This window comes from Pantanalinema sp., assembly GCA_036704125.1.
Classification (GTDB): domain Bacteria; phylum Cyanobacteriota; class Sericytochromatia; order S15B-MN24; family UBA4093; genus JAGIBK01.
In genome coordinates this window covers 1-48,438 of record DATNQI010000064.1, presented here as the reverse complement: position 1 = coordinate 48,438, position 48,438 = coordinate 1, and the positions used below count along the sequence as shown (strand labels likewise).

The following is a 48,438-nucleotide window of genomic DNA, read 5'->3' as shown; positions in this document are numbered from 1 at the left end:
GGAGCAGCTTGCCGCTGTTGAACGGATCGCGCATGGTGATGCCCACGATGCCGCTGCCGTTGCTGTTGTCCAGGTAGAGGGTGACCGTGGGCACGTGGTTGGGGGGGGCGTCGTCCGCGAGGAACTGGTAACGGGTCGTGGCGATGCCGGTCGGCGCGGGGAAGGCCGTCCCGAAGAAGGTTTCGGCCCCCTGCGTCTCGGGATCGACGAATCGGAACACCGACGGGCTGGAACTGAGCGGATAGAAGTCCGAGATCGCCTTTAGGCGCCGGATGGGGTCCGCGCCGCCCCCGATCTTCTCGAAGTAGAGGTTCATGACGGCGCCTTGGTTGCCGAAGCGGACGATGAGCGTCTCGCCGAGGGGATTGAGCGGGTCGTTCGTGACCCACTGGATGTCGTTGTTGGGGCCAAGCCACTCCTCGGATCCCGCGCCGGCGGACAGGTTCGTCCTAAAGGCGGTGTAGGTGCGGTTGTTGGAGGCATTGAGCCCGGAGTTGTGCATGTCCAGGCTCGTCTCGTCGTCGAGGGCACCGGCAAAGCCGACGAGGTTGCTCAAGGGGGCGAACGCGCCCGCCGGCTCGGAGATGTTGGCGACGCTCGTCGGGGTGCTCGTCAGCGCGTCGTCGTTGGCCACCAGGTTGCCGGAGTTGGCCTTGATGGCCTCGGTGATGCCGCCGCCGGGGAGCGTCACGAAGGTATCCTCCAGCTGGAGGGTGACCGACCTGAGGAGCATCGTCGCGGAGGTGACGTGGTAGGGGCCGAAGGTGTCCGCCCCGCCGCTGGCGTTCACGACCTGCCCGCCGGTGTCTCGCGCCAAGATGAGCAGCTCGTAGCTACCCGGCTGAAGGCGGTCGAAGCAGACGCGCGCCGAGCTGGAGTTCGCGGGGTTCACGAAGACGGTGAACGTATTGCTGATGGGATGCGGCCCGTTGTCGAGGCGGTGGATGCGGACCTCGTACTTGGCGACGTCTTCCTTGAAGGCCTGCACCTGGCGACCCTTCGAGGGCGCGGTGTTGGCCAGGTCCATGACGATCCGACCGCCGTCGGGCGCGTTGAAGTCGAAAACCTGCGTATCCTGGCCGAGGCTTTGGACCGCGTCAGGCAGCGAAGCTGGGGTCTGGACGGGGGCCACGGCGCAGGCCGTGAGCGCGACGGTGGCGGCGGTCATCCCCAGCAGCAGCATCTTGGCGTTCATTCGTTTCTCCTTTGCGACTTGGAATCGGTCTCGTGCATGACTTATTTTTGATGGGTTCACGATACCCCGGCCCAACCGAGCAACCGAGGGTTGAATCGGACGAACAAGTTCACCCAAGATTCACATCTCTCGGTCGCTGTTCCGTGCGGATAGTGGCCAGGCCTCGGGGCCAAACGCTATAATCGAGGCCGGACGAACGGTATCGGCAGAAAGGGAGCGGACGGATGAGCTATTCGATGGCAGAGGCTGCCAAGAAGCTGGGGGTCTCCGCCTCGCTGATTCGTCGCTACGAGCGAGAGTTCGAGCTGAGCTTCGCGCGCACCGAGCAGGGCCGATGCCTGCTCTCCGACCAGGACCTGGCCAACCTCAAGATCATCCGGGCGTATCGCCAGCAGAACCTGCCCCTGGAGGAGATCAAGGTCATCCTCAACCGGCCCGCCATGGTCGCTGCCGAGACCGAGACCTTCGGGCCGGACATCAAGGAGGTGATCAAGGCCCTGGTGTCACGTCAAGACGAGCTGGAGGCCCTGGTCAAGGCCCAGGGCATCGCCCTGGATCGCCTCTCGCAGGAGAACCGACACCTCCTTGCCACCAACCAGGACCTTTCCCTGCGCCTGGAGGCCCCCGGCGCCCAGGGCCTCGCTGCTCGCCTGGATGCTCTGGAGAACCGGGCGCGCACCGCCGAGGCGAGCCTCGATGCCGAGACCAAGGACGAGATGATTCGCAAGCTCCAGCGTCGCCTGCTGGACCTGGAGGCCGCGGTCGCCACCGAGATCACCCATCACGACGACGACGCGGAGGGGATCCTCGACGAGCTCGCCCGCGCCATTCAGGCCCAGGGCGCCGCGCCGCGCAAGAAGTGGTGGCGATTCTGGGGGTGAATCTCCGTTCTTCACTCTTTCTTCACGACTAGCTTGGCTTCGCCAAGGGTATATGTTAACGGTCGTTAACCGGGCGTCGCCGCCCCACCGGAGGATTCAACGTGAGTGACCTGCTGCCCTTCGAGGCGGGATCCGAGGTTCGAAAGCCCATCGAGCCCCGCGAGCCGGCGCTCGAGGCCCACGACGTCTCATCGGCCCTCACGGCCATGAAGCAGCGCCTGGCCGCCTCCAGGCAGGCCCAGGCGGCGGTCCCGGACAGCCCCTACGTGAAGGCCCAGGAGGTCGAGCAGGCCGAGGCAATCGCCGACGCCCGCCCCAAGTCGGCCAAGCCGCCCGAGGTCTGGGAGTACCGGACGGGGCAGTCGATCTTCCGCGAGGGCGAGCTGACCTACGAGCTCTTCATGCTGATGGAGGGGGCCGTCGACATCCTGGTGGGCGAGGACAAGGTCGCGAGCCTCGATTCGTCCTTCGCCGCGGGGGCCTACCTGGGCGAGATCGGCTCGCTGTTGCGCACGCCCCGCACGGCGACCGTCAAGGCGACCGCCCCCTGCAAGTTCCTCGTCTTCCCGGACGCCCGCCGCCTCTTCGAGGAGGATCCGGAGTTCGGCATCAAGCTCTCGGTCATCCTCGCCCAGCGCCTCTCCCAGTCCAACGAGCGGATGGAGCTCGTCATGCGGGCCCTGTACCGGGCCAAGGTCAAGGACGAGGTCATCGACGCGGTCAAGGGGGCCTTCCAGGGCAAGGAGTCGACCTACATCGGCAAGAAGGGCTGGTTCGGCTAGCCCCGAAGACGCCAAGCGGGGCAGGGAGAAGCTTCTCCCTGCCCCGCTTATTGCGACGCTAGTTCGCTAGCACGACCAGCAGAGGTTCGGCTTGCGGGCGGCCGTCACCTCGTCCACCTTGCCGATGGGCGAGGTGTGGGGCGCGCCCGTGACCACCTCGAGCTCGGTCTCGACCTCGTTGGCGATCGCGCGCATGGCCGCGATGAACTTGTCGAGGGTGGCCTTGGACTCGGTCTCGGTCGGCTCGATCATCATCGATTCGTGGACGATGAGGGGGAAGTAGACCGTCGGCGGGTGGAAGCCGTAGTCGATCAGGCGCTTGGCCATGGCCATGGTGTTGGCGCCCTTCGCCTTCTGGCGATCGCCCGAGAGCACGAACTCGTGCATGCAGGGCTGATCGTGAGGCACCTCGAACAGGTCCTCGAGCTTGGCCTTGATGTAGTTGGCGTTGAGGACCGCGTCCCGGCTCGCCTGGGTGAGGCCGTCGCGGCCCATGGTCACCATGTAGGTGTAGGCCCGCACCAGGACGCCGAAGTTGCCGAAGAAGGCGCGGACCCGGCCGATGGACTCGGGCCGATCGAAGCTCAGGAAGTACTGGCCCTCCGCGAACTCCACGGTGGGGGTGGGGAGGTAGGGCACCAGGCGCTTGGAGACCGCCACGGGGCCCGCCCCGGGCCCGCCGCCGCCGTGGGGCGTCGACATGGTCTTGTGGAGGTTGAGGTGCATGACGTCGAAGCCCATGTCGCCGGGGCGCACGGCGCCCATGATGGCGTTGAGGTTGGCGCCGTCGTAGTAGAGCAGCGCGCCGGTCTCGTGCACCAGCTCGGCGATCTCGAGGATGTCCTCCTCGAAGAGACCGAGGGTGTTGGGGTTGGTCATCATGAGCGCGGCGACGTCGGGGCCCAGGTGGGCTCTTAGGTCGTCGACGTCCACCAGGCCCCGGTCGTTGGAGGCGATCGAGACCACCTCGTAGCCCGCCAGCGCCGCCGTGGCGGGGTTGGTGCCGTGAGCCGAGTCGGGGACGAGCACCTTGGTGCGCTGCTGGCCCCGGGCCTCGTGGTAGGCCCGGATCATCAGGATGCCGGTGAACTCGCCGTGGGCGCCGGCCGCGGGCTGGAGGGTGACCCGCTCCATGCCCGTCAGGTTGGCGAGCATCTTCTCGAGGTCGTGCAGCAGCTTGAGGGCGCCCTGGGTCGTCTCGGCGGGCTGGTAGGGGTGCAGGCCCGAGAAGCCGTCGAGGCGCGCGGCCAGCTCGTTGACCTTGGGGTTGTACTTCATCGTGCACGAGCCGAGCGGGTAGAAGTTGGTGTCGATGGAGTAGTTGAGCTGCGAGAGGCGGTTGAAGTGCCGCATGACGTCCAGCTCGGTGACTTCGGGCAGGGCCGGGGCCTCCTTGCGGATCATGCCCGCGGGGAGGAGCTCGGACAGGGGCTTCTCGGCGACGCCGGCCGCGGGCAGCTTGGCCTCGCGGTGGCCGGTCGTGCTCTTCTCGAAGATGAGCGCTTCCATGGTTCCTCTTTCGATTCTAGCGGGCGCCGACGGCCGCGCTCGCGGTCAGGGCCTTGAGGGTCGCGACGTACCGATCCAGGTCGGCGGGCGTGTTCAGCTCGTTGACCGACACCAGGTAGCAGTCCGAGAGCTCGGGGTACCAGCCCGAGAGGGCGATCCCGCCCAGGATCCCTTCCTCGCGCAGCTTGCCGAGCAGCTCCGGCACCGGAAGCGGGCTCCTGACCACGAACTCGTTGAAGAAGGGCCCGGGAAGCGCCAGCGAGAAGCCGGGCACCTCGCAGATGGCCGCGGCGAGCGCGTGGGCGCGCTGGATCGACACGTTTCCCAGCTCGAAGATCCCCTCCTTGCCCATGACCTCCATGTAGACGGTGGCCGCCAGCGCGTTGAGGGCCTGGTTGGAGCAGATGTTGCTCGTGGCCTTCTCGCGGCGGATGTGCTGCTCGCGGGTCTGGAGGGTGAGGGTGAAGCAGCGCTGGCCCCTGGAGTCCACGGTCGCGCCCACGATGCGGCCCGGCAGCTGACGCGAGAGCTTGTCGCGGCAGGCCATGTAGCCCACGTAGGGGCCGCCGAAGCTGACGGGGTTGCCGAAGGCCTGGGCCTCGCCGATCACGATGTCCGCGCCGTAGGCGCCGGGGGCCTCGAGCACCCCCAGGGTGGTGGGGTCGGCGATCACGATGAAGAGAGCGCCCGCGGCGTGCGCGATCTCGGCGAGCTCGCGGCCCTCCTCGACCCCGCCGAAGAAGCTCGGCACCTGGACGATCAGGCCCGCCACCTCGTCGGTCATCAGCGCCCTGAGCCTGTCGCGATCGATGAAGCCGCCGCTCAAGGGGGCCTGGACGACCTGGAGGCCGGGGCCGACCGCGTAGCTCGAAAGGACCTCGCGGTACTCGGGGTGGACGCTCGAGGCCACCACCACCTTGTTGCGCTTGGTGACCCGCATGGCCATGAAGGCCGCCTCGGGAGTGGCGGTCGAGCCGTCGTACATCGAGGCGTTGGCGAGGTCCATTCCCGTGAGCTGGGCGATCATGGTCTGGAACTCGTAGATGACCTGCAGGGTTCCCTGGCTGACCTCGGGCTGGTAGGGGGTGTAGGCGGTCAGGAACTCGGAGCGGTGGAGGATCCAGTCCACCGCCGAGGGCGAAAACCGGCGTTGGGCCCCTGCCCCCAGGAAGGAGGCGAACTGATTGGCCGACCGGTTCTCCCCGGCAAGGTCCGTCAGGAGGCGCGTGACCTCGAGCTCGCTCTTTGCCGTGGGGATGGCTTCCAGGGAGAAGTCGCGCAGGCGCTCGGGGACTCCCTGGTACAGGTCGTCCATCGAGGCGACGCCGATCGCCTCGAGCATCTCGGCGCGCTCGGCCTCCGTGTGGGGCAGGTAGCTGAAGGACATGGGTTTACGCTCCGATCAGGGCTTGGTATTGCTCCGGGGTGAGGGCGTCGGCGAGGTCCGCTTCGCTTGCGGCCTGGAGCTTGATGATCCAGCCATCGCCGTAGCCGTCCTCGTTGATCGCCGAGGGCTCGTCGTTCAGGCTCTCGTTGATCGCCACGACGGTGCCGCCGATGGGGCTGTAGAGGTCCGAGACGGCCTTGACCGACTCGATGACGCCGAAGGACTCGCCCTTCTTGAGGACGCGGCCGACCTCGGGCAGCTCCACGAAGACCACGTCGCCCAGTTGCTCGGCGGCGAAGTCCGTGATGCCGATGGTCGCCTCGTCGCCCGAGAGGCGGACGTACTCGTGGGATTTGGTGTACTTGAGATCCTGCGGGATCATAGTGCGATGAATCCTCCTGAAGTGGGGCGAGCCCCTTGCGGTGACGGCCGCGCAGCCCGCGCGGCCTTGCGGGATTATAGCCGATTTAGGCCTTGGCGCGCCTGTAGAAGGCGGTGCGGCCCACGGTGGCGCCGAAGCGCTTGCCGCGGATCTCGACCTCGAGGGTGGTGCCGAGGCCGGCGGCGTCCGCCGCGACGAAGGCCGTGGCGATGGGCGCCCCGAGGGTGGGCGAGGGGGCTCCGCTCGCGACGGTGCCGACCTGGCGATCGCCCGAGAACACCAAGTAGCCCTCGCGGGCGATCTGCTTGCCCTGCATGGTGAGGCCCACGAGCTTCTTGCTCGCACCCTCGGCCTTCTGGCGCGCGATGACGTCCTTTCCGAGGTAGTCGGCCTCGCTCTTGACGGTCCATGCGAGCGACGACTCGACCGGGGTGGTCTCGTCGTTCAGCTCGTGGCCGTAGAGGGGCAGGCCCGCCTCGAGGCGAAGGGTGTCGCGGGCGCCGAGGCCGGCCGGCCGGATGCCGTAGGACTCGCCGGCGGCGAGGAAGCCGTGCCACAGGCGCTCGGCGTAGGCGTTGGGCAGGTAGATCTCGAAGCCGTCCTCGCCGGTGTAGCCGGTGCGCGACACCGCAACGTCCACCCCGAAGACCTTGCCCAGGGCGACCCCGAAGAAGGGAAGCTCGGCGATGCCGGGGGTGGCGGCCTCGCGCATCAAGGCCTCGGCATGGGGGCCCTGCAGGGCGATCATGGCCGTCTCGGGCGATTCGTTCTCGAGGGTGACGTCGAAGGGCTTGTGCTCGCTGAGCCAGGCCCAGTCCTTGTCGATGTTCGAGGCGTTGACGACCAGCAGGAAGCGGTCCGCGAAGCGGCAGATGATGGTGTCGTCGACCACGCCGCCCGTGGGGCGGGTGAACTGGGTGTAGAGGCACTTGCCCACCGGCAGGTTGAGCACGTCGCCCGGCACCATCCGCGCCAGAAAGGCGGCTGCGCCCTCGCCCGAGACGTAGAACTCGCCCATGTGGGACACGTCGAAGAGGCCGACGGCCTTGCGCACCGCGTGGTGCTCCTCGATGATCCCGCTGTACTGGACGGGCATGTCCCAGCCGCCGAACGGGACCATGCGGGCGCCGAGGGCGACGTGGGCCCCGTGGAGCGGGGTCTGCTTGAGGGTTTCAGCGGCCGTGGGATTGGACATTCGGCGACACCTGGCTTTCTGAGTGGGAGCGCGAGCGGCGCGGCGGCACCGCGTCGGAGCCGTCGCGACCTCATTATAGCGAAGGATCCCGCAGGTGGCGATTCACCGCTCACATGAACGGGACGGACGCTTGTCAGGGCGTCCGTCCCGTGGGGGAGGGGGAGCGGCTAGGGCTTGACGAGCGGCTCGTAGCCCGCGGGGTAGGTCACCTCCCGGGAAATGGCGCGCGTGACTCCGCCCGCGGCGATGACCTTGCGGTAGATGCTCGCTGCTTCCGTCGGGATCCGGCGCTGGTCCTCGTTGCGGCAATCGACCGAGAACAGGCCGAAGCGCGGGCGGTACGACCCCCACTCGTAGTTGTCGGTGATCGACCAGTGGATGTAGCCGAGCACGGGGATGCCGTCCTTGACCGCCCGCTGCATCTGCTCCACGTGCGCCGTCAGGTAGGCCTCGCGGCTCCAGCCGTCGGCGCGGGGCTTTGCGTCCTCGTTGGCGTAGCCGTTCTCGGCCACCAGCACCGGCTTTCCGGTCAGGCGGTGGTAGAACTTGAGCGTGTCGTAGAAGCCCTGGGGGTGGACCGGCCAGAGCCAGGGCTGCGGAAGCTCGAACGGCATCAGCGACAGGCGGGTGTAGTAGTCGATCGCCATGTAGTCGAGCTTGGGCAGCGAATCGGCGGTGCCGAGCACCCCGTCGAGGAAGTCGTCGCCCGCGTCGGCCTGGTCCCGCTTGGGGAAGAGGCGCCAGGAGGCCGAGTACTGGTTGAAGGCGACCCGCGCGACCGGGTCGTTGCGGTGCACCACGTCGTAGGCCTTGTTGTGGGCGGCAACCAGGTGCTTCAGGACCATTGCCGCACCGACCAGGTCGTTCTTCTTGCCCGGGGGGCACTGGCCGCTCACGTAGCCCCCCGCGACGAAGACCGTCGGCTCGTTGAACGTCAGGTACCAGTCCACCAGATCGGCGTACTCGCGGGTCACCCGGTCCACGAAGCGGGCGTAGGCGTCGCTCGCCTGGGGGTTCTCCCAGCCGCCCTCCTCGTCGAGCCAGGCGGGATAGGAGAAGTGCATGAAGGTGACGACGGGGGTGAGGCCCCGCGCGCGCATGGCGGTGAACATTCGCCGGTAATGGGCGATCGCCGCCTGGTCGAACTCGCCCTTGCGGGGCTCGATGCGCGCCCACTCGATGCTGGTCCGAAAGGCGTTGCAGCCCATCCCTCGGGTGAGGTCCAGGTCCTCGGCGTAGCGATTGAGGCCGTCGGCGGCGTTCTTGCGGCGCTCCTCGGTCTTTCCGGCGAGGTCCCACCGGGCCCACTGGCTCAGCTCCTCGCGCCCCTCCCACTGGAAGCCGGCCGTCGAGACGCCCCAGAGGAACGGGACGGCGCCCGCCTTGTCGACATGGCGCTGGGCGCTGAGGGGAGCGAAGGCCTCGGGGCTCGGGCCGGTCGTGCCGCCGAGACTGCAGCCCGAAAGCGCGAGCGTCCCGACGAGGGCCAAGAGGCGGGCGATGGTGCGATGACCCTGGCGCAAGGGAACCTCCTCGGGGGGACGCGGGCGATCCAAACTTAAATAAGTTTAAATTAAAGTTAAACTTAATCCATCCGGCGAGGGGGCGCAAGCCCCCCAGCGAGCGAGCATCGTGTTCCCCCAAGCTCTTGGTCGAACGCGCCGAAGCGCTCGACGGCCTCTGACCCTAGACTGTGGGGTGTCGCTTGCCGGGCGGGAGGACGCTGATGCCGACTGCATTCGTTTTAGGTCGCTGGTGCGTGTTGCTTGCCCTCTGCGCGGGGGCGATCGCCCAGGGCGGGGGATGCGCGAGCGTCGCCCCGGGGATCGGGGCCCCCGACCCGGGGGCGACGCTCACGCCCATGACGGCCTTCGGCCTGCGCGCCGGGGTCAGGGCCGAGGACGGGCAGCTCATCGTGGGCCTCAAGCCGGGCTACGACGTCGAGGCCCTGCCCGCTCTCGGCGGGGGCCAGCCCGTGGTGCTCGGCGCCCTCGACTTCTCGACCCCCCTGCGCATGCTGAGGCTGCCGAGCGGAGTCACGGTCGACGAGGCGATCCGCGCCTACCAGACCCACCCGGCGGTGGCCCTCATCGCCCCCAACCGCTCGGTCGATGCCGTCCCCAGGCCCCGGGCGCTCGCCTTCGATCCGTTCGGGGGGCTGACCCCCAACGATCCCTACTTCAACAGCGAGTGGGGCTTCGGGGACGGGGTCACCAACGCGCGCGCCCTCTGGCGCCGCGGGATCGACGCGAGCCGGGTGACCGTGGCGGTGATCGACACCGGCATCGACTACAACCATCCCGATCTCCAGGGACGGGTGGCGATCGGCTACAACTTCAAGGACGGCAACAAGGACGTCATGGACCGCGACGGGCACGGGACGCACGTGGCGGGCCTCATCGGGGCGGCGGGCAACAACGGGATCGGCGTGGCGGGGGTCGCCTGGGACGTTCGCCTCTTGGCCATCAAGGTCATGGACCACGCGGGCGGGACCGACTTCGGGGCGGCCGCCGGGATCAAGTACGCGGTCGACGCGGGGGCCAAGGTCCTCAACCTCAGCTTCAGCAGCGATTCGACCAAGCGCAATCCCATCTTCGACCTGGCGGTCAAGTACGCCAACGAGCACGGGGCGACGGTGATCGCCGCGGCGGGCAACCAGAACGGGCCGGTCAGCTCACCCGCCAACTCCCCCGGCGTGCTCGCCATCTCGGCCACCTCCAAGCGCGGGGTCGAGCACTTGGCGAGCTTCTCCAACCACGGCGGCGAGGTCTTCCTGGCGGCTCCGGGGGACGGCATCTTCTCGACCTTCCTCGCCGGCGGCTACAAGAGCCTCAGCGGCACGAGCATGGCCGCCCCGGTCGTGGCGGGGGCGGCGGCGGTCCTCTACGCCGCCCATCCCGGCTGGACCCCCTCCCAGGTCCAGGCCGCGCTCGCCCAGGCGGTCGATCCGCTGGGCACCCGCGGGCGAACCGAGCAGTTCGGCTACGGCCGCATCGACCTCAGCAAGCTGCCGTAGACGGCGCAACATTCCCTCAATGCCGGGGCCATGCCCCCTTCATCCCAGGGCTTTAAGCTTCCTTGTCTGGAAGCAGTTGTCCGAGAGGATGAGGGAAGACCATGTACGACCATCCATTGCGCCTGCTGGCTGGGGTCCTGTTGGCTGGAACCATCGCCCTGGCGGGTTGCAGGCAAGCCCCCCCGACCGGTGCGACCCCCGGGCCGGGCCCCACCCCGCCGGTCGTCGTGCCCGGCGCGGGCGTCCAGCCGACACCCGCGCCCAACCCCAGCGTGGCGCCGCCCCAGACCCCCGAGGCCTACCACCTCTACACGGTGGCGGGGATCGGCGTGAAGGGCGAGCCGGATCCAGGGGCGCCCGCCCTCCAGACCAAGCTCGACTCGCCCACCGGCGTCTTCCAGGCCCCGGACGGCAGCGTCTACGTGGCGGACTACAAGGCCCACCGACTACGGCGGGTGACCCCCGAGGGGATCATCGAGAACGTCGCTGGTACGGGCAACCCCGGCGAGGCCGGGGACGGGGGGCCTGCAACCGACGCCGAGCTCGCCAAGCCCTACGCCATCGTGGCCGGCCCGGATTCGAGCCTGGTTTTCTCCGAGTACGGCTTCTCATCGAATGACATCCCGGGCAAGGTCCGGATGATCGATGCCCAGGGCCGGATCCACCGCATCGCGGGCGGTGGGGAGCTCGAGGTTGTAGACGGGGTGCCGGCACGCGACGCCAACCTGAAGGGCCCCCAGGGCCTGGTCTACGACGCCGAGGGCAACCTCTACATCTCGGAGTACGCGGGGCACCGGGTCGTCAAGGTGGACGCCCAGACCGAGACGATCACCGTCGTGGCCGGCACCGGCGAGGGCGGCAACGGCGGCGACGGGGGGCCCGCCACCCAGGCCAAGCTTTCGAGCCCCAACTGGCTCGCCTTCGACAAGACGGGGCGCCTGATCATCGTCGACACCGACAACAACAACCTCCGCGCGGTGGATCTGGCGACCGGGGTGATCACCACGGTCGCGGGGACGGGCAAGGCCACCAACGACCCCAAGGTCTACGGCTACTACCCGAACCCCTTCGGCGACACCCCCCTGGGCGACGGGGGCGCTGCCACCCAGGCCACCCTGAACGGGCCGACCACGGTGACGGTGGATGCGGTGGGCAACCTGATCGTGACCGACACCCAGAACTATGCCATCCGGCGCATCGACGCCCAGGGCGTCATCACCACCATCGCGGGCAACTGGCAGCCACCCGACGGCGCGACGCCGATCGCCGAGGGCACCGAGGCCCGGCAGGTGCCAATCTCGGCGCCCGACGGGGTCTACATGACCCAGGCGGGAGACGTCTACTTCTCGGAGTACGGCGTCGGCAAGATCCGCAAGCTGAAGCCCTGATCAGGGAGAGCGCCGCTTGAGGCGCTCGTAGGAAGTCGTGGGGGGACGGTCCTCGGCCCGTGGAACGGGCGGGGGGACGTCCCCCCTTTCGCGCAGCTGGCGCATGGCCTCGTAGGCGACGACGGCCACCGCGTTGGAGAGGTTCAGGCTGCGCACCGGCCCCCAGTGCGGGATCCGCACCACCACTCCCGGGAGATCCTTCCAGATCTTGGGATCCAGGCCCGAGGTCTCCTTGCCGAAGACCAGGCAGTCACCCGGTTGGTACTCCACCTCGGTGTAAAGCGTCTCGGCGCTCGAGGAGGTGTAGATCAACCGGGTGGGGCTGGTGGCCCGAACGAACTCCGAGAAGCCGGGATGCACCTGGAGCTTGACGTGCTCCCAGTAGTCGAGCCCCGCGCGCTTCACCGCCTTCTCCGACACGTCGAAGCCCAGGGGCTCGATCAGATGGAGCGGCACGGCGAGCGCCGCCGAGAGCCTGGCGACGTTGCCGGTGTTGGGTGGGATCTCGGGTTCGACCAAACAGATTCGCAGCATCTTGCCAAGCCTCCTCTCGCTTGATATAGTTATGTTTAGATTAAGTTCAAGTAAAGAGCTGAAATCTTAGCGTAACCCACGGACCGACTGCCTTTCAAGAGGAGGTGACCCGGATCATGACCCGACTGCGCCACAAGGGACTTTGCCTCGGCCTCGCGGCCAGCCTCGCGATGGTCTCCATGACCGGGTGCGGCGTCGCCGTGCCGTCTTCCTTCTCGCAGGACGGGGCCTCGGGCGCCAGCCGCGCGAGCGCCACGACCCGCAACGGGGTCGAGCTGGCTTCCGCGTTCGCCGAGCAGATGAAGCAGGGCGGCGCCAAGGTTCGCCTGGCGGGTGCCGTGGTCACGGTGGAGACGAAGGACGTAGAGGCCGTCAGCTACGACTTCACCCAGACCCCCAAGACCGGCAAGGTCACCTTCCGGGCGGGCGAGGTCGTCACCACCCTCGACTACGACGCCGACTCCAAGATGATCCCGGTGCGGGTCGTCTACGTCGCCGCCAAGATGCTGTACGGGGGCGCCAAGGCCTGGTACTGGTACACCAAGACTCATGAGGGCGCCAGCTACAAGAAGGAAGAGCTGGTCAAGGCCATCCTCTACGGCGTGATCTCGGAGGGGCTGGGCGGCTTGCCCTTCGGCTTCCTGTGGGAGCGCCTCACCCCCTACGTCTGGAAGTGGGTGACGGGCGAGGCTCCGCTCAAGCCCACCCTGCGCGAGCTCTTCGAGCTGGTAAAGAAGGACCTGCTGGGCATCAGCACCATCCTCATCGAGGCCGAGACCTTGAAACGAGCGAACTAAACCCCTAAGCTGGAAAGGCGGCACGTGCCGCCTTTCTTGCATTTCAGGAGACCATGGCACACCTTACGCCCCGCGCCCAGGCGCTGAAGATCCTCATCGACGTCGAGCAGCGCGCTGCCTTCGCCAACCTGGCCCTGCAGGGCCTCACCGGCATCTCGGGGCGCGATCGCGCCCTGATCACCGAGCTGGTCAACGGCACGGTCCGCCGCCGCCGGACCCTCGATCACATCCTCGGCTCCTTCGTCCGGACCGGTCTCGACAAGCTCACCGCCCCCATCCGCAACAACCTGCGCATGGGGGCGTACCAGCTCCTGTACACCTCGGGCATCCCCGCCCATGCGGCCATCGACGAGGCCGTCAAGCTTGCGCACCGTTACGGCCACTCGGGCGTGGCCAAGCTGACCAACGCGGTCCTGAGGCGCGTGCAGCGCGAGGGGCGCGACATCCCCATGCCGGACCCTGCCAAGGAGCCGGTGGCCGCCATCGGGGTGCGCGCGTCGCTGCCCGACTGGCTCGTGTCGCGCTGGGTCGAGGCCTTCGGTTTCGACGTCGCCGCCGAGCTCGCAGAAGCGAGCAACCACCCGACCCCCATGGCCGTGCGCGCCAACACCCTCAAGATCGCGCGCGACACCCTCCTCGAGCAGCTGCGCGAGGCGGCCCTCGACGCCGAGCCGAGCCCGGTGGTGCGCGACGGGATTCGCTTTCCGCACGGCGTGGCCTTGAGCCAGATCCCCGCGTATAATGAGGGCACCTGGTACGTGCAGGGCGAGGCCGCCATGCTCGCGAGCCACGTGGTCGATCCCCAGCCGGGAGAGACCGTGGTGGACATCGGGGCGGCCCCGGGCGGCAAGACCACCCACCTGGCCGCCTTGATGCGCGACGAGGGCCGTGTCATCGCCATCGACCCGCACGAGGGGCGCCTTTCGCTCGTGGCCGAGAACGCGACGCGGCTTGCGGAGCACATCGTGACCCTGCGGGCTCAGGACGGCACCGCGCCGATCGCCGAGGCCGCCGATCGCATCCTGGTGGATGCGCCGTGCTCGGGGTTCGGCGTGCTCTACCGCAAGAGTGATCTGCGCTGGCACCAGACGCCCGAGCAGGTCGACGCGTTGCCGGCCGAGCAGGGGGCGATCCTCGCGAACGCCGCCAAGGCCCTGAAGCCAGGCGGGGTGATGGTATATGCCACCTGCACCATCAACCCGGCGGAGAACCAGCAGGTGGTGCGGGACTTCCTCTCGGCGCACGCCGACTTCGTCCCGGGCGACGTCCGGCCCTACCTGCCGGAGGCGTGGCGGGGCGACGCCGAGGACGGCATGATCCAGCTCTTGCCGAGCAAGCATGGGGTCGAGGGCTTCTTCATCGCGCGATTGGAGCGCAAGCATGGCTGAACTGGCGGGTCTGACGACCCAGGAACTCAAGACCCTCGCCGAGTCCTTCGGCGAGAAGCCCTTCAGGGGCAAGCAGATCGCAACCTGGCTCTACCAGAAGAGCCAGACCGATCTTGCGGCCATGAGCGACCTGCCCGCCGCCTTCAGGGCCAAGCTCGCCGAGGCGGGCCACGGCACCGGGGCCCTCGAGGTGACCCGGGTGCAAGAGGCGACTGACGGCACCCAGAAGTTCCTCTTCGACACCCACGGCTGCGGCATGATCGAGAGCGTCTTCATGCCGAGCGACGGCCGCACCAGCGTCTGCATCTCGACCCAGATCGGCTGCGCGGTGGCCTGCGCCTTCTGCGAGACCGGCCTCTCAGGCTTCCAGCGCCACCTCTCGCCCGCAGAGATGGTCGCCCAGGTCCTCGAGATCCAGCGCCGGACCGGCGAGCGGGTCTCCCACGTCGTCTTCATGGGCATGGGCGAGCCGCTCTTCAACTACGCCAACACCCTCAAGGCCCTTCGCCTCCTCAACGAGGAGGTGGGCATCGGCATGCGGCACCTGACGGTCTCGACCTCGGGGGTGGTGCCTGGGATCAAGCAGCTCGCCGACGAGGACCTCCAGCTCACTCTCGCGCTCTCCCTGCACGCCCCCAACGACGCGCTGCGCGACTTTCTGGTGCCCCTCAACCGCAAGTACCCGCTCTCGGTGCTGCGCGAGGCGGTGCAGGACTACACCGAGCGCACGGGCCGACGCCTGACCATCGAGTACGTCATGCTCGACGGGGTCAACGACACCCCCGAGCTCGCCAGACAGACCGCCGACTGGCTCAGGGGCATCCACTGCCACGTCAACCTCATCCCCTTCAACGCCACCGACGCGCAGTTCCGACCCAGCTCGCCTGCGGCCATCCAGGCCTTCCGCTCGGTGCTCGAGGCGGCGGGCTTCCCCGTCACGGTGCGCGTCGAGCGCGGCGCGGACATCTCGGCCGCCTGCGGCCAGCTGCGGCGCCAGGCCCTCAAGGCCTCGGGCGAGATCGTGCCCTTGCTCAAGGGCATGAAGACGCCGGAGCCCGTGGCCGAATGACCGAGCGCGCTTGGGGGCCGGACGCGGGGGTCGTGATCCGGCGGATCACGAACTACTACACCGTCCGCTACCAGGGCGAGGACTACATGTGCCTGCCGCGCGCCCGCCTCAAGAAGGAGCGGGTCGCCATCCACGTGGGCGATCGCGTCGTGATCGAGGAGATCGACCCGGCCAACCGCACGGCGACCGTCGCCGAGGTCCTGCCCCGCTTCAACCTCCTGCCCAGGCCGCCCATCGCCAACGTGGACCAGGCGGTCCTGGTCTTCTCGGCCGACCGTCCCGCCTTCAACCCGATGCTGCTCGATCGCTTCCTGGTGCTGGTCGCCCAGAGCGGGATCGAGAGCGCGATCGCCATCAACAAGGCGGACCTGCTCTCCATCGAGGCGCTCGAGGCGCTCGTCGCCCCCTACCGCGCGATCGGCTACCCGGTGGTGACGGTCTCGGCCGAGCGAAGGGACGTCGCGCCCCTGCGCGAGCTCCTGGCTGGCAAGGAGACGGTCTTCGCCGGTCCCTCGGGGGTGGGCAAGTCGTCGCTGCTCAACGCCATGGAGCCTGGCCTCGCCCTCAAGGCCGCCGAGGTCAGCGCCAAGATCCACCGGGGCCGCCACACCACCACCTACGCCTCGCTCTACGCCCTCGAGAGCAACGGCCAGACCGCCTTCGTGGCGGACACCCCCGGCTACTCGCACCTGGGCTTCGGGGCGCTGCATCCCACCCAGCTCGGCTGGCTCTTCCCCGAGATGGCCCCGCACATCCCCGACTGCCGCTTCCCCGATTGCCTTCACCGGGGCGAGCCCGGCTGCGCGGTCGCCGAGCGCTCGAACGTCGCCGAGAGCCGCCAGCTGAGCTACCTGCGCTTCCTCGAGGAGCTCGAGGCCACCGAGGCACGCCTGGCCGCCACCAGCACCAAGAACGAGGGCGCCGTCAAGCACAAGGCGGCGGCCGGCGGCGGCGAGACCAAGCTTATCCGCCTGAGCGCGGGGGCGCGCGACGACTCGCGCCGCAAGTCCAAGCAGCGCCTGCGCGACCTGCACCTGGAAGAGCCCGAGGAGGACGATGAACCCGACGTCCAGCCCGACGGCCAGATGCTAGAATAGGACCCCACCTGTGCCCTCTTGTGAAGGAGAGAAAGAGCCTCGATGCCCGAAACATCGCACGACGTTTCCCAGCTCACCGCGCTGATCCTCGCCGCCGGAAAGGGAACTCGGATGAAGAGTGCCCTGCCCAAGGTCCTCCACCGGATCGCGGGCGAGCCCCTCATCGGGCACGTCCTCTCGACCGTCGAGCGCCTCGGCGTCGCGCGCACCGTGGTCATCGTCGGCCACGGCGCCGACGCGGTCCGCGCGGCCCTGCCCGATGCGGTCCAGACCGCCGAGCAGCGCGAGCAGCTCGGCACCGCCCACGCGGTGCTCCAGGCCTCGCCCGCGCTCGCGGGCTTTTCGGGCGAGGTGGTCATCCTGAGCGGCGACGTGCCGCTGCTCAGCCCCGAGACCCTCCACGCGATGCTCTCGACTCACCGCGAGGCCGGCGCCGCGCTGACGGTGCTCACCTTCAGGCCCGAGGACCCCTCGCGCTACGGCCGCATCGTCAGGGATTCCGAGGGCCACCTCTCGCGGATCGTCGAGTACAAGGACGCGACCGACGCCGAGCGCGCCATCGGCGAGGTCAACGCCGGGGTCTACCTCGCGAGCTGGCCCCAGCTGGTCTCGGCCCTCGAGGGCATCGGCAACGACAACGCCCAGGGCGAGTACTACCTGCCGGACGCGGTGACCGCGCTCAACGCCAAGGGCCTGGTCGTCGCGGCCCACGCCACCGACGATCCGATCGAGGTCGCGGGGGTCAACACCCGGCTCGAGCTGGTGGCGCTGGCTCAGGCCTACCAGGAGCGCGCCGCGCGGTACTGGCTCGAGGCCGGAGTGACCATCGAGAGCCCCCACACCACCTGGATCGGGCCGCGGGTCACCCTCGGCGAGGACACGGTGGTCGAAGCGGGCGTCCAGCTCCACGGCCGCACCCGCGTGGGCAGCGGCTGCCTCGTCGGGGCGCACAGCCAGCTCATCGACGCCCAGGTGGGCGACGAGGTCACCATCCTCCAGTCCTACCTCTCGGAGTCGATGGTGGGCGATCGCACCATCGTCGGCCCCTTCGCCCACCTCAGGAACGGCGCCGAGATCGGGTCCCGGTGCCGGATCGGCAACTTCGTGGAGGTCAAGGGCTCGGTCTTCGGCGACGGCGCCAAGGCCTCGCACCTCTCCTACATCGGCGACGCGACGGTCGGCGCCAAGGCGAACATCGGGGCGGGCACCATCACCTGCAACTACGACGGGGAGCGCAAGCACCGCACCGAGATCGGCTCGGGCAGCTTCGTCGGCTCCAACAACACCCTCGTGGCTCCCCTGAAGATCGGCGCTGACGCCTACACGGCGGCAGGTTCCACCATCACCCAAGACGTGCCCGACGGTGCGCTCGCTTTTGGGCGTGCCCGCCAGGCCGTGAAGCTCGGCTGGGCCATGCAGCGAAAGGGCATCAAGCAATGACGGAGCAGACCACCATTCTCACTTCCAGTCGCGGCGAGCGGATCCACATCCCGCAGCGAACCATGAAGATCTTCTCGGGCTCGGCCAACCCCGAGCTCGCCGCAGAGGTCGCCACCTACCTCGGCACCGGGATCGAGGCCATCAAGATCGCGAACTTCTCGGACGGCGAGATCTACGTCCAGATCCAGAACTCGGTGCGCGGGGCCGACGTCTTCCTGGTGCAGCCCATCTGCCACCCGGTCAACTACAACATGATGGAGCTGATGATCATGCTCGATGCGTTCAAGCGCGCGTCGGCCCACTCGATCACGGCCGTCATCCCCTACTACGCCTACGCCCGCCAGGACCGCAAGGCCCAGGGCCGCGAGGCCATCACCGCCAAGCTGGTCGCCGACCTGCTCACCACCGCTGGCGCCACCCGGGTGCTCACCATGGACCTGCACGCGCCGCAGATCCAGGGCTTCTTCAACATCCTGGTGGATCACCTCCACGCCTCGCCGGTGCTGGTGGACTACGTCCGCAAGAAGAATTTCGAGGACCTGGTCGTCGTCTCGCCCGACGTGGGCGGCGTGGCCCGCGCCCGCTCGTACGCCAAGAAGCTCGACGCTCCCTTGGCCATCATCGACAAGCGCCGTCCCAAGCACAACACCGCCGAGGTCCTCAACATCATCGGCGACATCAAGGACAAGACCTGCGTCATCCTCGACGACCTGGTGGACACGGCGGGCACCCTGACCGAGGTCGCCAAGCTCCTGATGGCCCGGGGCGCGCGCGAGGTGCACGCCTGCTGCACTCACGGCGTCCTCTCGGGGCCCGCCATCGAGCGGATCGAGGCCTCGCCCCTCTCCGAGCTGATCATCACCAACACGATCCCCCTGCCTATCGAGAAGCAGGTTTCCAAGATCAAGGTCCTCTCGGTGGCGGGCCTTTTGGGCGAGGCGATCCTGCGCATCCACGAGGACGCGTCGGTCAGCACCCTGTTCGAGTAGGCCATGAAGGTCGTCGTCGGCCTCGGGAACCCGGGGAAACAGTACGAGGAGACCCGCCACAACGCGGGCTTCATGGTCATCGAGCGCCTCGCCAGGTCGATGGGCGTCGACGGCAAGCACGAGCCGCGCTTCGAGGCGATGATCGCGGAGGGTCGGCTGGGCACCGAGAAGGTGATCCTGGTCGAGCCCCTCACCTTCATGAACCTGTCGGGCCGCTCCATCCAGAAGGTGTTGCACTTCTACAAGCTCACGCCCGACGACCTCATCGTCGTCTACGACGACTTCGCCCTGCCGTGCGGGACGGTGAGGGTGAGGACCACGGGCTCGGCGGGCGGCCACAACGGCGTCTCGTCGACCATCTCGTGCCTCAACACCCAGGCCTTCCCTCGGGTGCGGGTGGGCGTGGGGCCGCTGCCGCCCGGGGCCTCGACCACGTCCTTCGTGCTCGGCAAGTTCCGCCCCGACGAGCTGCCCTTGCTGGAGCTGGGGCTCGACGACGCGGTAGGAGCGGTCGAGACGGCCATTCGCCAGGGCTTCACCGAGGCGATGCAGCGCTTCAACACCGCCAAGGCCGCGACCCCGTAAATGAAAAGCCGCCCCTCGACGGGGCGGCTTTTTCTCAGGTCGTCATCCAGCTCGGGAGGCGTTTGAGGCCCCTGTCCAGGTAGTCCTTCGCGTGGGCGGCCGCGAGGCCGGCAGCGACCTCGGCCACCTGCTCGAGGCCCATCACCGTGAAGAGGTCCTTGGTGTCAGGGGTCAGGCCGATGCGGACCAGGTCCTTGAGGGGCAACCGCTCCATGCCGGCGCTCAGGTAGGCCTCGGGGTGGGTGTCGTAGGCGAACTGCTTGAAGGCCTCGTCGTCGAGCTCCAGCTGGTCGAAGGCCCTGGGGTCCGCCTTGAGGCGAGCCTCGATGGCCACCTGGAGGTTCAGGCGCGCCTGGGCGAGCCAGGCCTGCCCCGCCGGGGAGAGCTTGGGCGCGAGCTCCTCGGTGAAGCGCTTGGCGTACTTCTCGCCGTAGTTGAGGTAGTAGCTGGGGGCTTCCATCCCCGGGTGCCTGCGCTGGAAGTCCTCGTAGCGCGCCCGGTAGTAATCGGTGCCGCCGAGCTTGGCCATGGGGTGCGGCGGGGGGCTCACCGGCACCGAGGCCTGGGCGAGCGCCGAGGAGAGCTTCAGGGCATCGCCTGCCAGGCGCGGCTGTGGGGGTGCTGCCTTGGCTGCCGGCGCCTGCTCTTCGGGGCCTTGAGGCCTGGCGAAGGGGGTCAGGAGGGATGCTTGGTTGGTAATCTTCGGCATGGGGGGTCACCTGAGGGACGTGGAATGGGAAGACGCCTGATCGGTTTATACCCGAGCAGGCGTCCTGTAAGCGGGGGAAGGCCTGAATCTTAGGTGATGGCCTTGTGGACGTTGTTCACGAAGGGCTTGCGGATGGTCTTCTCGTAGAGGTAGCCGAAGCCGATGCCCGCCGCGATGCCGATCGCGGTGCCCACGAAGGGGATGGGGATGAGCGAGCCCAGGGTCGCCCCGATGACGGTCGAGGTGGCGCCGATGCTCGTGTAGGCGGCGGTGTCCACGGCGAAGGTGGCGATCGCCTTGGAGGGGGTGATCTCGCCCCTGGCGACGTCGATCAGGTTGGTGACGCCCGAGACCAGCGCCGAGACGACGAAGTTGGACTTGAGTGCGCCGACCCACATGTTCATGCCGCTCTTGAGGGCATTGCCGATGCCGTTCAGGCCGCCGCTGAGTCCGCCGCTGACCCCGCCGCCCATCACGCCGCCGGACAGGCCGCTCGCCGCGACGCCGCCGGCTGCCGTCTCCGCCCCGGAGGTGATGCCACCGAGGCTCGGCTTCATGAACCCGCCGGCGGTGCCGCCGCCGATCCCGCCGCCGATGCCGCCCGTGAAGCGGGAGAAGAAGTTCTTGACGCTGTTGAGGACGCTCGAGCCGATCCCGGAGTCGATTCCAGCCTTGATGAGGGGGGTGCCCATCCGGATGGTGCTGGTGAAGGAGTCGCCCGCAGGGGCCTTCGTGCCGCCTCCCGCCTGGACATCGGTGCTCTGAACGGCCGGCGCGTAGGTCTTCGTACGAACGGAGAGGTTGCTGTTGACGCCGCTGATGCCAGCCATGGAGGACCTCCTTGCGTGAGGGGAACGGTTACCTGAGAGGGTTATGGTTGTTAGGTCGGTGTTAATCGGTTATCGGGTGGTTAACTCAGCGTTAATTTATAGGGGGTGCGTGGAATCCTCAGGCGAAAAGGTCGTTTCCTTGACCAGAAGCCTTGGCACTTGTTAAGATCGGGCCTTGTGCCGGCATAGCTCAATCGGTAGAGCACCTGATTTGTAATCAGGCGGTTGGGGGTTCGATTCCTCTTGCCGGCTCCTAGTGATAAAGCGGGTTTCAGCCTTTCGGCTGATGCCCGCTTCTTTCGTTGGGGTAATGCTGGGGTAAGTCTGGGATAGAATTGAGCCAGACTCAATAATCTGGGCCGATCGAAAGTGGGGAATCCTTGCTTCCCGAACCCTCATGGAATTGCTGAGATCCCCTGCTGGTGCGCTTATCCGTTTCATCCAGCATGCTTCCTACCTGTTGCCAAGCGCGCTCAATCGCCGCCGGCTCCAGGCCCGGGGGCGAATTCCGCTTCTTCTGGCCTGATTTCCGTGTCTTCCGGTCGAGCGTGCGAATCTTCGGGCGCAATTGCCGGCTCTTCGCCCAGGAAACCCTTTTCGAGGGCAGGCCGGGCCTTTCCTGCATGGTCCGCATGCAAGCCCTCTTCAAGCGCCTCGCGTGCTCGCCTCTCGTTCACCACGCACCTCCTCGCCTGCGGAACCCTCGCGGGAGCATCCTATTGAAGCAGGGCGAGGGTTGAAAACGGGCGGCGGACCTCTTGATTCTTGCGGCTTACCGCGATCCACCGGAAATGCGCGTGACCAGGTCGATCACGTCGAGCGTCACGGCGATCGGCAGTGTCAGGGTACCTGCGACCTGACCCACGGGGTTCTTGCTGTTCGCCAACTCGGAAGCGCCCTTGGTGAGCCCGAAGAGCTGCGCCTCGGTACCGTTCGCACCAGGCTTTGCGGCACTTCCCCTGGTCGAACGCGGCGAGGGCGGGTTGAGCGCGTACTCGACCGATCGCACGCGGGACTCGAAGGTGAACAGCTTCTCGCCGGCGTCGGCACGCTGCTCGAATGCGAGCTCCCCGAAGTCGAACCAGGCGGCGTTCATGAGGTTATCGGCGGCCTTGGCGCGCGCCAGCTCTTGCCTGGCACCAGCCAGCCACTGGCCTTTGCCCGCGTTGTCCGCCGGGGGCGGCGGGAATTTCGCCAGGTCGTCGATGATCTGCTGGGCGGAAGGCAGGATGGTGGCGAAGAACTCCTTCTTGACCGCGTCATGCTTGTCGAGCTTGGCGATCTTTCGCTCCGCGTCCGCGATCTGCTTGGTGATCTCGCTGTATTCCCGGCCTGTCACCCGACTCTCGCCCCGGTCGTTCTGCAGCGCATCCTGGGCGCTCTTCGCTTTGAGCAGGCGGCTGTAAGCATCCAGCAGCCAGGGTTTCATCTCCGCGGCAGCCCTGGGCTTGGGCGGAAAGGCGAGGGCCTCCTTGGCGATCCGAAGGCCTGCCTCCGCCTGCCCCCCACCCTGCACGAGCAGCTTGTCGGCCTCGACCCGGGGCGCGGCAGCCGCTGCCGGCTGAGGGGCGCTGGGCGCCTTCGGTGCGGGGTGCAGCCGATGGCTCGCGGCAGATGAAATGCGGGTGTCGCCCATCGGAGCTCTCCTCTTGATCGCCCTCGCCGACAAGCGAGGGATATTGACTGTTTTCCCCAGATCGGCCGCTTTTCGACGGGTGCCGATGAAAGAAGCCCCGTGGCACGGGTCGGGCGCTGCGGTGCGTTACTCGGATCCTTCTTGAGATCTCGGCGTCTCCGGCTACGATCACCGGGACCAGGAGAAAAGGAGGATGCCCATGTCACCCCTCTCCAAGAGCGAACTAGCGGGTTTCAAGGTCGCGGTCATTGTCATGGACGGCTTCGAGCAGTCCGAGCTGGACGGGCCGGTGACGGCGCTGCGCGAAGCCGGCGCCACGGTCCACGTCCTGGCCCAGGACGAAGCCCACCTGAAACACATCATCGGGATGCGTCACTTCGAGCACGGCCCGGGCGTCAAGGCGGACAAGCTGCTTTCCGAGGCCTCCATGAACGACTACGACGGCCTGCTGGTCCCGGGCGGCCTCGCCAACCCCGACGCCATGCGTCAATCGGACGCGCACCTGACCTTCCTGCGGGCCTTCATGCGCGCCAACAAGCCGGTGGCCATGATCTGTCACGGTCCCTGGGTCCTGGCGGACGCGGAGCTCGCTCAAGGGCGGAAGCTGACGTCGTGGCCCGGCATCCGGCGCGACATGGAGCGAGCAGGTGCCACCTGGGTCGACAAGCAGGTCGTCCGCGATGGAAACCTCGTCACCAGCCGCAAGCCCCAGGACATTCCGGCTTTCAACGCGGCCTTCATCGAGAGCCTGGTTTCCCTCAAGCGTCCTGTCTAGCACCGGGGATCGAATCCGTGCCGGCATCCGCCCCCTAGGGGGCGGGTGCCTGACTTTGGGCTTGGTAGGGGAGATTGGTAAGTCGAGTGCCCACGTTCCCTCGGTCGTCTGCAGGGTATGGGCTCCCATGTGACAGCATTCGAAGGTGTCGTGTAGATGTCGGTTTCGTGGCTTCGCCTACCCCAAGTTCTGGCGGCGGCAACCCTGATCATGGCTTGTGCCGTAACTGACGACGTGGGCTTGATCGAGCCGCAGGCAGTCACGTCCCCGTCTCCGTCGCCTTCCACTCCAGCCCCCACCCCGTCGCCGACTCCCTCACCGACGCCCCATCCCACCCCGACTCCAACCCCGACTCCAACCCCGACGCCCACGCCGACCCCAACCCCGAAGCCCACACCGACCCCGACACCGACTCCAATCGCTAAGCAGGTGGCGGTCTCGCCCACTTCGGCCACGATCAACGCCTTGCCGCCCTCGGGGCCTGGCGCTCCGGGCTACGTGACCACCGTTCAGCTGTTCGCGACCGTCACCATGTCGGACGGCAGTACCCATGGCCGGGTCACCTGGTCGAGTTCCGATCCGGCGCGCGTTCGGGTCGCGCCGGACGGCACGGTTCAGGCTCCCTCGACGGCCACCGCGGGAACCGCGACCGTCACCGCCACGGCGCAGGGGACCAGCCTCACGGCCTCCGCCCTCATCACCGTCACGACCGATGGCGACCTCTTCATCATCGTGGAGTAACGCATGCGAACCACATCGTCGACCTACATCCCAGGAACCGCTCTGCTGACGCGTGCCCGCCTGCAAGCCCGGCGCTGGGCCGTCGCAGCGCTCGCCTTGGCCCTGTCGGCTTGCCAGCTGGCCCCCACGCCCCTCGCGGGGCCGGCGTCCTCGGTCGTGGAGGCGGTCACGGCGACGAGCAAGACGGAGGCCACGGCCATCCGTGGTGCGGTCCGGTTCCCGGCCATCAAGGCGCAGGCGGCCCCCGACTACGCCTCGAGCAACGCCACGCTGACCTTGATAGGCCTTGCGGACAACCTCACGGTCGTCACGGGAAAGACCAACACCGACGGCTCGTTCGTGCTGCCGCTCGGCGGTTTCACCCCTGAATCCAACACCTACTTTTTGCTCGAGGCGAGCCGCGGCCTCAACAACCATGCGGCCGGCAACACCGTGGCGCGCTTCCGGACGATCCTCAAGTGGACGGGAAGCGCCTGGACGAGTATCTCGGGCGCTTCGATCCTCATCAACGCCCTGACCACGGCGGTGGCCATCGAGAGCAGCCTCGATCCCGTGAACGTCAGTCCCGGCGCCACCATCGACAAGGTGAGCGGTACCTCGCTCAACGCCAGCCCCGTTATGACGGGGCACCCCGACCCCGAGGTGGCGGCCCTCGCGGCCTCGATCGCAAGCTGCCTCACCAACGACCTGGATCCGGTGGGCAGCGTCCCGTCGATCAAGCCCAGCCTCACGGCCCTTCAGCCGCCGACCGTCGCGGTCAACGGGGCCATGGTCCTGAAGGGGCGGGGCTTCTCCCCCATCGCGGGCGACAACACGGTGCTGTTCGGCACGGCGACGGCCTCGGTCTTCTTCGCCTCTCCGACGTCGCTCGGCGTGTACGTGCCGGCGACCGCCCCCGGTACCGGTGTCCTGAAGGTGACGACCTCCCAGGGAACGAACCCCGAGGCCCTGTCGTTCGTGGTCGCGGGCGCCGGGGGCGCTTCCGGGGGATCGGGCGGCGGCACGGGCGCGTCTCCCGTGATCACCGCCCTCTCTCCGAACTCGGGCGATTTCAACACCAACGGGGTCACCGTCACGGGCACCGACTTCGACGCCTTCGGCGTCGGCAGCCTGGTGCGCTTCAACCAGATCAACGCGCCTTTCCTCTCGTCGTGGACCAACACCGAGGCCGTGGCCAAGGTGCCGGGGCCCACGCTCGCCGGCCGCGTCTCCGGCCCGGTCCTGCTGGGGACCCGCCAGGGCCTTCTGAGCCAGCCCTACGGGAACTTCACGGCCTCGACGGACGTCACCGAGAACTTCCTGGACAACAACCTGTGGGACTCGGACAACAGCCTCAACGTCGTCTGGACCGGCGGTCCCCGCATCCTCTACGACGGCAACCTCAACGTGCCGGCGGGCACCACGACCTTCGCGCCGCCCCGGAGCATCCTGGCTTCGGACGGCAACGTTGGCAGCCAGAACGTCATCGTGGGCAACAGCCTGGGCTTCCAGCCCGGCCAGGAGATCTTCCTGGTCCAGCTCTATGGCACGGGGGCAGGCTACTGGGAGTTCAACACCATCAAGTCGGTCAACGGCAGCGTGCTGACGATGACCAACGCCCTGGCCCACACCTACAACCAGGGGCAGTCCCTGTGCCAGAAGGTGCCCCACTACGGCGCGGTCACGGTGACCGGGACCCTGACGACCCAGGGGGTCGATACGCTGGGGCTGGCTGGGGGCTTCATCGTCTTTCGATCGGACACCCTGACCGTGAACGCGGGCGGGCGCATCAGCGCCGATGCCCTCGGGGGGACGGGCGGCGTTTACGCCTCGACCTCGGGCTTCCCCAACGCGAACATGGGGTCGGCCACGAACGGAGGCGGCGTGGGCATCAACAACGGCCGAGGCGGTGGGGGCTACGCCGAGGGCGGCAGCGTCACCAATGACGGCTCGCGCGTGCCTGGCGGCAACGGCATCGGGAGCAACGGCGGCGGCGGCGGCAACAACAACGGCGGCGGCGGCGGCTACGGCACCGCGGGTGGAGGCACCGCCGGATCCGGCGGCTATGCGACCGGCGGTTCGGCGGGAGGCACCCCCGATCTCAGCCGCATCTTCCCGGGGGCGGGCGGCGGCGCCGAGCACAACAGTGTCAGTAGAGGCGGAAACGGGGGCGGGGTCGTTTTCATCAACGCCTCGACCCTGACCAACAACGGTGTTATCTCGGCAAACGGTGGCAATTACGTCGGGAGCTACGGCGGCGGCGGTAGCGGGGGGTCGATTTTCCTGAACGCCTCGACCATGTCCCTGGCGGCCAGCTCGGTGCTCGTGAACGGCGGGACCGGATACAACTCCACCTGGTCATCGTCCTATTCGGCCGGCGGCTACGGTAGGGTCCGGCTCTCGTACGACAAGCTCGGGGGCGTGATCTATCCCAACAGCGGGCTCGAGTCCTCGGCGGCTGGCGCGAGCACGCCGCGATATAGTTCGACTGCGCTCTCCCTCTACCAGATCGCCATGGGCACGGTCCAGTCCAAGGCCTACGACACCGGCACCATGGCGCCCACCTACATGAGCGTCAGCCCCAACCAGACGCTCAATGGCGGGTCGCTCGGCTTCGAGTACTCCAGCAGTTCCGACGGCGTGTCCTGGAGCCCGTGGAACGCAACGTTCGCGAGCCTGCCGGCACGGCGCTTCCTCCGCTGGAAGGCGACGGTGTCGGGGAATGCAGTCCTGAACAGCCTCGCGCTCAACTACGCCTACTGAGCCTATGCGACGCCTCGCCCTCGTCATCCCCCTCGCGGCCGCCTGCGCTGCGGCTTGCGTCCCCCCCGGAGCCTTGGTCCGGGGGGTGGCGCCTGCCGTGGTCCCGAACACGCTTGGCGCCACGCACCTCGAAGCCGCCGCACCAAGCGGCAGGCTAAACGTCGCCGTGCGCTGGCCTGCGCGTGGCGAGTTCCGAGCGCAGCTGATCCCGACCAGCGCCAACATGATCCGGATCCAGGTCCGAGATGTCGCCGGTGAGCTGATGGCGCGCGCCGAGTTCATTCGCCCGGGGGATGAGAGCACGATCGCGACCGCCAGCTTCGCCCTTTCCTCGGGCACCGGACGCAGCGTGCTCGTCCAGGCCTTCCGAGAGCTGGTGCCTGCCCCTGGCGTTGCGCCGGTGGCCGAGGGAAGCAGCACGGGCATCACCATTTGGCCGAGCACGTCCGCCGCGGTCACGGTGACGCTGGTCCCGACGCTCGGCCCAGTGATCTACGACATGACGCCCAACGGCGGGCCGGGCAGCCTGGTTAGGATCGTGGGGGGCAACTTCCAGACCGGCCCGCTCTTGGTCCGGATGGCCGGCCGAAGTATCGACCCGTTCGTGACCCTGCGCGGCGATCTCCTGGAGTTCGAAGTCCCGCCCGATGCCCAGGACGGGCCCGTGGAGGTCGACGTGGACGGGGTGAAGGAGAGCCGGCCGTTCCAGGTCATCCGTTCGATCACCCTGGCCCAGGATGCCTTTGACCAGGTGGCGACGGGCTCCGTGGTGAACCTCGTGGCCGAGGCCCGTACGGCCAGTGGTCAGCTCATCCGCGAGCCGGAGCTCGGCTGGTTGGTCGATCGCCCGGCCCCCGAGAGTTCGCTGGCCCAGGGCGCCTTCACGCCGCTGGCCACGGGAACCTTCGTCGTGCGCGTCTACTCGGGGACGATCGTCGCGACCGCATCGGTGAAAACGCCATGAAACAGCTGAGACACGCCATTCAATGGCATATTTGGAAGGCGATCGCTTTGGCCCTCGTCGTGACGGGCTGCGCCCCGGCAGGCGTCACGCCCCCGCTCGTTCCCGAGCTCGCGGGGAGGGTCGATTTCGGGGGGCGTAAGGTCCAGGCCGACATCGAGGAGGTTGCCCTGGCTGCCACGGTTTCGCTGATCGATACCGACAGCAACGTGACCGTGGCCACCACGCTCACGGATACCAGTGGAAAGTTCGTCCTCACCTTCGGCAGCAGGTTTCGTCCCGGCGGCAAGGTGTACTACCTGGAGGCCTCCAAGGGGCTGTCCAGCAACCTCGCGGGCCACGACGCCGTCCGCCTCCGAACGATGGCCCGGTACCAGCCTGGTGGCTGGGTCACCCTCACCAACCGATTGCCCGGGGTGGGCATCTGGCTGAACCTGTCCACGACCGCCCTCTCCGTGATCGCCAGTTTGGAGGGGAGCGCGTCGATCCCGCCAGAGGGGTTGCTCAGCACGGTCACTCCGGGAACCCTCGACTCGTCCTTGAGTCCACCGACCCCCGACACGTTCGAACCCTCGGGGACGGGCATCACGAACCTGGCCTTCCACCAGGTCTACGGGCTCATGGACCGTCTTCTGGCCAACGACGTTGACCCGGTGGCGGGGCTGGCGAAGCGACCGGACGGTTACGGGATGGCCGAGAGCGTGCCTTTGGGACCGCCGCCCACCCTTCTCACGATCGTTCCGGCGGCGAACGCCGTCGGCACCGTCGTGATCCTGTATGGCACGAACTTCGAGCCTGTCGCCTCCGACCAGACGGTCTCATTCGGCGGCGTCGTGGCCCCCGTGCTGGCCGCGACGCCGACCCGGCTAACGGTGCGCGTGCCCGCAGGAGCCGCCACGGGGCCCGTGATCGTGCGGGCGAGGACGGGCGTCACCGGATCCGTGGCCTTCACTGTCACCGCCACCTCCTCGTCCGACATCGGGGGTTCCTTCAGCGCGAGGTGAGCGCTGCTGGCGACGGTACCGGCCAGGAACGACGTCTGAGCGCTCATTCGCCCCGGCAAATGTCCTTCAGGGGACAGAGGTCGCACTTCGGCGCCTTCGGGTGACAGTGGTGGTGCCCAAGCGCATCGATCAGGGCGTGGTACTCGTTGAAGAGGGGCACGTCTGGAGGGAGGCGATCGCTGAAGAAGCGCCGCATGGCCTCGTAGCCGATGCGTTCGTCGAAGTAGCCCAGCCGGCTGAAGATGCGGCGGGTGTAGGCGTCCACCACGAAGCTGGGCAACTCGGCCGCGTATACGAGAATGCAATCGACGGTCTCGGGGCCCAGGCCGTGGACCCCGAGCAGCTCGCGCCTGAGCTCGAGAAGCGGCGTGGCGAACAGATGCGACAGGTCGCCCCCGTGGCGCTCCACGATGTGGGCGGCAAGCGACTTGAGCTTGCGCGTCTTGGCTCTGAAGTAGCGAGAGGGCCGGATCAGCTCCTCGATCAGCGGCTCGGGGGCCGCGTGCAGCGACCGCCAGTCCAGCAGATCCGCCTCTTTCAGGCGCCGGAGGCACGTCTCGACGTTGCGCCATGCGACCGACTGGGTCAGTTGGGCTCCGACCATCATCTCGGTCGCCGTGTCGGCGGGCCACCAGCCGCGAGGGCCAAAGTGGGCCAATAGGCGGCTGTATATCGCCTGCAATTCGTCTGGTGGAGCGTCTTTGAGGATCACATTCCCTAGTCTATCAGGTCTGGTCAAGGGGATAGAGGGCCCCGGCATTTCACGACTTCTTCCTGAATGTAAGTCGATTGCCTACGTTGCCCTGACTGGGATCGGGGTAAAACCGCATGGTGACTATCATTGGAAGGTGTCGTCAGTATGCCGGGTTCGTGGCTTCGATTACTCTATGCGATCTTGGCCGTTGCTAGCCTGATCGGGGCTTGTGCCGGGACGGAGGACCTCGGAGTGATCGAGCCGCTGGCGGTGACTCCCACCCCCACCCCGACACCCACCCCGACACCCACGCCCACGCCCACCCCGACACCCACGCCCACACCCACCCCGACACCTACGCCCACACCTACGCCGACCCCCACACCTACGCCGACCCCCACCGCCCAGCGGGTGGTGGTATCGCCCACATCAGCCACGATCAATGCCTTGCCGCCGTCGGGGCCCGCCGCGCCGGGTTTCGTGACCGCCATCCGACTGGTTGCGACGGTCACCATGTCGGACGGCAGTACCCATGATCGGGTCGTCTGGTCGACCTCCGATCCGGCTCGCGCACTCGTTGCGACGGATGGCACGGTGCATGCCCCTTCGACCGCTACTGCAGGCCCCGTGTCCATCACCGCGACCGCTCTCGGGGCAAGCGTCGCGGCCTCGGCCCTCATCACCGTCACGACCGCGGGGCGCATCAACGTGATCGTCCGATAGGAGCCAGAGCCTTGCGCGTTGCGTTGTCCTTGATTCGAACCGCTTTGCTGCTGAGCGCAAGTGTCGCGCTGAGCGCATGCGCCAGCGCGACGCTGCCGGTTGCCACCCTCGAGCGTCTAGAAGCGGGCGTGGGCAACACTGAATCGAACGTGCGGCCCGAGGTGCCGCCCACGGTCACCGGGACGCTGCGCCTGTCCATTCTCTGGCCCGAGCGTCGTGACTACCGGACGCTGGCCATTCCTCTCCGCACCAACGCCATCACGGTCCAGGTGCTTGATGTTGCCGAACATCGCCTGGCCGAGGCTGTGATCACGCGCCCCCAGGCCGGAACGTGGGTAACGACGGCCAACCTCACCGTGCCCGCAGGAGCCGATCGTCGGGTCGTGGTCAAGGCCTTCCAGGAGCAGGTCCCGGGATTCGACTCGGTCCCGATCGCCCAGGGTGACGTCACCGTCACGGTCGAGCCGAGCCAGGAGGTGACGGCGGATCTGGCACTCGTTCCCCAGACCATGCCGGAGATCGCATCGATTCCATCCAGCGGGGCTCCCCTTTCCACCGTCGTGATCACGGGGAGCGGCTTCAAGGGCTGGGGCCAGCCGGTGGAGGTGCGCTTCGGCGGGAGCCTCGCCCCCTACGTCTCCGGCAACGAAACCCAGCTCACCGCCGTGGTTCCGACCCAGGCCGAGGATGGCCCCATCACCGTGACGGCGGACGGACTGACGGTGACGAGCGCGCAGGGCTTCCGGGTCATCCGGGCCCTCGCGCTGAGTCCCGAAACCGCCGTCGCATCGGCTGGCGCCCCGATAGACTACCTCCTCGGCGCAACCGACAAGCTCGGCGTTCCGATCCCGAACCCGGTCGTCACGTGGTTCTTCCAGCAAACCTGCCCGGTCCTTTCGCTGCCTGGTGAAGCGACCCCGTCCACCTTGCTCGACGGCCTCTTCACCCCTGGCTCGACGGGCAGCTACGAGATCCGCGCCACTGCCGGCAGCCTCATTGCCACCGCCTCGGTCACGGTCAACTAGGAGGGTTCATCCATGCCTCAGCCCATCAAGCGTCGCCAGGCGAATCTTGTTCCGGGATTGGCCGTTTTGACCGCTTTCTGCCTCACATCCTGCGTGACGCCCGGCGCCAGCGTTTTTTCAACCTTGCCCGACGCTCCGGCCCGTGTTTCCGACGGCGCCGACGCCATCGAGCATGCGGCATCGCAGGCGCGAGCGACCGACACTGCCATCCGTGGCGCGCTGTCGATGCCGGGAGACCGCACGATCCTTGCGGCTCCGGATTACGCCTCGAAAAACGCGACCCTGACCCTCGTCTCGCTTTCGGATAACCTCACCATCGTCACCGGCCGCACCAATGCCGACGGCACCTTCGTGCTCTCGCTCAACGGCTTCACCCCTCTTCCCGGGTCGACGTTCCTGCTGGAGGCAAGCCGCGGCCTCAACAACCACGCCGCGGGCAACGACGTGGCGCGCTTCCGCACCTTCCTGACCTGGACGGGCGGGGCCTGGACGAGTACCTCGGGCACCTCGATCGTGATCAACGCTCAGACCACGGCGGTGGCGGTCATCAGCAGCCTGGATCCGATCGACGTGCCCCCGGGCGGCACCATGAACAAGGTCTCGGGCACCAGCCTCAACGCGTCCCCGGCCTTGACCAACCACCCCGATAGCGAGATCGCCCTGCTTGCCACCGAGATGCTCAGCTACCTGAACAAGGACTTCGACCCGGTGCGCAACACGGCGAACATCGGGCCGAGCATCACCACCCTGACCCCATCCAACCCGACCTCGGGCGGGGCCATGATCATCACGGGGAGCGGCTTCTCGCCCATCCAGAGCGGCAACGTGGTGCGCTTCGGGGCGGCGAGCGCCTCGATCTTCACGGCCTCCTCTACCGCGCTGGGGGTGTTCGTCCCCCCCGGCGCGCCCAGCTCGGGGGTCGTCACGGTCAAGACCGGCGTCGGGACGAGCAAGGAAGCCGCAGCCTACGCCCTCTCGGCCTCGGGAGGCGGTGGGGGCAGCGGCGGAGGAAGCGCAGGCGGCCTGAGCATCTCGGCCCTGGTGCCCGCCAACGGTGCACCCGGCGATTCGATCATGATCCGCGGGACCGGCTTCAGCACGACCTTGAGCGACAACGTCGTCAAGTTCGCCGGGGTCGATGCCGAGGTCACCTACGCCGATAGCGACATGGTGGTGGCCAAGGTTCCCGCCGGGGCGGCCTCGGGCCCCATGACCGTCACGGTTGGCGGGGTGACCAAGGGTTTCTTCTTCAACTTCACCGTGCCCATCATCGCCTCTTTCTCCCCCAACACGGGCAACGAGCTGACCTCGGTGACGGTCAACGGCCAGAACTTCGCCACCCAGGGGCCCCAGAGCAAGATCCGCTTCAACGGGACGCCGTCGCCGAACATCACCTCGTGGTTCGGCACCCAGGCGGTGGGCCTCGCGCCGCCTCCCTCCTTGACGGCGCGCATCTCGGGGCCGCTCACGGTCCAGTCGGATGCGGGGATCATCAGCCAGAGCGGCGGCCCCTTCACCGCCCGGCAGAACGTGGTCGAGAACTTCGCCACCACCAACCAGAAGAATGGCAGCACCAATGCCGCCTGGGGCAGCAACGCGCTCCAGCCGGCATCGGCGGTCACGACGTTCACCCAGAGCAACTTCAGCGCGAACACCAACGTCGGAGTAGCGTTGAACGGAAGCAACCAGCTCACGATGCTGCCTGCCGTGATGGCTCACACCGGGCAGCAACCCGGTGGGAGCTGGGCCACGCAGCTGGGTGTCGATGGGGCCTCGTACTTCTTCGGGAACGGATCGGGCACCGTATACAGGTATTCGTTGTTCGATGGCTCGTCAATGGGGACGCGCGGGATGGGAACGAACTCGGCCGGCAGTTATGTTTATCTGCCGACCGAGAACCTGTATGCCGAGTTCGGGCCGAACAATGCTGCGATCTACAAGTACAACGCCTTCGCCGGATCCCAGGTGACCAGCGGATACAGCCATACGTCCTTCTTGGCCACGAACGGGACCCATTACCTCGTGAACTCGAACTGGGGCAACTACTCCATCATCGGCACGGGATTGGGCGCCGTGGCCAATCCCTGGTCCTTGACCAACTCTGGCGGTCTTGCAGCCGCCGGGTTTACCGGATCACCGACTTTCCTGCTCAAGAACTCGACGGCTGCTAGCATTACGACTCTGCAGGCGCTGACCTACCCGGGTGGGGCGAATGATACGGTCAACTTGCCCTTCACGATCGGGAGCACGGGGCTTTCCATGGCTTATCCCACGATCGGCTCGAACGGGACCGATCTCTTCATCCTGGGCTCAAATGCCGCCTACAACGGCGGGGCGCTGTCGCTTTTCAGGTTCAAGGTCAACGGTTCGGCAATCACCTTCGCGTCGGGTGCTTCAGGCACCTCTCTCACCTCGGCGTTTGCCCTTCCCGCGAGTTCCATCTGGGATACCTTGACCTTCAACGGGACGGTGCCTGCAGGCACCGCCCTCACCGTGGATGTTCTCGACGGATCGACCAACGCCGTCCTCATGAGCAATGTCTCGAGTGGAACGAGTCTGAACGGCCTCGCCGCGGGTAGCCTCAAGCTCCGGGCCACCATGACGGGCGGGAACACGGCCGTTCCTCTGCTCACGTCGTGGTCGGTGACCACGCGTCCCTCTTTCGCCATCTCCAATGGTTACGACACGGGCACCAACTACGGGGTCTACGAGTCCCCGGTCATCAACGCGAACAACGGCAGCTACACCATCCAGTACCAGGACAGCGCCGACAACAACGCATGGGGTTCCTGGGTCTCGGACATCACCACGCTGACCCGCCGCTACATCCGGTTCAAGGTGAACTTCTCGGCCTCGAACACGCAGATCACCCGCATCACCCTCCCTTACACCTACTAGGGGGACGGCCATGCGCAAAGTGATGACCACGCTGCTGCTCGCGGGACTTGGAGGGTGCGCCCTTTTCCCCGGGGCCTCGGATCCGATTCCCGAGCTGTCGGGCCGGGTCGATTTCGGCGCGCCCCTGAGGACCCAGGCCACCCTCGACGAGGTCGGGGTGGCGGCGACCGTGACCCTGATCGGGGCCTCCGACAACCGGGCGGTCTCCTCGGCCCTGACCGACGCCGGTGGCCGCTTCGTTCTCTCCTTTCGAGGCTGGAAGCCCACCACCGGCGAGGTATACTACCTGGAGGCCATCAAGGGGCTGAACCAGAACCTCGCCGGAAGCTCGGCGGCCAGGGTCCGGACTCTGGGGGGCTGGACTTCCGGCGGCTGGAAGTTCCTGACCCAGGGGGGGATCATCATCACCACCGGCACCACCGCCGTCGCGATCCTGACCAGCCACTTGGGAACGGCATCGGTGCCGGTGGACGGGCTCGTCGGCAAGATGATCGCGGGCACCCCGGACGCTTCCTTGATGCCCACCACCGCAGATACCTTCCAGCACGCCGGCACCGGGATCACCAACGCCCAGTTCCACAAGGTCTACGAGCTGGTCGATCAGGCCCTCGCCCAGGAGACCGACCCGATGGACCGGATCGTCCCTTTGGGCCCGTCCTTCGTCCTCAAGGCCGGCACGGGCCTGGGAGGATACGTGCTCGCACCGACCTTGCATGCCGCCGTCCCGACCGAAGGGCCGGTCGGGAGTCTCGTCACCCTGTACGGCCTTGACTTCGCCGGGGCGAGTACCGACAATGCCGTCTATGTCGGGAACAAGCGCGCCACCGTGATCAGCTCGGATCCGAACCAGCTGGTCGTTCAGGTGCCGGCGGGCGCCGCCACCGGCAACCTGACGGTCCGGACCCAGGGCGGCACCAGCGCGGCACTCCCCTTCACCGTCACCGCGATCGGTGCTTCCGATATCGGTGGGACCTTTGCACCGCGCTGACTCCAGCCCCAGGAGAGGAAGAGCGACCCGACCCTTGGACACGCACCCCTGGCATGCCCCGGAGTTCCTGCCTGCGCTCGGTCTTGCCGAGGGGGCGAAGGTCCTTTGGGGACTTTCCGATCACGAGGCGCGGTGTGAGGCCATGGCGGCGCAGCTGAGGCATTCGGATCAGGCGCCACTTTTGGCGCGGGAGCTGCACGCGGTGCCCGAAAGGACCCGCGCGACCCGTCCCTACTACGCGATGTTCCAGGGCGACCTGCTGGCAGCCGAGCGCGAGGATGCCCTCGCGATCACCCTTTACAGCCGGGCCCAGGTTCTCGCGCCGGCCCCTACGCTCGCCTTGGAGATCGACGTTCGGCGATTCGCCGCGCTCACTCGGCTCGGAGCCCATACCCAGGCATCCGAGCTCGCGCTGCGGCTCGCACCTCGAGCATCGCACCTCTCGCTCAACGGCCTTGCCTTGTGGGAGTACTACCAGGGCATCCGGCAGTGGCGCCTGGGCGAGACGAGCGCGGCGCGAGCGCACATGGAGGCGGTCCTCGCCCTGGATGGACCGTGCGATCGACGCGTCGCCTTCCTCCACTTCAGCGCCCGGTATGCCCTGGGCGCCACGGCCATCGACCTGACGGCAATCGACGAGGCCAAGTCGCAGGCCGACGCCCTGGTCGCGCTCGGCTTGCGCTACGGCTTTCGCGCCAACCTGCTCGTGGCGTTCGTCCAGCGCATCAACGCCGCGCTGCTCGATCAGCGCCGGGTGCCCGCGATCGAGGAGCTTTTCGAGGTGCCGGGCGAGGCCTTCGACCAGGCCTCGCTCGTTGCTCGCTTCGACCTGGTGACGAGTTTCGGCATCCGCGCCCTCTTGCTGGGACAGCTCGCGCTGGCTCATTCCCTGTTCGCTCACCTGGCCTCCGGCATGCGCGGGGTGACGGCGCATCGCGGAACCATCGCCCGCTTCTGGCTGATGCACGTCCAGGCGCGCCAGGGCGACCTCTCACCGGCGCGAGAGTCCCTGGCCATGCTGCGTTCCCAGGCGCAGCCGAAGCGGTTTCTGGCCAACCTGGAGCCCACCTGGGCGGTACTCATGCTCCAGATCGGCAGGGTACCGGAGGCCCGGGAGGCCCTGGAGCGGATCGACGAGGCCTCCCTGGGCGCGGAGGACAGGCTGCGGGTCCAGCTCTATCGGCTCGCCGCCGCGGCGCTGGCCGGCAACGCGGAGGCGCGTTGCTCCTTGAAGGCCCTCATCGAGGGGCCCGAGGGCGTGCCGCTGAAGGCCATCGAGGCGAGGCTGCTGCAACGCCTGGGCCTCTCGGATGCGCCGCCCCCCCTCTGCCTGAGTCTTCTCGGCCAGCCATGCCTCCGGGTGGGCGAGGACGTCATCGCCTTTCCACGGCGCAAGGTCCTGTCCCTGCTCGCACTGCTCGCGCTCCATCCCGCGGGCCTGAGCAGCGCGGAGCTGATCGAGCGCCTCTTCCCGGCGAGCGATGACCTGGAGCCGCAAGCGGCTTTGCGAAAGGCCGTCTATCTGGCCCGTCAGGTGCTCAAGGCGGCGGGAGTGCCCGACCCCATCCATCGCTTGCATGGGCGTTTTCGCTTGCGCGAGGAGAGCTTCGCGCTCATCGACTCCCGCGAGCTCGAGCACCTTCAGCGCAAGGCGCTCGAATGCGAGGAGAGGGGCCATCACGAGGCAGCCCGTTTGTTCCATCGGCTCGTCGCGTGGATGGGGGCGAACCCGCCTCTCGACGGGCTGAGCGAGTCTTGCTTCGTCGCGCCCCGAGCGCGTCTGAGCGAGATTTGCGAGCAGTCGCGCGCCTACTTGAGAGCGAACGACCTTCCGCCCTCGCCGCCGCCCCTGGCCTGGAGCGAGGGCTGGGCCTTGCTCGAGACGCAGCGGCCGGCGCTCGTCGAGCGTATCCGGAGCCTTCAGGCCGCCCGGGCGTCCGGGCACCAGGAAAGGGCCCTCGCGCTCCGCGAGGAGTTGCTCATCGCGACCGCCTTGGGTGATCGTCTGGACGCTGTCGCCCGGGGGATCGTGCTCGCGCATGAGGCCATGGCGGCGCTTGCCGGCGATTCCCCCGATGGCCTCGCCTGTAGCGAGCGCCTGGCGAATCATGCCGCGCGTCATCCTGGCGAAGTGGATCGGCTCGTGGTGCATGCCATCGGCCTGCACGCGCGCCCCCACGAAGAGGAGGACGAGCTCTCGCCATCGCGCCTCCTGGAGACCCCTGCCGAGTGGCTGGCCGCCCCCGATCCCACCGCCCTTGCCCTCTACCTGGCGGCCTTTGGCCAACATTTCGTCCGCGCGGGCCAGCCCCAACTTGCCGAGCGGATCTTCGACCGCCTGCGCCAGGAAGGACCCTCGCCGATCCTGGCCGCGGCGCTCGCAATGGGCGAGGCGGCCCGCACCGCGGACGGGAGGCCTCGCGAGGGCCGGATCCGCCTGCGGTGGTTCGGAGCGCCCGCCGTGCAGGTCGAGGGCGAGGCGATCCGCTTTCCGCGCAAGAAATGCCTCTCCTTGATCGCGCTGCTGGCCCTTCATCCCGAGGGGCTCTCGGTGGATGGGATCTTCTCGCTGCTCTATCCCGCCGCTCGGCACGCCAACGCCAAGAAGACGGTCTATTCCCTCGTGGCGACCACCCGCAAGGCGCTCGAGGCGCGGGGGGCCTCGGACCTCATCGTCTCGCTGCCTGGCCATTATCGGTTGGGGACGGCGGCTCGCCTGAATTGCGAGCTGGGGGCCTTCGATGCCCTCGTCGCGAAGGCGTGCGAGCTGGAGCGGCTAGGCTTGACGGCCGTTGCCGGCGACTTCTACCGGATGGCGGCCGATCTGGCGGTGGACGGGCCCTTCTGCGACAGTCTCGATGAGCCTTGCTTCGATGAACCGCGGCGTGCGCGGCTGGCGCAGGGCGCTAAGGCTTTCTTGCGCCCGGCGCATTGAGGCGCGAGATCAGGTCGAGCACGTCGATCGTCACCGCGATGGGCAGCGCCACGACCCCCGCGGCCTGCGCCACGGTACTTTCGCTGCTAGCCAGCTCGGAAGCCCCCTTGGTGAGCTCGAAGAGCTGGGACGAGCTTCCGGTCGCACGCGTCGGGAAGACCTCGCGCTCGACCTGGCGCACGCGCGCCTCCAAGGCCTTCAGTTCGCTGCTCTTGCCGCCGAGAGCCGCGTCCGCCACCCGGGCTCGCGTCAGGGCGGGCCGGGCGTCGGCCAGCCACTGGATCTTGCCTGTCGTGTCGGCGGGGGGCGCCGGGATCTTCGCGAGGTCGTCGAGGATCCGCCGGGCCGCTTCCTGGCTCGCGCGCGGCTGGGTCGCAAGGGCGTCGCCCGCCGCTCGGGGCTCGGGCGTCGCCGGGCGCGCGGGCGTCGCGGGTGGCCGGGAGGGGGAGCGGGGCACGGACGGCGAGGCGCCGGTGATGCGAGGGTCAGGCATGGGGGTACTCCTTTTAGACGGGCGTGATCAGCCGTTGTGGTCCTTGCGCTCGGAACCGAACGCGCCGAGCGCCTCGAGGACCTTGGACCAGCCCACCTCGCGATCGAAGGCGGTGCGCTTGTACTGGGCGAAGAGCGCCTCGTTCATGGCCTGATCGCCGGTGGTGAGCTGGGTCATGATCGTCAGGCCGTGCATGCCGGCGCGGTTCGCCTCGTCCGAAAGCGCAACCATCACCGCGGCGCCGAGCGAGCGGCGCACCTGGACGCATGCCTGGGTGAGCGCGGGGTCCCCCAGCGCCTCGAGCTTCTCGCAGAGGTCGTACAGGTCGGTCTGGGTCTGGGAGCGCCCCCAGTTGCGGCTTGCTGCCAGCGCGGCCTGGATCTCGGCCTTGCGCGAGGGCACCAGCGAAAGCAGGGCGTTGCTCATGGCCTTGATCGGGGAGATCGCGGCGGGCACCTTGCTCAGATCGACCGCCGAGTAGGTCGTGGCGGTGCGCAGCTCGGGCTGCTGGAGCGCCATGCCCTTGGTGACGTAGGCGGCGGCGAAGTCGCGGGCGGTGATCGCAGGGGACTTGGCGAGCAGATCGAGGTTGCGGTAGAAGAGCGAGTCCGAGCCCGTCCGGGTGAGCATGCCGTCCTCGGAGGCGACCAGGTACTTCGCGCTGTCCGAGAGCTGGTAGCCGACCTCGACCGAGGCCATGAGGCAGGCCTTGGTGGTGAGGACGTCCACGCCCTTGCCGTCGCTCCCCTGCTTGATGGCCCCCTGGAGCTCGGGCAGGAAGATGCGGCTGCGCGAGTGGAAGTCGTCGGCGATGCCGAGCGGCCCGTGGCCGTGGCTGCGGATGTCGAGGACCCTGAGCTTGCCGGGGTACTTGCCGAGCCCCCAGGAGATGAACTCGCGAAGGTGCGCGGCGCTGCCGGAGTCGGGATCGGCGAGGCCCACGTAGGGCGAGGCGTAGGCCTCGTCGCGCCCATCCGGGGTCACGAAGAAGCGGTAGGCTCCCTCCTTGTCGCGGTTGCTCACCTTCTCGAAGCCCCTGGCCCACGAGAAGCGGAAGGCGAAGACGTCCGCCGAGACCAGGAGGTTCATGGTCCTGGGATCCACGACCTTCTCCATCACGTTCAGATCGGCCGGAAGGCTGCCCTGCAGGTTGTTGTCGACGGCCTGGTAGCTCAGCACCGTGCTCGCCTTGAGCGGGCTGGACGCGGGGAAGTCGCCTTCGGCGGCCTTGGCGCGCAGCGTCCCGTCCGCCTGGACGCCCGGTGCCCATATCGCCGGAGCGGAGCAGCCCGCAAGCATGCCCGCGCTCAGAGCGAGCGTGGCGAGGCGCGACAGGGTGCGACGGATGCTCAACATGGACGCTCCTTTGTGACGAGGGAGGAGACCTCTCATCAACTTGTCGGAGCGAGGAGCGGAGAGTAGGTAATCGAGCGGTTAAGTTGTGTTAAAGCTTTTTGCTGCTCGTTACCAGAAGCGCCACCAAGGCCGCTTGGGCGCAACCTTGAGGCCCTCGAAGGGGTTGCGCTTCGCGTTGCTCTCGGCGAACTTGCGAAGCAGCCAGTCGCCGGGGCTCGGCTCCCGGCTGCCCTCGAGCGTCAGCTTGAGAGGGCCGGTCGTGAACGACGCCGGCTGGAAGGAGCGCATCCGGGAATTGTTCGTACTGAGGCTCATATCCCATTCCTGTGGTGAAGACCCAACGCGGCTAGCTTAGCTCCGCGAGGCAGGCCGGATCGGTGACCGTTGCCTCCATGGCGCTCCTTACCCCGGTCGGAGCGTTTCGAGAACCAACGCTCGCTACGATCGGGAGATGCTATACTCGGGGGCGATGGGATTCAAGGCCAAGCCCTGCCGCACCCGCCAAGCGTCGGTAGGCACTGCGAAGGAAGAAATCATGGCACACGTATCTGCCGCCCCCAAGGTCGAGTCGCCCGAGCCCGCCGTGCTCTCCCCCACGGCCGGAGTGGTCGTCGGTGCCGTCTTCATGGGGCTGTACCTCACCCTCCTGGTGTATCTCTTCGTCGCCAACGCCGGCACGGTGCCGGTCGCGCACTAGGTAGGACGCCAGAAGGCCCCGGTCGCCGAAGCGACCGGGGCCTTCTGCTTCTGGGGCTACTTGAGCGCCAGCGCGGACTTCTTGAAGTTCTCGTGGCACTCGAGCAGGTAGTTCTTGGCGAACGCCTCGTCCTCCCAGCCCATGATGGTGGGGTAGAGGTTGTCGAGGTTCTTGTAGACCTGGAAGAAGTGCTCGATCTCGAGCAGCAGGTGCGGCGAGACGTCGGTGTGCTTGGTGATCTCGGTGTAGCGACGGTCCTTGCAAGGCACGGCCAGGATCTTGTAGTCCTCGCCCTTCTCGTCGGCCATCTTCAGGATGCCGATGGGGCGCACGCGGATGATGCAGCCGGGGAAGGTGGCCTCCTCCATCGGGACGAGCACGTCGGCGGGATCGCCGTCGCCCGCCAGCGTCTGGGGGAAGAAGCCGTACTCGGTGACGTAGTGCAGGGGGCTCGAAAGCACCCGATCGAGACGGAAGTTGCCGGTCTCGGCTTCGTACTCGTACTTGTTGCGGCTATCCTTGGGGATCTCGATGATGACGTCCGCTTCCTGGGGGAAGCGCTCGCCCAGCGGATAATGGTACAGGCTTTGCACGTTTGTCTCCTAAAGCAAGGCTCTTTTCGGGGGATGAAATCCCCATAATTCGCTCAGAATATAGCATACGCGCCTTCCGAGCGGCAAGATCAGGCCGCGTCTGCTACCATCGCAGGTAGCCGACGCATCACGAGGAGTCCCCATGCCGCAATCACGCAAGCAAATCGCCGTCATCGGGCTTGGCCGCTTCGGGCGCAGCGTCTGCCGCACCCTGCACCAGCAGGGCCACGAGGTTCTGGGGATCGATGCCTCGGAGGAGGAAGCCCGCTCCGCTCAGGCCGAGGAGATCGCGACCCACATCATCCAGGCGGACGCGACCGACCTGCACGCCCTCGAGGAGCTCGGCCTCTCGAGCTTCGACACGGTCGTCATCGCCATCGGGACCGACCTCGAGGTGGCGGTCCTGACCGTGCTCAACCTGGTCGAGCTGGGGGTTTCGCGGATCGTCGCCAAGGCCTCCCACGACAAGTACGGCAAGGTCATGGAGCGCGTCGGCGGCGACGCCATCCGCATCGTCTATCCCGAGGCCCAGATGGGCGAGCGCGTCGCCAACGCCATCAGCGGGCAAGGGATCATCGAGATGATCGAGCTGGACCCCGACTACAGCATCTTCGAGGTGCCGGCCGCCCCCGTCTTCTACGGGAAGACCCTCGCGGAGGCGGACATCCGCGGCCGCTTCGGCGCCACCGTCATCGCCATCAAGGGCAGAGCGGGGGTCAACATCGCGCCTTTGAGCGAGGATCGGATCCAGGCGGGCGACATCCTCACGGTGATCGGCGCCAACGATCGCCTGAAGCGTTTCCCCCGGTAGCGCGCCTTGAGGTTGTCGACGCCGCTGCCCCGGCGAGCCGGATCCCGGCTCAACGCCTCCCAGCTGATCGTGCTCGGGTACCTGGGCTTCATCCTGCTGGGGACCCTGCTCCTGATGCTGCCCCTCTCCCACGTGCCGGGGCCGCGGCCCTGGATCGACGATCTGTTCTTCGCCGCCTCGGCCGTCACCACCACGGGCCTCGCCCCCGGGGACGTGGTGGATCGCTACACCTTCTTCGGGCAGGGGGTGCTGATGCTGCTGATCCAGCTCGGGGGCCTCGGCTACATGACCTTCTTCACCCTGACCATGATCCTGATCGGGCAGCGCATCTCCCTGCGCGATCGCCTCAACATCCAGGAAGGGCTGGAGCAGCCGGGAATGGCGGGGCTCGTGCGCTTCGTGCTGCACATCGTCGCCTTCTCGCTCTCGGTGGAGCTGGTGAGCGGCTTTTTGCTGGCCTGGACGATGGTTCCGGAGTTCGGGTGGCGCAAGGGCCTGGTCATGACGATCTTCCACGTCGTCGGGGCCTTCAACAACGCGGGGTTTCCCTTCTTGCCCGAAGGCGCCATGCACTGGCAGCGCAACGCCGGGGTCCTGCTGGTGCTCGCATGCACCACCGTGATCGGAGGGCTGGGCTTCAACGTGAACCGGGAGCTCGTGCGCCGCTACGTCCTTCGGCGCCCGCCCAGGCAGCGCTGGAACGTGCTCATCGGTATCGTGCTGGGCCTGACGGCGGCCCTGCTGGTGATCGCCACCGCGGTGATCTGGGGGGCCGAGGCCCGGAACCCAAGAACCCTGGGCCCCCTGCCCTCGAGCCTGCAGGCCGCCAACGCCTTCTTCATGGCGGTGCAGCCCAGGTCGTGCGGGTTCAACAGCGTGGACGTCGGGGCCATGACGCGGCCGAGCCTGCTCTTGATGCTCGCCCTGATGTTCATCGGCGCGGGGCCCGGGTCGACGGGAAGCGGCATCAAGCTGACGACGCTCGCCGTCACCGCGGCGGGGGTCCAGGGGGTCCTGCAGGGGCGCACGGAGATCTCGCTCGACTACTTCAAGCGCCGCCTGGACGCTCACCTCGTGCGCAAGGCCTTCGCCGTCGTGCTGCTCTCGCTGGCGGTGGTGGCCTTCGCCACCCTGTTCGTCGCCTCGATCGAGCCGCTCCCCTTCCTGCCTCTGCTGTTCGAGGTGATCTCCGCCTTCGGCAACGCGGGCCTCTCCATGGGCATCACGGGGCAGCTCGGAACGCCAAGCAAGCTCATCCTGGTCCTGACCATGCTGGTGGGGCGCGTCGGGATGATAACGGCGATGCTGTCGCTCTTCCCTTCGCGCCGGCACTCGGCGGTCCGTTACGTGGAGGAGCCCCTTCTGATTGGCTAGCGCGCCGTCGCGGCACGTCGCTGCGCGGCACGATGGATTTCGGCAGGTGAGCCGAAGAGAAGGCTTGCTCGATAGGTTATCTTCCCGGGTGGGGGGAGCGCCATTGAGAACGAGACGAGCCGCCGCTTGTTGCGGGATAGCGATCGCCTGGATCCTGATCGCCCTGGGGTGCGGCAACCCGGCGCCGCCGACTGCCGCCCAGAGCTCCCCCACGCCGATCGCCTACCCGTACTTCCCCGAACGCCCCAGGGGGCCGGCGATTCCCATCGGCCTGGACGTTCCCGCGACCCCGAGCGCGACCCCCGGAACGTGGCAGCGCATCCCCTTCGTCTACCCGCTCACCTCGGACAGGGGGACCTTCGCCCTGTACGATCGCGCCACCCCGGACATTCTCGTCTTTCCCGGAGCGGGCTTCGGCCTCAACAGCATCACCGAGCTCACGACCACCCGGTACGCCTTCGACGACGGGCGCAACGTCTACCAGTACGATATCGTGACCGAGGAGCGTACCAAGCTGGTGGACGGAATGACGGTCGGTGGCTTTGCCTTCGGGCCCAACTCCGACGATCGCAACGAGCTGTTCTTCCTGGGGACTTCCGATCCCCGCCTCGCCGCCGATCGGATCGGGTTCCTGTTCGTGACCTTGGACTATCCCGGCTCCTATGCCGGCAAACCGATGGGGATCGGCCCGGTCAACGCGTTGGCAGCCCTGCACGGCGGGGTCGCCTCGTTCGACGTCGACTCCGCTGGCGAAACAATCGTCTTCACCACGGCCGACGGTGGGCTTTACCTCTTCCAGCCCATTTTTCAGCTGGTGCAGGATTTGCTCGCCGACCAGGAGTTCAGGCAGGGCTTCGCCCACGTCGTGACGATCGATTCGAAGTGGGCGCGGTTCGTGGTCTGGGAGGATCACCGGCGCGACAGCATCCTCGTGCTGGACCGCTGGACCGGGCTCATCGACGCGGTGCCCGAGGTCGGCGTCGTCTTCAACAACATCCAGGCCAGCATGCCGGCGTTCAAGAACGGCGACCCCTTCAACCTGATTTTCAGGTTCACCACCCGCGACGATCCGCCCGATCCGCGCTTTGCGGTCTACAACCTGCTCACCGGGGACATGGCCTTGATTCCCATCCTCAACAACGCCCTGGAGGAGCCTGGCCGGACCCTTTTCAGTCGGCCCGGCCTAGGCGAAAGCAGGCACTAGTCTTCTTGTGCGGCGTCCGAGATGGGCGCTTCGTCCTGCTTGAGGGACTTGAGCTCGCGGTAGACCCGGACCATGGCGGTGAGCTCTTCGATGAAGTCGGGCAAGGTATCCGTCTTTTGCATGGGGTGCTCCTTTGAGGCTGAAAATACCAACCAAACCATCATACCAAGCCCCGCCGAAAGGTGCGGTGATCCGCGCAACCAAGTTCGTCGATCACCGCAAAGCCGCTTCTCGCGGGTATATGCTGGGGGCGTCCTGACCGGTTCGTAAATGGAGCAGACCCACGCAGATGCGCCGCCGCCTCTACATCATCGGCACGGGGGGCCTGGCCCGCGAGATGGCCATGGTCGCCGAACAAGTGAACGCGCGCGAGCACCGCTGGGACTTCGCGGGCTTCATCGGCAGCGGCTCGGCGGTGGTGGGCAAGGACCTCGGCCTGGGCGTCATCGTGGGCAACGATCGCTGGCTGCTGGAGCAGGACCTGGAGGCGGATCTGGTGATCGCCATCGGTCGCCCCAAGGTGCGCGCCTCCGTGCTCACCGAGTACGTGCAGCAAGCCGAGCGCTTCCAGTTCCCCAACCTGATCCACCCGGACGCGACGCTGGACTTCCGGCGGATCGACTTCGGCCAGGGCAACGTGGTCTCGGCCGGGTGCCGCTTCACCTGCGACATCGAGGTCAAGGACTTCAATCTCTTCGGCGCGAATGCCACCGTCTCGCACGACGCGGTGATCGGCAGCTACAACGTCGTGAGCCCGGGGGTCAACATCTCGGGCGGGGTACAGATCGGCGATCGCGTCCTGCTGGGCCCCGGTAGCCAGATCATGGGCTACGTCTCGATCGGCGACGACGTCCTGATCGATCCATGCCTGGTGGTGCGCCACGACATCCTGGACCCCCTCGACGTCTTTCTCGGCTAGCAGCAAGGGGGCCGCCTGGCGAGGCGGCCCCCTTCGATCCAAGGGCCGCTTAGTGCGCGTTGCCCGTCATCTTGACGCCGATGATCCCCGCGATGATCAGGGCGACGAAGAGCAGGCGCAACGGATCGCGCGACTCACCCAGCAGGAAGATCCCGACCAGCACCGTGCCGACGGCCCCGATCCCCGTCCAGACGGTGTAGGCCGTCCCCAGGGGCAGCTGCTTCATGGCCTGTGCCAGGAAGACGAAGCTTGCGATCATCACGATCACGGTGCCCACGCTGGGCCAGAGCTTGGAGAAGCCCTCGGTGTACTTGAGGCCCGTCGCCCAGACGATCTCGCAGATCCCCGCGATCAGCAGCCATGCCCATGCCAATTCGTTTCGCTCCTTTCAGATGCCCAGGTTGCCGGCTGCGTGTCCGAGTTCGGCCGGTGAAAAGGCAATCCGGCCATCCTAGTCGAGCACCTCGCGGGGGTCAATGAACCGCCCAGGAAATGCCGTCAGGCGGGTGTGATCGTTGCTGTGATCGCACGGGGGTAAGATGACCATGGGCTCGCTTCCCCGATCCGCCGCCTTCACGAGAGGAGATTCGTCATGCGCCTTGATCGTCGTCTGAGTTCGCTTGCGCTCCTGGCGCTGACCCTCGCCCTCGGCTCCGGGTGCGAGAGCGGCTTGACCCGCAGCCTCGGGCTGGGCGGAGCATCCGCCACGTCCGCGCAGGGGGACGTGGCGCCTGGGTATCCGGCAGGGGAGCAGCAGGGCTCGGGCCTCAAGGGAGGCGAGGTGGACGACAATGCCCAGTTCGAGGCCTACCTGTCTTACCTGTCGAGCTACTCCGGCGGAGGCGTCGTCCCGCTGGACGTCTCCGATCGTTATCAGTTCTGGCTCAGGGACACGGCGTCCAGGAGCGTTTCCAACGCCACGCTCACCGTCCTCGCGGGATCCGACGAGGTTTTCTCGGCGAAGTCCGCGAGCAACGGTCGCGTCCTCTTCTTCCCCAGGGCCTTCCCGCTCGCCGCGCAGGCGAGCGACTCGTTCACGGTGCGCGTGGAGAAGGGGGCGCAGCAGTTCACGCGGACGATCCCGCGAGGCGCCGAGCGAAGCGTCGTGCTCGATTGGCCCGATGCCCGCGCCCAGATCCCGCCCAAGGTCGACCTCTGCTTCACGCTGGACGTGACGGGCAGCATGGGGGACGAGCTGAGCCGCATCCAGACGACCATCGGCGACATCGCCGCGCGGATCAAGAGCTTGCCGGATGCGCCCGCGCTTCGCTACGGCCTGGTGGCGTATCGCGATCGCGGCGACGACTTCGTGACGCGCCCCTTCGACTTCACCTCCGACCTCGAGACCTTCCGCTCGCGCCTCGACTCGCTGGCGGCCGCGGGCGGCGGCGACTACCCCGAGGCCCTCAACGAGGGGGTGGGGACCTCGATCGACGCCCTCGGCTGGGACGCGTCGGAGAGCGTGCGCCTGATGTTCGTGGTGGGCGACGCCCCCCCGCACCTGGACTATCCGCAGGACCCGCCCTACACGACCCACATGGTCAAGGCCGCGCGGCGCGGCATCAAGATCTACCCGCTCGGTGCGAGCGGCCTGGATGCTCGGGGCGAGTACGTCTTTCGACAGATGGCTCAGTTCACCGGCGGGAAGTTCCTCTTCCTGACCTACGGGGGCCAGACCTCGCACCAGGTGGGCCCCGTCCAGGAGAACAACCTGGACGATCTGGTGGTGGGCATCGTCAAAGCCGAGCTGGCCGATCTGAAATAAAGTTGGCAAGAAGGGTTGACACCCGGTTAAGCCGGTGATAAGTTTGAAGAGTGGTTGCGCGTTGCATCGCAGCGGGCCGCCGCCGAGCGAAATCCGGGGGTTCATCTTCGGGCTTCGATCGCAATTTGCCTGGAGGGATACCCAAGTGGCCAAAGGGATCTGACTGTAAATCAGACGGCTCTGCCTTCGTTGGTTCGAATCCAACTCCCTCCACCACCAAGCCCTCGTAGCTCAGTCGGCAGAGCGTATCCTTGGTAAGGATAAGGTCACCGGTTCAAATCCGGTCGAGGGCTCTTTTTTCTTGTTTATTTCCGGAAATCCCGCACAAACATCGGCTACTTGAGGAGGAATCACCAAGACCATGGCCAGAGCGAAGTTCGAGCGCAACAAGACGCACGTCAACATCGGCACGATCGGTCACGTCGACCACGGCAAGACCACCCTGACCGCCGCCATCACGATGACCCTGGCTGCCGCCGGCAACGCGAAGGCGATGGCCTACGCCGACATCGACGCGGCCCCCGAAGAGAAGGCCCGCGGCATCACCATCAACACCGCCCACGTCGAGTACGAGACGGGCAACCGCCACTACGCTCACGTCGACTGCCCCGGCCACGCCGACTACGTCAAGAACATGATCACCGGTGCCGCCCAGATGGACGGCGCGATCCTCGTTTGCTCGGCCGCTGACGGTCCCATGCCCCAGACCCGCGAGCACATCCTCCTCAGCCGCCAGGTCGGCGTTCCCCACATCGTCGTGTTCCTCAACAAGGCCGACATGGTGGACGACGTCGAGCTCCTCGAGCTGGTCGAGATGGAAGTCCGCGAGCTGCTCAGCGCCTACAAGTTCCCCGGCGACGACATCCCCTTCGTCGCGGGCTCGGCCCTCAAGGCCGTCGAGCAGATGACCGCCAACCCCAAGACCCAGCGC

General features: G+C 67.5%; 46 protein-coding genes and 3 tRNA genes. 31 read left to right on the top strand and 18 right to left on the bottom strand.

Translation table 11 applies throughout. The annotated features are described in order from the left end of the window. The coding region (locus V6D00_10505) for a hypothetical protein (protein HEY9899600.1) at positions 1-1,195 on the bottom strand (1,195 nt) is incomplete at its 3' end. Positions 1,196-1,431: 236 nt separating this feature from the next. Between V6D00_10505 and V6D00_10500 the strand changes: the two genes are divergently transcribed. Together V6D00_10500 and V6D00_10495 are read left to right on the top strand one after the other, a co-directional pair. Further along, positions 1,432-2,076 carry a MerR family transcriptional regulator gene (locus V6D00_10500; GenBank protein ID HEY9899599.1) on the top strand — a complete coding sequence of 215 codons (645 nt, stop codon included), beginning with the start codon at positions 1,432-1,434 and terminating at the stop codon, positions 2,074-2,076. Between the two features lie 101 nt (positions 2,077-2,177). Continuing rightward, positions 2,178-2,858, top strand: a complete 681-nt coding sequence (locus tag V6D00_10495; protein ID HEY9899598.1) for a cyclic nucleotide-binding domain-containing protein — start codon at positions 2,178-2,180, stop codon at positions 2,856-2,858. A gap of 66 nt (positions 2,859-2,924) precedes the next feature. On the opposite strand, the gene gcvPB is transcribed toward V6D00_10495, so the two are convergent. The 5 genes from gcvPB to V6D00_10470 all read right to left on the bottom strand — a co-directional run bounded on the left by gcvPB (position 2,925) and on the right by V6D00_10470 (position 8,854). Next, the gene (gene gcvPB, locus V6D00_10490; GenBank protein ID HEY9899597.1) at positions 2,925-4,367 is read right to left on the bottom strand and encodes an aminomethyl-transferring glycine dehydrogenase subunit GcvPB; all 1,443 of its coding nucleotides are present in this window, start codon (positions 4,365-4,367) and stop codon (positions 2,925-2,927) included. Between the two features lie 16 nt (positions 4,368-4,383). Beyond that, complete coding sequence (gene gcvPA, locus V6D00_10485; protein ID HEY9899596.1) at positions 4,384-5,754, bottom strand: aminomethyl-transferring glycine dehydrogenase subunit GcvPA; 1,371 nt, start codon at positions 5,752-5,754, stop codon at positions 4,384-4,386. A gap of 4 nt (positions 5,755-5,758) precedes the next feature. Beyond that, on the bottom strand, positions 5,759-6,136 hold the full coding sequence (gene gcvH, locus V6D00_10480; protein ID HEY9899595.1) for a glycine cleavage system protein GcvH: 378 nt from the start codon (positions 6,134-6,136) through the stop codon (positions 5,759-5,761). An 85-nt stretch (positions 6,137-6,221) separates the two neighbouring features. Continuing rightward, positions 6,222-7,331 (bottom strand): glycine cleavage system aminomethyltransferase GcvT, encoded by a 1,110-nt coding sequence (gcvT, locus tag V6D00_10475; GenBank protein ID HEY9899594.1) that lies wholly within the window; start codon positions 7,329-7,331, stop codon positions 6,222-6,224. 167 nt (positions 7,332-7,498) lie between these two features. Then, on the bottom strand, positions 7,499-8,854 hold the full coding sequence (locus tag V6D00_10470; GenBank protein ID HEY9899593.1) for a family 1 glycosylhydrolase: 1,356 nt from the start codon (positions 8,852-8,854) through the stop codon (positions 7,499-7,501). A gap of 203 nt (positions 8,855-9,057) precedes the next feature. Between V6D00_10470 and V6D00_10465 the strand changes: the two genes are divergently transcribed. Beyond that, on the top strand, positions 9,058-10,347 hold the full coding sequence (locus V6D00_10465; protein HEY9899592.1) for a S8 family serine peptidase: 1,290 nt from the start codon (positions 9,058-9,060) through the stop codon (positions 10,345-10,347). A 101-nt stretch (positions 10,348-10,448) separates the two neighbouring features. Further along, positions 10,449-11,735: a hypothetical protein gene (locus V6D00_10460; GenBank protein ID HEY9899591.1), complete on the top strand. Its 1,287-nt coding sequence runs from the start codon at positions 10,449-10,451 to the stop codon at positions 11,733-11,735. On the opposite strand, the gene V6D00_10455 is transcribed toward V6D00_10460, so the two are convergent. Further along, complete coding sequence (locus tag V6D00_10455) at positions 11,736-12,269, bottom strand: tRNA (cytidine(34)-2'-O)-methyltransferase (GenBank protein ID HEY9899590.1); 534 nt, start codon at positions 12,267-12,269, stop codon at positions 11,736-11,738. Between the two features lie 116 nt (positions 12,270-12,385). On the opposite strand from V6D00_10455, the gene V6D00_10450 reads away from it, so the two are divergent. The 7 genes from V6D00_10450 to pth all read left to right on the top strand — a co-directional run bounded on the left by V6D00_10450 (position 12,386) and on the right by pth (position 19,634). Then, positions 12,386-13,066, top strand: coding sequence for a hypothetical protein (locus V6D00_10450; GenBank protein ID HEY9899589.1), 681 nt, complete (start codon positions 12,386-12,388; stop codon positions 13,064-13,066). A gap of 53 nt (positions 13,067-13,119) precedes the next feature. Continuing rightward, entirely contained in the window at positions 13,120-14,454 is a 1,335-nt protein-coding gene (rsmB, locus tag V6D00_10445; protein HEY9899588.1) for a 16S rRNA (cytosine(967)-C(5))-methyltransferase RsmB, read from the top strand. After that, complete coding sequence (rlmN, locus tag V6D00_10440; protein ID HEY9899587.1) at positions 14,447-15,523, top strand: 23S rRNA (adenine(2503)-C(2))-methyltransferase RlmN; 1,077 nt, start codon at positions 14,447-14,449, stop codon at positions 15,521-15,523. The genes rsmB and rlmN overlap by 8 nt, the downstream gene beginning before the upstream one ends. After that, on the top strand, positions 15,520-16,620 hold the full coding sequence (gene rsgA, locus V6D00_10435) for a ribosome small subunit-dependent GTPase A (protein ID HEY9899586.1): 1,101 nt from the start codon (positions 15,520-15,522) through the stop codon (positions 16,618-16,620). Before rlmN ends, rsgA begins: the two co-directional genes overlap by 4 nt. A gap of 42 nt (positions 16,621-16,662) precedes the next feature. Continuing rightward, positions 16,663-18,060, top strand: a complete 1,398-nt coding sequence (glmU, locus tag V6D00_10430; GenBank protein HEY9899585.1) for a bifunctional UDP-N-acetylglucosamine diphosphorylase/glucosamine-1-phosphate N-acetyltransferase GlmU — start codon at positions 16,663-16,665, stop codon at positions 18,058-18,060. 62 nt (positions 18,061-18,122) lie between these two features. After that, complete coding sequence (locus tag V6D00_10425) at positions 18,123-19,049, top strand: ribose-phosphate pyrophosphokinase (GenBank protein ID HEY9899584.1); 927 nt, start codon at positions 18,123-18,125, stop codon at positions 19,047-19,049. A 3-nt stretch (positions 19,050-19,052) separates the two neighbouring features. Continuing rightward, positions 19,053-19,634, top strand: a complete 582-nt coding sequence (pth, locus tag V6D00_10420; protein HEY9899583.1) for an aminoacyl-tRNA hydrolase — start codon at positions 19,053-19,055, stop codon at positions 19,632-19,634. Positions 19,635-19,668: 34 nt separating this feature from the next. On the opposite strand, the gene V6D00_10415 is transcribed toward pth, so the two are convergent. Together V6D00_10415 and V6D00_10410 are read right to left on the bottom strand one after the other, a co-directional pair. Continuing rightward, positions 19,669-20,343, bottom strand: a complete 675-nt coding sequence (locus V6D00_10415) for a hypothetical protein (protein HEY9899582.1) — start codon at positions 20,341-20,343, stop codon at positions 19,669-19,671. Between the two features lie 89 nt (positions 20,344-20,432). After that, a complete protein-coding gene (locus V6D00_10410) occupies positions 20,433-21,173 on the bottom strand; it encodes a hypothetical protein (GenBank protein ID HEY9899581.1) in 741 nt (246 codons plus the stop codon). Positions 21,174-21,352: 179 nt separating this feature from the next. On the opposite strand from V6D00_10410, the gene V6D00_10405 reads away from it, so the two are divergent. Further along, positions 21,353-21,425: transfer RNA gene (locus V6D00_10405), tRNA-Thr, on the top strand. Between the two features lie 94 nt (positions 21,426-21,519). Here the strand turns inward: V6D00_10405 and V6D00_10400 are convergent. Both V6D00_10400 and V6D00_10395 read right to left on the bottom strand, forming a co-directional pair. Then, positions 21,520-21,807 carry a hypothetical protein gene (locus V6D00_10400; protein ID HEY9899580.1) on the bottom strand — a complete coding sequence of 96 codons (288 nt, stop codon included), beginning with the start codon at positions 21,805-21,807 and terminating at the stop codon, positions 21,520-21,522. Positions 21,808-21,945: 138 nt separating this feature from the next. After that, a complete protein-coding gene (locus V6D00_10395) occupies positions 21,946-22,809 on the bottom strand; it encodes a hypothetical protein (GenBank protein ID HEY9899579.1) in 864 nt (287 codons plus the stop codon). A 193-nt stretch (positions 22,810-23,002) separates the two neighbouring features. On the opposite strand from V6D00_10395, the gene V6D00_10390 reads away from it, so the two are divergent. The 5 genes from V6D00_10390 to V6D00_10370 all read left to right on the top strand — a co-directional run bounded on the left by V6D00_10390 (position 23,003) and on the right by V6D00_10370 (position 29,032). Then, complete coding sequence (locus V6D00_10390; protein ID HEY9899578.1) at positions 23,003-23,584, top strand: type 1 glutamine amidotransferase domain-containing protein; 582 nt, start codon at positions 23,003-23,005, stop codon at positions 23,582-23,584. Between the two features lie 429 nt (positions 23,585-24,013). Beyond that, the gene (locus tag V6D00_10385; protein HEY9899577.1) at positions 24,014-24,325 is read left to right on the top strand and encodes an Ig-like domain-containing protein; all 312 of its coding nucleotides are present in this window, start codon (positions 24,014-24,016) and stop codon (positions 24,323-24,325) included. 3 nt (positions 24,326-24,328) lie between these two features. After that, entirely contained in the window at positions 24,329-27,067 is a 2,739-nt protein-coding gene (locus tag V6D00_10380) for an IPT/TIG domain-containing protein (GenBank protein HEY9899576.1), read from the top strand. 97 nt (positions 27,068-27,164) lie between these two features. Further along, positions 27,165-28,031: an IPT/TIG domain-containing protein gene (locus V6D00_10375; GenBank protein HEY9899575.1), complete on the top strand. Its 867-nt coding sequence runs from the start codon at positions 27,165-27,167 to the stop codon at positions 28,029-28,031. Beyond that, the gene (locus V6D00_10370) at positions 28,028-29,032 is read left to right on the top strand and encodes an IPT/TIG domain-containing protein (protein HEY9899574.1); all 1,005 of its coding nucleotides are present in this window, start codon (positions 28,028-28,030) and stop codon (positions 29,030-29,032) included. The genes V6D00_10375 and V6D00_10370 overlap by 4 nt, the downstream gene beginning before the upstream one ends. A 43-nt stretch (positions 29,033-29,075) precedes the next feature. Here the strand turns inward: V6D00_10370 and V6D00_10365 are convergent, their stop codons facing one another. Next, positions 29,076-29,690, bottom strand: coding sequence for a hypothetical protein (locus V6D00_10365; protein ID HEY9899573.1), 615 nt, complete (start codon positions 29,688-29,690; stop codon positions 29,076-29,078). Between the two features lie 549 nt (positions 29,691-30,239). Between V6D00_10365 and V6D00_10360 the strand changes: the two genes are divergently transcribed. The 5 genes from V6D00_10360 (at position 30,240) to V6D00_10340 (ending at position 38,295) form a co-directional block, all read left to right on the top strand. Then, positions 30,240-30,449: a hypothetical protein gene (locus tag V6D00_10360; protein HEY9899572.1), complete on the top strand. Its 210-nt coding sequence runs from the start codon at positions 30,240-30,242 to the stop codon at positions 30,447-30,449. An 11-nt stretch (positions 30,450-30,460) separates the two neighbouring features. Further along, on the top strand, positions 30,461-31,474 hold the full coding sequence (locus V6D00_10355; GenBank protein ID HEY9899571.1) for an IPT/TIG domain-containing protein: 1,014 nt from the start codon (positions 30,461-30,463) through the stop codon (positions 31,472-31,474). Between the two features lie 123 nt (positions 31,475-31,597). Beyond that, complete coding sequence (locus tag V6D00_10350) at positions 31,598-34,372, top strand: IPT/TIG domain-containing protein (GenBank protein ID HEY9899570.1); 2,775 nt, start codon at positions 31,598-31,600, stop codon at positions 34,370-34,372. Positions 34,373-34,382: 10 nt separating this feature from the next. Further along, entirely contained in the window at positions 34,383-35,360 is a 978-nt protein-coding gene (locus V6D00_10345; GenBank protein ID HEY9899569.1) for an IPT/TIG domain-containing protein, read from the top strand. A 34-nt stretch (positions 35,361-35,394) separates the two neighbouring features. Further along, positions 35,395-38,295: a hypothetical protein gene (locus tag V6D00_10340; protein HEY9899568.1), complete on the top strand. Its 2,901-nt coding sequence runs from the start codon at positions 35,395-35,397 to the stop codon at positions 38,293-38,295. Here V6D00_10340 and V6D00_10335 read toward each other — a convergent pair. The 3 genes from V6D00_10335 to V6D00_10325 form a co-directional block, all read right to left on the bottom strand. Beyond that, positions 38,267-38,788 carry a hypothetical protein gene (locus V6D00_10335; protein ID HEY9899567.1) on the bottom strand — a complete coding sequence of 174 codons (522 nt, stop codon included), beginning with the start codon at positions 38,786-38,788 and terminating at the stop codon, positions 38,267-38,269. The two genes, V6D00_10340 and V6D00_10335, sit on opposite strands and share 29 nt — an antisense overlap. Positions 38,789-38,815: 27 nt before the next feature. Beyond that, positions 38,816-40,141, bottom strand: coding sequence for a clostripain-related cysteine peptidase (locus tag V6D00_10330; GenBank protein HEY9899566.1), 1,326 nt, complete (start codon positions 40,139-40,141; stop codon positions 38,816-38,818). A gap of 111 nt (positions 40,142-40,252) precedes the next feature. Then, on the bottom strand, positions 40,253-40,459 hold the full coding sequence (locus V6D00_10325; GenBank protein HEY9899565.1) for a hypothetical protein: 207 nt from the start codon (positions 40,457-40,459) through the stop codon (positions 40,253-40,255). Positions 40,460-40,679: 220 nt separating this feature from the next. Here V6D00_10325 and V6D00_10320 point away from each other — a divergent pair, with 220 nt between their 5' ends. Next, positions 40,680-40,841, top strand: coding sequence for a hypothetical protein (locus tag V6D00_10320; GenBank protein HEY9899564.1), 162 nt, complete (start codon positions 40,680-40,682; stop codon positions 40,839-40,841). 56 nt (positions 40,842-40,897) lie between these two features. Here the strand turns inward: V6D00_10320 and V6D00_10315 are convergent, their stop codons facing one another. Further along, positions 40,898-41,434, bottom strand: coding sequence for an inorganic diphosphatase (locus tag V6D00_10315; GenBank protein ID HEY9899563.1), 537 nt, complete (start codon positions 41,432-41,434; stop codon positions 40,898-40,900). Positions 41,435-41,576: 142 nt separating this feature from the next. Here V6D00_10315 and V6D00_10310 point away from each other — a divergent pair, with 142 nt between their 5' ends. From V6D00_10310 to V6D00_10300, 3 genes are all read left to right on the top strand, one after another. After that, positions 41,577-42,245, top strand: a complete 669-nt coding sequence (locus tag V6D00_10310) for a TrkA family potassium uptake protein (GenBank protein ID HEY9899562.1) — start codon at positions 41,577-41,579, stop codon at positions 42,243-42,245. Positions 42,246-42,251: 6 nt separating this feature from the next. After that, positions 42,252-43,619 (top strand): potassium transporter TrkG, encoded by a 1,368-nt coding sequence (locus tag V6D00_10305; protein ID HEY9899561.1) that lies wholly within the window; start codon positions 42,252-42,254, stop codon positions 43,617-43,619. Positions 43,620-43,722: 103 nt separating this feature from the next. After that, positions 43,723-44,823, top strand: a complete 1,101-nt coding sequence (locus tag V6D00_10300) for a hypothetical protein (GenBank protein HEY9899560.1) — start codon at positions 43,723-43,725, stop codon at positions 44,821-44,823. Here V6D00_10300 and V6D00_10295 read toward each other — a convergent pair. After that, complete coding sequence (locus V6D00_10295; GenBank protein ID HEY9899559.1) at positions 44,820-44,945, bottom strand: hypothetical protein; 126 nt, start codon at positions 44,943-44,945, stop codon at positions 44,820-44,822. The genes V6D00_10300 and V6D00_10295 overlap by 4 nt on opposite strands. Before the next feature lie 167 nt (positions 44,946-45,112). Here V6D00_10295 and V6D00_10290 point away from each other — a divergent pair, with 167 nt between their 5' ends. Further along, positions 45,113-45,742, top strand: a complete 630-nt coding sequence (locus tag V6D00_10290; GenBank protein HEY9899558.1) for an acetyltransferase — start codon at positions 45,113-45,115, stop codon at positions 45,740-45,742. Positions 45,743-45,791: 49 nt separating this feature from the next. Here V6D00_10290 and sugE read toward each other — a convergent pair whose 3' ends face one another. Next, complete coding sequence (gene sugE, locus V6D00_10285; protein ID HEY9899557.1) at positions 45,792-46,115, bottom strand: quaternary ammonium compound efflux SMR transporter SugE; 324 nt, start codon at positions 46,113-46,115, stop codon at positions 45,792-45,794. A gap of 219 nt (positions 46,116-46,334) precedes the next feature. Here sugE and V6D00_10280 point away from each other — a divergent pair, with 219 nt between their 5' ends. The 4 genes from V6D00_10280 to V6D00_10265 all read left to right on the top strand — a co-directional run. Continuing rightward, on the top strand, positions 46,335-47,507 hold the full coding sequence (locus tag V6D00_10280; protein ID HEY9899556.1) for a vWA domain-containing protein: 1,173 nt from the start codon (positions 46,335-46,337) through the stop codon (positions 47,505-47,507). Positions 47,508-47,638: 131 nt separating this feature from the next. Continuing rightward, a tRNA-Tyr gene (locus V6D00_10275) sits at positions 47,639-47,723 on the top strand. A gap of 4 nt (positions 47,724-47,727) precedes the next feature. Next, a tRNA-Thr gene (locus V6D00_10270) sits at positions 47,728-47,800 on the top strand. Between the two features lie 68 nt (positions 47,801-47,868). After that, positions 47,869-48,438, top strand: a 570-nt coding sequence (locus V6D00_10265; protein HEY9899555.1) for a GTP-binding protein, incomplete at its 3' end; no start/stop codon positions are given.

Bases quoted from the DNA above. Each gene is read 5' to 3' on its own strand.
- pth (HEY9899583.1), top strand. From the start codon at position 19,053: ATGAAGGTCGTCGTCGGCCTCGGGAACCCGGGGAAACAGTACGAGGAG.
- V6D00_10415 (HEY9899582.1), bottom strand. From the start codon at position 20,343: ATGCCGAAGATTACCAACCAAGCATCCCTCCTGACCCCCTTCGCCAGG.
- V6D00_10320 (HEY9899564.1), top strand. From the start codon at position 40,680: ATGGCACACGTATCTGCCGCCCCCAAGGTCGAGTCGCCCGAGCCCGCC.
- V6D00_10380 (HEY9899576.1), top strand. From the start codon at position 24,329: ATGCGAACCACATCGTCGACCTACATCCCAGGAACCGCTCTGCTGACG.
- V6D00_10280 (HEY9899556.1), top strand. From the start codon at position 46,335: ATGCGCCTTGATCGTCGTCTGAGTTCGCTTGCGCTCCTGGCGCTGACC.
- V6D00_10400 (HEY9899580.1), bottom strand. From the start codon at position 21,807: ATGCGGACCATGCAGGAAAGGCCCGGCCTGCCCTCGAAAAGGGTTTCC.
- V6D00_10450 (HEY9899589.1), top strand. From the start codon at position 12,386: ATGACCCGACTGCGCCACAAGGGACTTTGCCTCGGCCTCGCGGCCAGC.
- V6D00_10500 (HEY9899599.1), top strand. From the start codon at position 1,432: ATGGCAGAGGCTGCCAAGAAGCTGGGGGTCTCCGCCTCGCTGATTCGT.
- V6D00_10460 (HEY9899591.1), top strand. From the start codon at position 10,449: ATGTACGACCATCCATTGCGCCTGCTGGCTGGGGTCCTGTTGGCTGGA.
- rsgA (HEY9899586.1), top strand. From the start codon at position 15,520: ATGACCGAGCGCGCTTGGGGGCCGGACGCGGGGGTCGTGATCCGGCGG.
- V6D00_10370 (HEY9899574.1), top strand. From the start codon at position 28,028: ATGAAACAGCTGAGACACGCCATTCAATGGCATATTTGGAAGGCGATC.
- V6D00_10290 (HEY9899558.1), top strand. From the start codon at position 45,113: ATGCGCCGCCGCCTCTACATCATCGGCACGGGGGGCCTGGCCCGCGAG.
- V6D00_10465 (HEY9899592.1), top strand. From the start codon at position 9,058: ATGCCGACTGCATTCGTTTTAGGTCGCTGGTGCGTGTTGCTTGCCCTC.
- glmU (HEY9899585.1), top strand. From the start codon at position 16,663: ATGCCCGAAACATCGCACGACGTTTCCCAGCTCACCGCGCTGATCCTC.
- V6D00_10390 (HEY9899578.1), top strand. From the start codon at position 23,003: ATGCCCATGTCACCCCTCTCCAAGAGCGAACTAGCGGGTTTCAAGGTC.
- V6D00_10345 (HEY9899569.1), top strand. From the start codon at position 34,383: ATGCGCAAAGTGATGACCACGCTGCTGCTCGCGGGACTTGGAGGGTGC.
- V6D00_10360 (HEY9899572.1), top strand. From the start codon at position 30,240: ATGTCGGACGGCAGTACCCATGATCGGGTCGTCTGGTCGACCTCCGAT.
- gcvPB (HEY9899597.1), bottom strand. From the start codon at position 4,367: ATGGAAGCGCTCATCTTCGAGAAGAGCACGACCGGCCACCGCGAGGCC.
- V6D00_10295 (HEY9899559.1), bottom strand. From the start codon at position 44,945: ATGCAAAAGACGGATACCTTGCCCGACTTCATCGAAGAGCTCACCGCC.
- rsmB (HEY9899588.1), top strand. From the start codon at position 13,120: ATGGCACACCTTACGCCCCGCGCCCAGGCGCTGAAGATCCTCATCGAC.
- V6D00_10425 (HEY9899584.1), top strand. From the start codon at position 18,123: ATGAAGATCTTCTCGGGCTCGGCCAACCCCGAGCTCGCCGCAGAGGTC.
- V6D00_10395 (HEY9899579.1), bottom strand. From the start codon at position 22,809: ATGGGCGACACCCGCATTTCATCTGCCGCGAGCCATCGGCTGCACCCC.
- rlmN (HEY9899587.1), top strand. From the start codon at position 14,447: ATGGCTGAACTGGCGGGTCTGACGACCCAGGAACTCAAGACCCTCGCC.
- V6D00_10335 (HEY9899567.1), bottom strand. From the start codon at position 38,788: ATGCCTGACCCTCGCATCACCGGCGCCTCGCCGTCCGTGCCCCGCTCC.
- V6D00_10310 (HEY9899562.1), top strand. From the start codon at position 41,577: ATGCCGCAATCACGCAAGCAAATCGCCGTCATCGGGCTTGGCCGCTTC.
- gcvH (HEY9899595.1), bottom strand. From the start codon at position 6,136: ATGATCCCGCAGGATCTCAAGTACACCAAATCCCACGAGTACGTCCGC.
- V6D00_10455 (HEY9899590.1), bottom strand. From the start codon at position 12,269: ATGCTGCGAATCTGTTTGGTCGAACCCGAGATCCCACCCAACACCGGC.
- gcvPA (HEY9899596.1), bottom strand. From the start codon at position 5,754: ATGTCCTTCAGCTACCTGCCCCACACGGAGGCCGAGCGCGCCGAGATG.
- V6D00_10410 (HEY9899581.1), bottom strand. From the start codon at position 21,173: ATGGCTGGCATCAGCGGCGTCAACAGCAACCTCTCCGTTCGTACGAAG.
- V6D00_10325 (HEY9899565.1), bottom strand. From the start codon at position 40,459: ATGAGCCTCAGTACGAACAATTCCCGGATGCGCTCCTTCCAGCCGGCG.
- gcvT (HEY9899594.1), bottom strand. From the start codon at position 7,331: ATGTCCAATCCCACGGCCGCTGAAACCCTCAAGCAGACCCCGCTCCAC.